The organism is Flavobacterium ardleyense (assembly GCF_042686085.1).
GTDB lineage: Bacteria > Bacteroidota > Bacteroidia > Flavobacteriales > Flavobacteriaceae > Flavobacterium > Flavobacterium ardleyense.
This window is the reverse complement of record NZ_JBHUOL010000001.1, coordinates 57,672-113,845: the sequence shown is the minus strand read 5'-3', so window position 1 is coordinate 113,845 and position 56,174 is coordinate 57,672. Positions and strand designations below refer to the sequence as shown.

The following is a 56,174-nucleotide window of genomic DNA, read 5'->3' as shown; positions in this document are numbered from 1 at the left end:
TTCATACTTTATTTTTAATCTTTTTTTAACCTTTGTCTTAACTCATTGATAACAAGAAGTTAATGTATAAAAGTTTTTTTGAAGTTTTTTTTAGCTTAACGGTTAAAGGCGGGATTATGATGCGTTACCAGCAGTAGCATAACCATTACAATAGCGTCCCTCCTATTTAAAATTCTTGCTCCGATTTAAAAATAATGTGCTTTTTATTGAAATTAGCGCTTTTTTGATGGTTCTATCCCTTAAACAGAAGCAAATATTTTTATTTATTTTATACAATCAGGGTTTTAGATCGTGGAATTTTACTTTCAAAGTGGTTTGAAGCGTGATTTGCCCCTTATATCATCTGGTGAATTCTACTATTTTTATAAAAGAAGGTTTTTTTTATTTTTCACATCTAGTGGAAATTGACGTTGAATGTGAAAATTGGAGTTATTAATATCTTTATGCAGATCTTGTATTGACGTTGATATTTGAATTATTGGAAAATCGATGGAATTGGGATTTAATTGACGGAGTTTAAAGATTGGAATATTTGCTCCTTATATATAGGTGTAATAATTCAGATGCTGAAATGAATTCAGCATGACAAAGATTTGTATTAAGAATCTAGGAAGTTTGCTCCTTATATATAGGTGTAGAAAATGGGGATGCTGAAATGAGTTCAGCATGACAAGACTGAGATAAAGATTATCGGTAAAGATTTAAAGAAGTTTGCTCCTTGTATATAGGTGTGAAATTATTTAGATGCTGAAACGAGTTCAGCATGACAAATCTTGTGATTAGGAATCGAGAAAGTTTGCTCCTTATATAGGTATGAATAATTAGATGCTGAAACGAGTTCTGCATGGCAAATCTTATTCTTACGAATCGAGGAAATTTACTCCTTATATATAGGTGTAAATATTTAGATGCTGAAATGAATTCAGCATGACAAGAATCGTGATGAAGTTTGCGGGAAGGGATTATGGAATCTGCTCCTTATATATAGGTGTAGAAAAATGAGATCCTGAAACGAGTTCAGCATGACAAATCTTACTTTCATTAATCGAGGAAGTTTACTCCTTATATATATATAGGTGTAGAAAATTGAGATGCTAAAACGAAATCAGCATGACAAAGAATCGTGAGAAAGTTCGTGAGAATGGATTTTGGAATCTGCTCCTTATATATAGGAGTAATAATTGAGATGCTGAAACGAGTTCGGCATGACAAGATTGAGAGAAAGATTGTCGTTAAAGATTTAAAGAAGTATCCTCCTTATACATAAATGTGAAATTATTTAGATGCTGAAACGAGTTTAGCATGACAAAGACCGAGAGAAAGACTGAGAGAATTATCCACACAAAGATTGGAAGGGATAGTAAACTGGAAAGCTACACGTTTTTTGATAGCCCCGATGGGAGTGGCATCCTTTTTATAAACCCATCAGGTTTCATAAAACCTGGTGGGTTTGTAAAAAGATAGAACGGACAGCGGGACGAATAGTCTTATGAAATGCTAATCTGTGCTCCTAATAAAAATTAATCTTGCTTAGCTTCTGATTTTGGTTTGGTTTTGTTTGACCAGTATCCATTCAGTTGATTGAAGTTTATCGGAATTTTTGCTTCTTGCTTAATCAACTGATTTAACTGAAAAGCGGTGTCTAACATTCCTTCGATGTGATAATCTTCCATTACTTCATACGGTTTGTATTCTGTCTTGAGGTCGATACTAAACATTTTAGCTGCTGAATTTGCCCAAAATGCTTTCCAACTGCTTTTGTATTCTTTGATTAAATCAAAAGTGGAGGTTCCGGTTTGTCTGTGAATCAGTTTTACTAATATTTGTCCGTCTTTACGAGATAGTTTTTTTAAACGAGGTTCGAATTCTTCTTCCAGGTACTTTTCAACAATTTTGAAGTATTTCTTTTTTTCCTTATCCGTTTTTAACTTGGCCATTGTGGCATTCATCTGCGTTAATTTATCGGCCGTAAGTTTAGCGTAGGGATAAACTCTAAAAATACGTCGTTTTAAAATCAGCTTTGCTTTTCGCTCTTCGTCATTAAACGTAGTTACACCATCAGGAGAAACAATGATTTCACGCAATTCCATAGAATAAATAATAGACGAATCTTGAGCCGTCATTACTAAGCTGTCTTTTTTAACCTGTCCAAAACCACAAAAGCTAAAGAAGAGGAAGAAGAGAAAACACGTGAATTTTATTTTAAACATAATATAATAACTTCGCTGAATAATGATACAATCAAAAAGTAGTTCAAAAATATCAAATATATATGTAATTCTGATTAGTTATTTCTAATTTAGCAAAAAAAATATTTTAAATGACTACTAAATCGATATTAAAGGAGTCTTCAATGACTTTTTTGGAAAATTATTTGAATAACGCTTCGCCAACAGGATATGAATCTGAAGGACAAAAACTATGGATGGACTATTTAAAACCATACGTGGATACTTTTATGACGGACACTTATGGAAGTGCTGTTGGAATTATTAATCCAGATGCTCCTTTCAGAGTTGTAATCGAAGGTCACGCAGACGAAATTTCGTGGTATGTGAATTATATTACAGATGAAGGTTTAATTTATGTGATTAGAAATGGCGGAAGTGATCACATGATTGCACCTTCTAAACGCGTAAATATTCATACTAAAAAAGGAATTGTAAGAGGTGTTTTTGGTTGGCCAGCAATTCATACTAGAAATAGAGACAAAGAAGAACCGGCAAAAATCAGTAATATCTTCATCGATTGTGGTTGTTCTACCAAAGCTGAAGTGGAAGCTTTAGGCGTTCACGTAGGTTGTGTGATTACTTATCCTGATAATTTTGAGGTTTTAAACAAAGATAAATTTGTTTCTAGAGCAATTGATAACCGAATGGGTGGTTTTATGATTGCTGAAGTGGCTCGTTTATTAAAAGAAAATAAGAAAACGTTACCTTTTGGCTTGTACATTGTGAATTCGGTGCAGGAGGAAATTGGTTTACGTGGTGCCGAAATGATCACGCAAACCATCAAACCAAACGTTGCTATTATTACCGATGTTTGTCACGATACCAATACGCCAATGATTGATAAGAAAATCGAAGGTGATTTAAAAATGGGTAAAGGTCCAGTTATTGCTTACGCTCCAGCGACTCAAAATGTGTTAAGAGAAATGATTGTTGATACAGCGGTTGCGAATGATATTCCGTTCCAACGTCATGCTTCTTCAAGAGCAACTGGAACAGATACTGATGCTTTTGCTTATAGTAATGGTGGAGTTCCGTCGGCATTAATTTCACTTCCGTTGCGTTATATGCACACGACTGTTGAAATGGTTCACAGAGATGACGTGGAAAATGTGATTAAATTAATCTATGAAACTTTATTGAAATTAGAGAATAATCACGATTTTTCCTACTTCAAATAATATACAATTGCGAAAAGCTTTTCTAAAATCCGAATTTAACCGTTCGGATTTTTTATTTTTATGAAAATATTTTTACCAAACTGTAACATTATGAAAATTGTGTTGTCTTTTGTGTAGATGAATTAACTAATCAACTTGAAAAACCAAAATTCGGAAATAGCTTTTTTGCTTCAGCAATGCAAAGAGAACAATCAGAAAGCACAACTTGCGATCTATAATCAATATTATAGTGCGATGTTTAATGTGGCTTTTAGAATTGTGAACGATAAAGCATTGGCCGAAGAAATTATGCAAGACGGATTTCTGAGTGCTTTCACAAAATTAGATTCCTATAGTGGCAATGTAACGTTTGGTGCTTGGCTGAAGAAAATCGTTGTGAACCGAAGTATTAATGAATTGAAAAAAAATTCGAATTATAAAACGGAAAGTCTGAATGAGAATTTTGAGTTGGTTGACCCAAATGAAGAAGAATCGTTATCGGTAAATTCATTAAAAGCCGAACAAGTTTTAAAAATTATGCAAGGCTTGAAGCCGAATTATAAAGTTATTTTGACTTTGTTTTTTATTGAAGGTTATGATTTAGAAGAGATTTCAGGCATTTTGAATATTTCGAATGAAAATTGCAGAACGACAATGAGTAGAGCAAAAGAAAGTTTAAGAAAAAAAGCGAATGAATATGGAGCATAAAAATATAAATGAATTGTTTGAAGGAACTACTAATTGGGATTTCGAAAACCCGGAAAGTGGTCACGAAAAACGATTTTTAGAAAAGCTAAAAGTGGCTAAGCCGAAGAAAAGAAATTGGATTCCGTTATCGCTTGTGGCTTCTTTATTTTTGAGTTTTGGTGTTTTGATGTATTTCTATTCGAATTCTCAGCAAGAAGAAATTCAGTTATCACCACAAGTTCAGGAAACGCAGGATTATTTTTCATCGGTAATTCAGTCTGAGTTGAAAAATTTGAAGGAGCAGAAAAATCCGATGACTACAGTTTTGATTACGGATGCTTTAAACGAAATGAAAAAACTAGAAACCGATTATGAAAAATTGAAAAAAGAAATTGCGAAAAATGGAGAAAACAAACAAGTAATCTTTGCCATGATTACCAATATGCAAACCCGAATTTCCTTTTTACAACAAGTTATGGAACAAGTAGAACAGCTTAATAATTTTAATACCGATAAAAATGAAAACCACTTATAAACTCTTATTCTTACTGATTTTAATCCCGAAATTGATTTGGGCTTATGACGAGAAAAAGGCTTTCAACAAAGAAAAAACACTTTCTAAAACTTACGAAGTAAATGCAGATGCTTTATTGAACGTGAATAATAAATACGGAGCAATTAATGTGTATTTGTGGGATGAAAGTAAAATTTCAATTCAAGTAAATATTAAGGTTTCCGGAAATAACGAATCAAAAGTAAATGAACTTTTGAAAGCAATTGATGTGAGTTTCCAAGGAAATATAAGTAAAATTTCTGCTAAAACAGAATTAAACACTAAAAATGGAAGTGGTAACAACATTAGTTACGAAATTAATTATGTGGTTAAAATTCCAAGAAACGGAAGCGTTGATTTGGTAAATAAATACGGAAACATCGCCATCGATAAATTAAATGGTAGTTCGACTATTGAATGTAAATATGGAAGTTTGACTTTAGGCCAATTCACTAATAAATCAAACACTATAACTTTGGCTTACTCGCCCAGCACAACTATCAATTCAATTGATAAATTGAGTTTAAAAAGTCAGTATTCTACTGTTGAAATTGGGAAAGCGAATCAATTAAGTATTAATGGAAATTATAATACTTTTGTATTTCAAACTATTGAAAATCTAAATATTGCTTCAAATTATACTAAGATAAAATCTACTTCACTTTCAAAATCGACTATAAATGGAAATTACCTAACTTTAAAATTAGGCGAAATTAAAAATGCAACTACCATTAATTCGAATTACAGCGATATTTATTTAGAAGGTAATTCTAGAACAAATTCAATTTCAATCGATGGAAATTATTCACATGCAAAAATTGCTTGTGCTTCAGATTATGCTTTTGACTTCGATGTTGCTTTGTCTTATGGTTCTTTTAAAGATAGTTTAGGCGTAAAATATACTGATAAAGATGAAAAAAGCACTTCAAAATCCTACTCAGGTTATCATTTAAGTCAAGGGAAATCAAAAATTAATATAAATACCAATTACGGATCTGTTCAATTATTAACTAAATAAATTATGAAAAAACTAGCTTTAACACTTGTATTACTGTGCTTTACGTTTACCAATGCACAAAAAAAGAATAGCCGAAAAATTAAAGAAAGTGGCGTTCAAACTACTCAGAATCGCACCACCGGAACTTACGATGCAATAAATGCGGGAGGTTCTTTTAAAATTCTTTTGGTTGCTGGAAAAGAAGGGAATATTACAATCCAAGGGGATGAGAATATTATCACTCATATTGTAACCGAGGTTAAGAATAACGAACTGCACATTTCTTTCGAGAAAAATTTAAATGTGAATTATCGTTCAGAAATAACTATAACGGTTCCAGTTGAAGAAATAAGCGGCATTACGTTTTCAGGTTCAGGCGATGTTATTTCAAAAACGACATTAAATGCTTCAAATTTCAATGTAAAATTATCCGGTTCAGGTGATGTTGACATAGATGTGAATGCCACGAAAATAACTGCTTCATTAACTGGTTCAGGTGATATTAATATTTCTGGAAAAACTAAAGAATTAGAAGCTAAAGTTGTGGGTTCAGGCGACATTGATTGTTCGAAGTTAGTTTCGGAAAACGCAAGTGTAGCCGTTTCAGGTTCAGGCGATTTAAAAGTAAATTGCACGAATAACTTAACTGCAGCAGTAGCCGGAAGTGGCACCATAAAATACAAAAACAAACCTGCAACTGTGGACAAAACTGTAGCCGGTTCGGGAGAAATCATTGGATATTAACCAACAATTTACTTTATGAAAAAACGCTTGATACTTTTTGTGTTTTTAGGATTTACAGTTAACAACTTAAACGCACAGAAATTAAAATCTTCTCAAGATAGCATACGCGTCTTTTATGATAAACTATTTTCAGTAATGGAAAAAGGATATTTGTACAAAGACAAAGTAGAATGGTCTGAATTACGAACAAAAGTTGTAAAAGACCTACCTCAATATCCTGATTTTAAAAGTTCGCTAAAAGAAGTGGCGACCATTTTTGATTTTGCAGCTGCAGATCACTGTAGTGTAAAATATAAAGACGTTAGCTATACAGGTAATTTCCCAGGTCCTACTGCTAAAGATTTTAGCGAGCAATGGTTGGGAAAATATAAAACGAAGCCAAATTTTGAAGTTAAAGTACTAGACGACCAATTTGGTTATATTTTGATGCCCGAAATAATTATGGACGACTTTAGTTCAAAAAACACTCATAGTATAGCGCAACCTATGTACGATTCCATTAATAAAATTAAAAATTCGCATCAGCTAAAAGGATGGATCATTGATTTGCGTTTTAATACCGGTGGTAATTGTGTGCCGATGCTTTTGGGATTGTATGATTTTCTTGGTGATAATGATATTTGGGCAACGATTAACCTAGAAAAAGAAGTAATAAGTAAAATTACATTAAGCAAAGGGAAATATATAAGTGGTTCTAAAAAAATATCGTACATAAATCCAAAAGGAATATTGCTCGATACAGCAAAAGTTGCAGTTCTTACAAACATTGCGACAGGAAGTTCTGGTGAAGTAACTGCTTTAGCATTTAAAGGGAGAGCGAATACTATTTTTATTGGCGAAAAAACAAATGGGAAGACTACAACGAACCGTGTGGCAGATTTAGCTTTCGGCGCCTATATTTCCATAACAGGAGGTTACGATGCTGATAGAACTGGTACTTTTTACGAACAAATAATTCCAGATATTACAATTACTAATCAAGATAATTTTGATGATTTGCTTTTAGACGGAAACGTTCAGGAAGCTATTAAATTCATAACCGACAAAGAATAATCACAACGAAATACTGTGAAGATTCTAGGGAATAAACTTATATTTTAAAATTAGGAGTGGTTATAAAAAAATCCCAAATCAGCTGATTTGGGATTTTTTGTATTTTATCTATTTTGAAGGTAATTTAAAACATTCTTTTCGATGCGTTCGTTGATGTTTGAAATATCTGCTTTTACGAATTTCTCTCCTAATATATTTTCGTACAATTCAATATATCTTTCTGAAACCGTTTCGATATATGCTTCTGTCATATCTGGAATTTGTTGTCCGTCTTTTCCTTGGAAACCGTTTTCAATTAACCAACGGCGTACAAATTCTTTCGACAATTGCTTTTGCTCTTCATTATTGTCTTGACGGTTTTGATATCCTTCCGAATAAAAATAACGCGAAGAATCTGGTGTGTGAATTTCGTCAATTAAAACGATTACGCCTTCTTTAGTTTTTCCGAATTCGTATTTTGTATCTACTAAAATTAAACCACGAGATAAAGCAATTTCAGTTCCTCTTTGGTATAAAGCTCTAGTATATTTTTCTAAAACGATGTAATCTGCTTCCGAAACAATTCCGTTTGCCAAAATCGCTTCACGCGAAATATCTTCATCGTGTGAACCGTTGTCTGCTTTTGTTGTTGGTGTAATTATCGGAGTTGGAAATTTATCATTTTCTTTTAATCCTTCCGGCATTGAAACACCACAAATCATTCTTTTTCCTTCTGCATATTCACGTGCGGCGTGACCTGATAAATAACCTCTAATTACCATTTCCACTTTAAAAGGTTCGCACAAGTGACCCACTGCTACACTTGGATCTGGTGTTGCAATTAACCAATTGGGAACAATATCTGAAGTCAACTCCATGAATTTAGTAGCAATCTGATTTAAGATTTGACCTTTGTAAGGAATTCCTTTAGGCAAAACTACATCAAAAGCCGAAAGTCGGTCAGTAGCCACCATTACTAATAAATCGTCGTTGATATTGTAAACTTCTCTAACTTTTCCACGATAAACTGATTTTTGACCAGGGAAATTGAAGTCGGTAGTGGTAATTGTATTCATTTGTTGTGTTGTTGTTTGTGTTGCGCAAAAGTAATTGAATTATTTCCTTTCTGAAAATTTTATTGCAATAAAAAAGGAGACCATTAAGCCTCCTTTAATTTCTTATTATTTGAATCTAATATTATATGTTGCTCCTAATCCTAAAGAGCGAATATTTATATCATCTGTAAATGTATTCTGATAATATCCGTAAAAATTCCAATCTCTATTATGGTAACCAATCTGCGGATTGATATACAAACCACCATCGTTATTTTCTACATTAGAAAGAATACCAAAACCGAAATCCGTTCCGATAAATAATCCTTCTTTTTGGAAATAGTAACGTGCAAATCCAGCCAACGGAATTACTCCAAAATCTTCAACCTCATCTTTTCCAAAGAAATGATTGTATCCCGAAGCAAAACCCACTGCAAAATGTGCGGTGAACAAATATTGTGCTCTCACATCAACGCCTACATTGAAAGACGCAACATCTTTTGTATCACTCATAGGAACACCCGCTGTTAATCCGGCTTTAAACCAAGAGTTTTTTGGCGTCACTTCCACTTTTGGAATCACTAATTTTGGTGCTTCTTGTGCAAACGTAAAACCCAAACTTAGTGTGGCTACTACTAAAACTACCTTTTTCATATCAATAAATCTTTGTTGCGATTGAACCTTTGCGTGTTAAAGCACGAACCATTAAATATAAAAAACTACGCTGGAAAATTTCCAAGAATTTTTCAGATGAGCAAATACCATTCAATTGCTCATACAAGGCGTTAGGCACTGGATTTTCATTCAAAATATGCCTTAATTTTTGACCAAAAACTAACCTTTTTTGGTTGTCTTTTATTTTCTCTTTCCGCAATCTTTTCAAGAAATTTTTCTGGGTCAGTTAAAAATTCCACTGCGTTAGATTTCTTTAAATTCTCATAAATTAATTCAGATTTAGGTTCAAATAAAATTCCGTCTGTATTAAAAACCATTAAATCATTTTGCTCACATAAGTTAAGCATTCCGTTCAAAAATTCGGTTATATTTTCTTTTTTACGCAAATCCGCTCTGAATTGAAATTCCGAAATTATATTCGTTTTTTTATCATAAGCAATATGTGCGTCATTATCTTCAAACTTTTCTGAATTACCTTTCCAACCTATAAATCCAGAATCTTCATCGTCATTCCAATCGCCACGAGAAACTAATTTGTCAATTTGCTCCGTAGTTTTTTTAATATCGAGTTTTATATTTGTCCACCATTTTATAGTTTTCGCATCCTCAAATTCAGGGTCAGGAAATCCATTGTCATATTTTACATTTTCCCAATATTTCTCCCAACCATCATAATCAATTAATAATGTGCTAGGAATTTCTCCATATTTCTCAATTATAGCTTTTTTAGGAACGATATTTAATTGATATTGCCAAACAGCCATATGATTTTCGATGTTTTTTTAAAAAAATTGTGTTTAACTTTAAAAGTTTAATGATAACGAAGTAAGTTTGGTTTTATTTTACTCAATGTTTTCAATACTTTTATAAGCTTCGATGATTTTTCCTACTAAACGATGTCTAACTATATCTTTATCATCAAGGTAGATAATACCAACACCTTCCACATCTTTTAAAATTAAAATCGCTTCTTTCAATCCGGAAATGGTTCTTCTTGGTAAATCGACTTGTCCGGGATCTCCCGTGATCATAAATTTAGCGTTTTTGCCCATTCTAGTAAGGAACATTTTCATTTGCGAATGCGTGGTATTTTGTGCTTCGTCTAAAATCACAAAAGCATTATCCAACGTTCTTCCTCGCATAAAAGCCAAAGGTGCAATTTGAATAATTCCCTTCAAAATGTAATCTTCTAACGATTGAGGCGGTAACATATCGCGCAAAGCATCATATAAAGGTTGCATATACGGATCTAGTTTCTCTTTCATATCACCCGGAAGAAATCCTAAATTTTCACCTGCTTCAACTGCTGGTCGCGTTAATATGATTCTCTTAACTTGTTTATCTTTCAAAGCTTTCACCGCCATGGCAACACCCGTATAAGTTTTACCCGTTCCGGCCGGACCAATAGCAAAAACCATATCATTTTTATTTATGGAATCTACTAACTTTTGTTGGTTTGGCGTAATCGCTTTAATGAGCTTTCCTCCTATTCCGTGGACTAAAATTTTATCTCTATCGTGCATTTGTTGCACATCGTTTTGATGACTTGCTTCTAAAACTCTTAGAATAACATTGTCATCAATACTATTATAGCGTGTAAAATGTAGCATCAATCTTTTGAAACGTGTTTCAAATTCATCCAAAATCTCTGCTTCGCCAAAAGCTTTTAAAGTGGTGCCTCTAGCTACAATTTTTAATTTCGGATAATACTTTTTAATAGTTTCAAGATGAGCATCTTGTGCGCCCCAAAAATCTTTTGGAGCAATGTCGATTAATTCTATGACTCTTTCGTTCAAAGGCTTTGTTTTTTTAATTATTTTTGAAACGCTAAAATTATAGTAGCTTTGCAATCAAATTTACTAAAAACAAGCATTGCTTTCCGAATAAGTTATAAACAAAAAAATGTCAATAATTTCACTAACCACCGACTTTGGACACAAAGACTATTTCGTAGGCGCTTTGAAAGGCAAAATTTTGTCTGAACACAGAGAAGCAGTTATTGTAGACATTTCGCACGAAATTGACTTATTTAATACCGTTGAAGCCAGTTATTGCATTGAAGCTTCCTACAATAGTTTTCCAAAAGGGACGATTCATATTATTGCGGTGGATAGCGAACGTACGGACGAGATCCAACATATTGCTATGCAATGGGACGATCATTATTTTATTTGTGCCGATAACGGAATCCTTAATGCATTACTTCATAAGAAATTAGCGCAGAAAATGGTGTCAATTAACATTCACGATAGACTGCAAAAAAACGCAAGTGATATGGATGTTTTTGTGGCAGTTGCCGGACATATTTCTCGCGGCGGCTTGTTGAATGTGATTGGAAAAGAAATTTTCGACTTGAAACCAAAAAATACTTTTTCAACCGTACTTTCTAATGATTCACAAACCTTAATAGGTCAGATTATTTATATTGATTCCTTCGGAAATTGCGTTACTAATATTTCGCAGAAACAATTTACAGATTTATCGCGCAATAAAACCTTCGAAATAAAGGTGAAAAATAAAAAAATTACGCGTATTCATAGAAGTTATGCCGATTTCCCAATGGTTGATAGTCGAAACATTAAAGATTACGAAGGCGATTTCTTAGCCCTTTTTAATGAAAATGGTTTCCTTGAAATCGCCATTTATAAAAGCAATCCAAAAACAATTGGCGCTGCTTCCACTCTTTTAGGCTTGCGTTTTAGAGATTCTATTATTATCGAATTTAAAAATTAAAAAAATGTTTATAAGAATTGTAAAATTACGTTTTCACGAAGAGCATATTAACACTTTTTTAAATAATTTTGAAGAAGTAAAACACATGATTCGAAATTTTGAAGGCAATCAATTTTTAGAATTGTATCAAGATAAAAATGACCCGCGTATTTTCTTTACTTACAGCTATTGGGATAACGAAGAAGCCTTAGAAAAATATAGAGATTCAGTACTTTTTAATGACGTTTGGAGTTTTGTGAAAAAACTATTTAGCGACAAACCAGAAGCCTGGAGCGTGGATCGATTAGCAACCTTGGAATAAGATAGAAGTTATTATTCTTCTTAAAAAAATTAAACAAAATAAATGAAAGCACTATTATTAAGAGAAATTAAATCCTTTTTTGGTTCGCCAATAGGTTATTTAGTTATCGCTATTTTCCTTTTACTCAACGGTTTATTTCTTTGGGTTTTTGATGGCGACTTCAATATTCTAAATTCAGGATTTGCCGATATGGGTCCGTTTTTTAAATTAGCACCTTGGATTTTAATCTTCTTAATTCCGGCGGTAACCATGCGCAGTTTTTCAGATGAAATCAAACAAGGAACTATTGAATTATTGTTTACCAAACCTTTATCCAACTGGGACATTGTAAATGGAAAGTTCTTAGGCGCTTTTATCTTAATTGTACTGGCAATCGTTCCATCTATAATCTATGTTTTAACGATTTCACACTTTGGAAATCCACAAGGAAATATTGATATGGGAAGCACTTTAGGTTCGTATTTCGGACTGCTGTTTTTGATTGCTTCTTACACTTCAATCGGGATTTTCACTTCAACACTTTCGGACAATCAAATTGTGGCTTTTATAGTTGCTGTCTTTTGTTGTTTCTTTTTCTATTTTGGCTTTGACGGAATTGCCTCTCTATTTGGTAATTACAGCTCCACATTTGCTTCTTTAGGAATGGATTTTCATTTTAAAAGTATGAGTCGAGGGGTTTTAGATACTAGAGATATTATTTATTTCAGCAGTATCACCTTCCTGTTTTTATCGGCTACCGTTTATAAACTTAAAACGTTGAAATGGTAATGAAAAACAACAAACAACTTGCTTTAAAACAATTGGGAATTGTATTTTTAGCCATCGTAGCCCTTAATTTCTTAAGTAATTTCTTTTTCAAGCGTTTCGATTTAACGCAAGACAAACGCTATACTTTATCCGAAACAACTTTAAATATCATCAAAACGGTCGATAGTCCGTTACATATTGACGTTTATTTAGAAGGTAATTTTCCTCCCGAATTTACACGACTTCAAAATGAAGCCAAACAACTTTTAGAGGAATTTTCAGCTTATAACAGCAACATTCGTTTCCAATTCAAAAATCCAATTGAAAAAGAAGAAATGCGTGTAGAAGTAATGAAACAGTTCTATCAAAGAGGGATGCAACCCTTGAATATTACTGTTGAAGACAAAGGAAAACAATCGCAAGAAGTAGTATTTCCTTGGGCGCAAGCCACATACGGTGATAAATTCGCAAAAGTTAGTTTGTTAAAGAATTTAATGGGTGCTTCTACGGAAGAAAAAGTAATTAGTTCCGTCCAACATTTAGAGTTTGGATTTGCGGAAGCTATCACCAAGATTACCAAAGACAAGCAGAAGAAAATAGCAGTTATCAAAGGAAATGGCGAATTGCAAGATCCGTTTATTGCTGATTTCGTGAAGTCAGTTCGTGAGAGTTATTACATTGGAACCTTTACTTTAGATTCGGTATCAAAACAACCAACTCAAACGCTAGAAGCTTTAAAAAAATATGACTTAGCCGTAATTGCAAAACCTACGGAAGCCTTTACCGAAGAAGAAAAATTGGTCCTGGATCAATACATTATGAACGGTGGAAAAACGATTTGGATGGTTGATGCCGTTGCTGCTGATATGGACAGTTTATATAACGAAACCGGTACAATTTTAGCCGTTAATCGTGAACTGAATTTAACCGATATGTTCTTCAAATATGGTATTCGAATTAATCCGTTATTGGTGAAGGACGAATATGCGACACCGATTAAAATGGCTTCGGGAAACCAAGGTAGCGAAACGAAATTAGAAGAATATAAATGGCGTTTTTCACCTTTTGCTTATCCAACTTCGGTTCATCCGATTGTGAAAAATATAGAAGGAATTAAATTTGAGTTTGCTTCGCCAATAGAATTGCTGAAAAATGACATCAAGAAAACGGTTTTATTGAGTTCGTCTGAATATTCAAAACCAGTAGGAACACCAACTCCTATTTCATTGGAAATGGTAATGGAACAAACGACTCCCGAAGAATATCTAGGAAAAGGATTGTTACCTATGGCAGTTTTATTAGAAGGAAAATTCAAGTCGGCTTATCAAAATAGAATCTTGCCCTTTGCAGATAAAAAATTTCAGGCTGCAGGAAAAGACAATAAAATGATTGTGATTTCTGATGGTGATATCATTAAGAACCAATTAGACAAAGGAATGCCTTTAGAACTAGGTTTTGACAAGTATACCAATCAATTGTTTGGCAACAAAGATTTCTTGATGAATTGCGTCAATTATTTGTTGGATGACAACGGACTTATTAACATCCGAAGTAAAGATGTAAATTTACCCTTACTCAATAAAGAAGAAGTTTATAAAAATTACACGACTGCCCAAATCATAACTATCGGATTACCACTAGTTATATTAGCGCTTTTCGGATTTCTATTCACATTCTTACGCAAAAGGAAATATAGTAAGTAGATGTTGATAATTTGTTTTTGCATTTGAGTAGAATTAGAATATATTTGTGAAATATAAAATCAATTAACGATTTTAAAATACAAGATGATGAAGTTTATAGTATCGAGTTCGTATTTATTAAAACAATTACAAGTTTTAGGAAGTGTTATCAACAGTAGTAATACTTTACCAATTCTTGATAATTTCCTTTTTGAATTAGACAACAACCAATTAAAAGTTTCAGCTTCAGATTTAGAAACTACAATGACCGCGACTTTAGAAATTGATTCTACAAGTCAAGGAAGTGTAGCTATTCCTGCAAAACTTTTATTAGATATCTTAAAAACATTTCCTGAGCAGCCGTTAACTTTTACAGTAGAAGAAAATTCAACTGTAGAGATTAGTTCTAATTCAGGTAAATATGCAATTGCTTATGCTCCAGGAGATGAATTTCCAAAAGCAGTACAGTTAGACGATCCTTCAAAAACATTAGTTCCTGCTGAAGTATTAGCTACTGCAGTTAGTAAAACTATTTTTGCTGCTGGCAACGATGATTTACGCCCTGTAATGAGTGGTGTTTTCTTCCAGTTTTCACCAGAAGGATTAATTTTCGTAGCAACTGACGCACACAAATTAGTAAAATATGCACGCACGGATGTAAAAGCATCTCAAGTAGCTGATTTTATTATGCCAAAAAAACCTTTGAACATTTTAAAAGGAATTTTAGGCGCTTCTGATTCTGAAATTTCTATTGAATATAACGATTCAAATGCAACATTTTCTTTTGAAAACTATGTATTGACTTGTCGTTTAATTGATGGAAAATATCCAAATTATGAAGCGGTTATCCCGAAAGAGAATCCAAATAAATTATTAATCAACAGAATTCAGTTTTTAAACTCGGTTCGTCGTGTGGCGATTTTTGCTAACAAAACTACGCACCAAATTCGTTTGAAAATTGCTGGAACTGAATTGAACATTTCTGCAGAAGACATCGATTATTCTAACAAAGCAGACGAACGTTTGACTTGTGATTATCAAGGTGACGATATGCAAATTGGGTTCAACTCGCGTTTCCTTACAGAAATGTTGAATAACTTAACAAGTGACGAAATCCAATTAGAGATGTCAATGCCAAACAGAGCTGGAATTTTAACACCAGTTGACGGCTTAGACGAAGGAGAAACTGTTACGATGCTGGTTATGCCGGTAATGTTGAGCAACTAAAAAATTTAGAAATTAGAAGTCTGAATTTAGAATATTGCTTTCTAATCAGCTACTAATTCACAATATTCGATTTTACAGTTTTAACCCTGAAAGATCTTATGACCAAACCAAACTACTTTAAAAACCACTAAGCTTTTGCGATAGTGGTTTTTTAATTTTTATTTAACCACAAAGGCACAAAGGTTTCACAAAGTCCACAAGGAAAATAAAATATTGTCATGCTGAACTCGTTTCAGTATCTTTTTAAAACATATAAGTCAGATAAGTTTTTTTAAGTTTTTAAAATCTGTGTTTCAAAAAAATCCGCGCCCATCCGCGTTGCGTAGCATCCACCCAATCCGCGTTCCAACATATAAGACATATAAGTTCAACACAAAAATTTTTAAAATTTTTTAAATTCCTCCAATCTGTGTTGTAAAAAAAATCCGCGCCCATCCGCGTTGCGTAGCACCCGCCCAATCCGCGTTCCAACATATAAGTCAGATAAGTTTTTTTTAAGTTTTTTAAATCTGTGTTGCAAAAAAATCCGTGCCAATTCGCGTTGCGTAGCATCAGCCCAATCCGCGTTCCAACATATAAGACATATAAGTTCAACACAAAGATTTTTTAAATTTTTTAAATTCCTCCAATCTGTGTTCCAAAAAAATCCTTGCCCATCCGCGTTGCGTAGCATCCGTCCAATGCGCGTTCCAACCACAAACCTCAACGCGAACCATCCTCCCGAAAATGACCCTCCACTATTGCATCAAATTCTCTATCTTTGCACTATTAAATGAAAATTATGATTCCACAAGAAACTATTGTTGCTTTAGCCACGCCTTCGGGAGCCGGAGCCATTGCTATTATTCGATTATCTGGTGCCGACGCGATTGCGATTGCAGCTGAAGTATTTCAATCGGTTTCTGGAAAAGATATTACCAAACAAAAAACACATACGCTTCACCTCGGACACATTATGGACGGTGCGAAAACGTATGATCAAGTCTTACTATCTATTTTCAAAGGTCCGAATTCTTATACCGGTGAAAATGTGGTAGAGATTTCTTGTCACGGTTCCACATTCATCCAACAACAAATCATCCAACTATTGCTCCGTAAAGGCTCGAAAATGGCCCAGCCTGGTGAATTTACCTTACGTGCTTTTTTAAACGGGAAACTGGACTTATCGCAAGCAGAAGCGGTTGCTGACTTGATTGCATCCGATAATGAAGCGTCGCACCAAATTGCAATGCAACAAATGCGTGGTGGTTTTAGTAATGAAATAGCAAAACTTCGTGAAGAACTATTGAATTTTGCTTCCTTGATTGAATTGGAATTGGACTTCGCAGAAGAAGATGTAGAATTTGCAGACAGAACACAATTTCACGAATTACTAGAACGTATTGAATTCGTATTGAAACGTTTAATTGATTCCTTCGCCGTTGGAAACGTGATTAAGAACGGAATTCCAGTAGCAATTGTGGGCGAACCGAATGTTGGGAAATCCACTTTATTGAATGCTTTATTGAATGAAGAACGTGCCATCGTTTCAGACATTGCCGGAACAACTCGTGACACCATTGAAGACGAATTAATCATTGAAGGAATGAGTTTTAGATTTATTGATACTGCAGGAATTCGTGAAACAAAAGACGTGGTAGAAAGCATCGGGATTCAGAAGACGTTTGAGAAAATCGAGCAAGCACAAGTTGTAATCCTTTTGCTTGACGCAAAACAATTACAGGTTTCAGGTTTAAAGTTTCAGGTTGAAATAGAGAAAATCAAAAATAAGTTCCCATTAAAACCCCTTATCGTTTTAATTAACAAAGTAGATTTATTACCAATTGAAGAAGTTGAAACGATCCGCAAACAACTTGAAACTTTAAACTTGAAACTCGAAACTATCTCTGCCAAACAAAAAACAGGCATCGAAGAGCTGAAAAACACCTTGCTTTCATTTGTAAACACAGGAGCACTTCGCAATAATGAAACGATTGTTACGAATACACGTCATTATGATTCGCTCTTAAAAGCGTTGGAAGAAATTCAGAAAGTGAAATGGGGATTGGATTCGGGCATCTCGTCGGACTTAATGGCGATTGATATTCGTCAGGCGTTGTTCCATTTTGGAGAAATTACAGGGCAAGTATCTAATGATGAGTTGCTTGGTAATATATTTGCGAATTTTTGTATTGGGAAGTAAATACAAAATTTGATTCCTTTTTTATTCAAATTTTAATTAATAAAATTCCTTTGCGGAGAATAGAATTCTTATTCACCGCATAATTTGCGGAGAATAATCACTATATTTACCGCATAAACGAAAATTAAAATGGCAACTTATATCCATCAACTTAAAAATTGGCCTCACTTACAATGGAATGAGCAAGCCTTTATTTCGCTATTAAGTGAAGTTAGTAAGTTGCAAGGTAAAGTGATGGGTAAAGTAGAATTGCTAGGATTTCAATTAAAAGATGAAGCCAATTTAGAAACTTTAATTCAAGATGTACTTCAAACTTCTGAAATAGAAGGCGAAATTTTAAATCCTGAACTGGTTCGTTCTTCTATTGCTACTCGTTTAGGATTAGAACACTCGGGATTAGAAAACACAAATAGAAATGTAGAAGGTATAGTTGAATTAATGCTTGATGCGACTCAGAACAGTAACAAAAATTTGACAGGTGAGCGTTTGTTTGGATGGCACGGAGCATTATTCCCAACCGGCAGAAGTGGTTTATACAAAATTGAAGTGGGACAATGGCGAACTGGAGCGATGCAAGTAGTTTCAGGCGGAATGGGAAAAGAAACCATTCACTATGAAGCACCAAATGCAACAGTATTAATTACTGAAATGAATCAATTTATAACGTGGTTTAATGAGGAACAGCCTTTAGATTTATTGCTAAAAGCCGCTATTGCTCACCTTTGGTTTCTTACAATCCATCCTTTTGATGATGGAAATGGTAGAATCGCTAGAGCTTTAACTGATATGTTACTTTCAAAAGCAGATGGTGTAAACCAACGTTTTTATAGTATGTCAACAGAAATAAACAAACAAAAGAAAAGATACTATACCATTTTAGAACGAACGCAAAAAGGAGATTTAGAAATTACAAATTGGATTATATGGTTTTTAGAATGTTTAAAAAACAGCATCATACATTCTAGTGCAATAGTTGATAAAGTGGTTAAAAAGCATCAATTTTGGGCAAATAACACACATTTGATAAGTAATGAGCGTCAACAAAAGATGCTGAATATACTTTTGGATAATTTCGAAGGCAATTTAAACTCAAGTAAATGGGCAAAAATCACAAAAACATCACCAGATACAGCGTTAAGAGATATAACCGACTTAGTAAATAAAGGAATATTAATAAAAGCTGAGTCAGGTGGTAGAAGTACTCATTATGTGTTGAATGATTATTAATAGCTTAAAAAATATAAATTTGTGAAAATTATATTTTCCCTTTAATACCTAATTTTTGTAACACCTAGAGTACACCTGCACCCTCCTTAACCCTTATTAATAAAGGAAAAGAAGATATTGTATTGGGAAATACAAAAAAAACTAGTTCTCTAATAAAATTCCCTCTAACGAAACTTTTAACTGAATTCTAAGATCTTCAAAACAATCCATCAATCTATCCTGAGATAAAATGGTTGCAACAGAAATTGTGTTATCAACTATTGGTAATTGGTGTGCTGTTATTACTATCTTTTTCTCATCAGCAAGCTTATCGGCAATCGTTATAGTTGCAACTTCATTTATTGTATTGGTTGCAACTGAATTGGGATAGAATAATTTAATTTCTTGAATACCAAAGCGAACGGCATATGCTAACATTTGATATAAATCGGGTTGGGAAATTCCTCTTTTTGGATCCAAATCATCTGTATACACCATTTTATATTTGGTATCAGCAATTACTTTTTTAAATCCTAAATCTAAAATTAAATCGGGTTTTAAACCGAAGTTTTTTGCTTCATCTAAATACGTTCCAGAGGCTTGCCCTTTGGGATTTACACCTTCAATTTCTTTATCGATAAATCCATAAATAAAATCTTCAAAAACATATTCCATCGGTAATAAAAATGCAAATAATTTTAAGTCACTTTTATAATTGAATGAAATACTATTTTCTAAAAATAAGACACAATAATCTCGAACGGTTTCAAAACTTGAAAACATAGGATTGAATTGCATTCTCTTACATTCTTCGGCAGTTATGGTAACATCTGAAGCCTCATCTAATAAAAATAAAATATCGTTAAGATTACGTTTGTTTTGATGATCTTTAGAAACCGAAACCAATAGTTTAGTAACCTGTTTTACACATTGGTTAAACGGATTGTCCATTTCAAAAGAATCATAGGTACAATTCACTTTGTGATTTCTTCCTTTTGCTAAATTTTCATTAATGTACGTATTGAAATTTATTCGACCTTTTAAAAAGTTGAGTTCATTTTCTACCTCAACATATCTTTGAAAAATAGACGAGTTTAAAAGCTCCTTGGTATATTTACTATACAAGTAAATTAAGATTTCAAAAAAATCAGATTTCTCCGTATTTAATCCTGATAAATAGTTTGGAAACTTCAGCTTTCGGCAATAGCTCAACCACCACAATACGTGTGCATTTATAACCTTCACATCGTCTTCGGTGGTGTTTTTATCATGATGAAAAATTTTAGGAAGTAAGTTTATGGTTTGTTCTTGAAAATGAATTACGCCTACAAACTTATTCGATTTTAGTTCTTTCGTTTTATGAAAGAATTGTAAAAATCGTTGCACTTCTTCCCTATTTTCTTCTTCGTTATAATAAAATGACTTCTCTCGTTTATTCCATATATCATCTAAGAACATTTCTAAATCTTCGAAATTTTCTTCAGGAAAAGCTGTTTTATTTTTATATTCAAAAAGGTTTATCACGTTGTTTTCATTTTCAATGGCCAACCTTCCAACTCAATATTGGCTGCTCTTAAAATGGTTGCAACCTCTTTTTCATCATTCATAAAGTACTCTAGTAATAAAGGAATTACTTTATTATTGATTGTTTTTTCTAAAACGAATCCTTCTCCCATAAAATAAGCATGACCAATGGTAAAATCGTGGCCTTTTCGTTTTATAATTTCGGTGTTTATTGTTTCTAAAACGGTTGGACTGTTTATCCCTTCAATTTTAGTATTTGGATACATAGGTACAAACTCAAAACGTCTTCGCAAAGCGATATCTAGTAATGCAATTGATTTATCTGCCGTATTCATTGTTCCAATAATATATAAATTTGAAGGCACAATAAACGAATCTCCCGAAGGTAATGTTACTCGCATTGGTATTTTACCATGTGAACGTTTATCTTCTTCAATTAAGGTAATTAACTCGCCAAAAACGCGTGAAATATTAGCACGGTTGATTTCGTCTATAATGATTACGTAGTTTTCTTGCTTAACAATTTGAACATTGCTTTTACCGTTTTCTAGTAACAGTTCTAAAATTGGATTATAATAAGGTTGCAATCCTCCAAGAATTAAATCATTAACTCCTTTTTCATACATTTTTCGTAATGTATTAATGCTAAGCGTATGATTGGAATCACCAATATTTTTTCTGAATTCAATTGATTTCTCGCCGACTTCCGTAATATAAAAAGAAGATTTTTTCATTTTAATTTCCAGCTCCTCAACATCGCCTCCATTTAAAGGTTTAAGTAATTCCTGAAAAACCAAATCAAAATCTTTTTTAGCGGTTGCTGGATTTTTAGATGCTGATAGATTTTTCAAAGCTCTATCTGCAATGCGTTTAAAAACGCCATCTTTTTTCTCAAAAGTTAAAGCACTTCCGTTTTCTGTATCTGGACGCAAACCTTGAATAAAATCTTCGTAACTGTAATTTTGATGAAACGTAATAAACTCAATTTGGTTGCCTAAATTAGTATTAAATACTTCCAAAGCTTCATCATAACTTATAGCATCATTTCCTGTAATAATTTTTGCCGATTCTAAAACGGTGTTATATGTTTTCCCTGTTCCTGGTGGACCGTAAAGGATTTGATTAATTGGAGCTGTGTAATTTGAAATTATAGGATTTTCCATAGATAAGTTAATTTGATAAATATCAGAAATGAAATCTTTATTGGTATATTTTCTAAATGGACTTTTATTATTTCTTGATAATTCAATAAGTATTGCATCTTTAATTTGTTCTGAAAATTCGCTAATATCGTCTACCTCGTTCCAGTATGCTTCTATTTCTTTTTTTGAATTAGTAAAGCTCCCGTGCCTAACAGTTAAAACTTCAGAAGATATAAAGGAGAATATAGTTTTCTTTTTTATTTTTCCGATACTAAAAACATATCTATTTCCAACAATGAACACAAGTCTATTTATATTTTTTCTTACATTAAAACTAATTCTATCATCATCGAATGCAATACCGTTTTCACGAACGAATGATCTAAGAAAAGCTAAAAAATCATATAATTTATCTTTATCAAATACTCTTTTAACTTCTTCATAAACATTATCAAGACCAGAGCTATTTATATCTAGCAAACTTTGATATTCTTGTTCTGTAGCAGTAAAATTTGTTCCTTGATTGCCACCATTAAAGTTTGCAAAAGACTTATCCTCTTTAATATCTTCCCATAGAATTGGGCTTTCACAAAAGTTATAATCAATTTCAACTAGAACCCTATCTTTTTCTTCATTTTCTGAAACATTGAAATAATATTTATTTTCGTTTTCACCTTCTTTGTATAAGCCAACATCTGACATTACAGTTCCTAGTGCATAACAACCCGATTTATTACCCGAAACCCATAATATAAATTTATCTCCTTTTTTTATTTTCTCTTTATGAGCATTTACTAACCACGTTTTTAAATCATTAGCTTTTAACGATTCTTGAACATTGTAAATCTTTGGGTTACCTTGAAACACCCAATAATTAATATCTCCTTCTTTATCCAGCATTTGATACAAAATATCTTGTACTAATAATAAGTGATTCGTTCCATCATAATAATCAGGAATGAAGCTTTTAACTTGTTCTATTAATTCGGTATCTTTTTCAATATAATCTTCGATGATTTGATTAATTAACTCCAAATAATGTGGATATTTCTCGTTCTTTTTAGCTTCATTAATGCCTAATAAAGTGCAAAGTTTTTTATAAAACGAATATTTATAAAAAGTATATTTTTCGGGATTATAAAAAGTTAAATAAGTTGCAATCGTTCTTTCATCTTGATGATGTTGCATTGTCTCACCTAAAGATCTATAAATTGCTAATGATTCAGAGTTAAATGATGCTACTCTTTCTTTTAAACTTTTATTTTCATCAAAAAGCATTTTAAAAAGAACACGCATTTCGTCAGGCTTATTTTCTACTAAATTATAAATTACTGCTTTGCCCATAGCGTAAATTAAATTACCATAGGCAATGCTTTTAATTTCATTTAGTAGATTTTCAGCATCTAAATTTGGTCGACCTTTATATTGTGAAAGTAGTTCCCATTTGTATTTTTCATCATTTAGATGGGTTTCTTTAATGTGATTTTTGTAACTTTCTATTAATTTTTCGATTCCATCTTGTTGCATATCAATCATTTCAAAACCAAACTTTTTTAAATATTTATTAGTTCCCTCACCACCTCCGTAGCTCCATAACGGTTCTCCATTCATTTGCTCATGTGCATATTTCATAACTTCCTTTGGAGGGTAGGGTTTATTATTAATTAATACTTGCCATCGAGTGGGTGTATTTAATTTTTTCTTTTCAAATTCAATCTTTTCAATTGCTTTTAAAACATGTTCTTTTGTAATATTATTAGGTTGAAATGCCATATTTTATAAATTATATCCCTCATGCCAAAAGTACATATCTACTACTTTCAATAAAGGATAATGAATAGTGTCAATTTTATATAATTCTTGTTGCAACTTTATTAAATCTGCTTTATTATCTTCTACGAACTGAAATAACTCTTTGTAACTCTTCTCATTCATTTTATTAAAAGTGAAGCCATTAGCTTTAACTCCATTATTATAATAACGATCAAAAGCCGGACTACATCCTAAAGTTCCAATTATAATTTTAGAAATCAAAGTATCAGTTGGTTTTCTATCAACCAACTCTTCTTTCATCATATATTGTAAACTGTTGTAATGTTTATAAAGTGCTTTTGTTAGATATATAATTCTGCTAATATCTAAACTAGTTACTTCAAGAATAGTATCGCATCTTAAATCGTAAAAATCCTTAATGATTTGAACCGCTTTTATGTGAATGGTGTAATCTTTCTGAAAAATAGCAGCAGAACCTCTATACATACCCCAGCTAGCTAAATAAAACCCTAAATGTAACGCAAGTACGTTTTCATCTTGGTTAATATCTGCAAATGCTTCATAACAATTCTTCCAAGAATTAAAACGATTATTATAATCTGTTTTAATATAGTTGTGGAAACTAAGTGTGCTATTTGGGGAAAAATTAAAATCAATTTTCATTATTATGTTTTTTTTTATGATTGAGAAATCAATAAAAATTTATCATAAATATCTTTATCTAATTTAGCTAAAGGTCTTTTATTAAAATCTTTCGAATCAAAATAGTTTCTAAAATGATATCTGTAGAACTCCTCTTCTGATGTTTTTAATTGCGTTATAATTTCAGAAATTGATCCAATATAATGTGGACTTGATTTGTCAAATTTGGCATAAATTTCTTCGACAGAATCATCATGTAATTTATAAACCTCTTGTAATTTGAAAACATTTATACTGCCAGAATTTTTTTTATTTTTATCTCCAAATATTCTATCGTTTTTTTTAAATGATAAATTCATATTTGGAACAAGAAATGGACTAAATATAATCTCTTTCTTTCCATTATAATTATTAGTTGATAATTCAAAATCAAAAAAGGCATCTTTTTCAAAACCACCCAAATATGGATGAATATGAGTATCTAATGTGAAATCAATATTTCCCTTTAAATTACTATTACAAATGAAACAACTTGGTATAAGATTATAAAAACTTAAACTTAAATATTTATAACGAGATTTACTGAAAAAGTGATCATAAGTGGGCCCAATAACTCTATTGTTTTTATCAGATACATGTGTAATAAAATTTCTATTACAATAAGGACAACATTTAAGATCTAATTTATGTCCGATCTTTAAATCAATTTCATCATAAAAATTTTTATAGTTAAAAAAATAGTTATAAATCCTCACATTTGTAAACTTGATTTCTTTATCTAATTGGTCATTTAATATTAATAATTGCTCTGGTGTACCAATAATTAAATCGTTGTTATTTATAAAATTTAAAAGTTTATTCGAAATATCTTCATAATCCCTAAATAACATCGTTTTTCTGCACTTTGACCTTTTGTCTGCTTTTATTTTATATTTTTCCAAAGTATAGATTAAGTCCATAGTTTCCTTACCACTACCTTTCCCGTGTTTTGAATCAAGTAATTTATCTCTATTCTTAATAACTTTTAAGGCACTTGAATAAGCACGTACTTTTCCTTTAACAATTTTTTTTTCTAACAACAATGGCGATTCCAATATTGCTATTACGTCTAAAATTGAATTTATTTTAGATGTTAGTTTTGAATTAATTTCTTTACCATATTCAATAATTATATCAGCTAAAGCATTATTGTCAATTTTAATCATTTTTCTTTTTCATTTTTAAAACATCTAGTTCCTTTTGCTTTTTTTCTATTAAATAATCTAAATCAAAATCTGAAGAAGATTTTTTGTTTTCTAACATTTCTATTAATTTATACTTAATAAAAGGCTCATCAATGATTTCAACTTTTCGTAAATAATATTTAAAATCAGTATTAGATAGTTCTTTATCAATTTTATTGATTTCGTCTACTAATTCTGTAATATATTTATGAGCAAAATCACCCATAAAACCATTTTGCAAGAAAAAATCATTTGCTAATAAATCATGTATATTGGCTCCGAAGGTATTAGACTCTTTAATTAATTTAGGCATTCCTGCTTTTAACCTTAATATATTTGAAGAAACTATGTCAGATAAGATAAATGGCGAATGAGTTAAGAGAATAATATTAAAATTCTTCAAATCACTTAAGGAGCTTATTCCTTTTATTGAATTAACAACATCTTTAATAAAGTTTTTTTGAAATTGCGGATGATAGTATAATTCTATTTCATCTAAGATTATATTAACATCTTTGTAGCTTCTCAATTTAGAGTCAATTTCTTTATTTTCAGTTATCGATTTTAAATTATTGATATGGTAGCTTATTGTATTGATATTAAATATATATTGCTGTTCTCCAGAACTCAAACTTGATAATTTAATAGGTTTATCTTCAAATAAAAATTCAATATCAACATCAAATATATTGGGAAATAGATTCAAGAAAATATCATCTGTATCAATATTTTCAGTATTTTTTTTTAAGTATAAAACATCATTCTTAATAACAGTAATCCATTCTAAAATTTGTTCAATTGAAACAATAATCTCTTTATCTAAATCCCAACTTTTTATAAATGCTAACCTTTCTTTATAAAAATCATAATTTATCAAAAAATTGTAAGTCTGAAAAAACTTTTTTGTTATATGAGTGTTTTTATTTTTATTTATAATGTCTCTAGTTTTTTCTTGTTGCCATTTTTCTAAACTTTCAACATTTTCTAACATATCTCCACTTGAATTACTATCATAATTATAGAAGTGCAATGTATAAGTATTAGCAATCTTTCGAAATTTTTTAATCAAATATCCAACCGTGTAATCTAAAATATTTTTTTCTTGATTGTAAAAATGAAAATGATTAGGATAGTCTGATATAAAGTCAACAAAATTAGATTGTGTTTTATAGTCAATCCCAATCTCGCTAATCGGGAATCTATCACTATCCTTAACTTTTCTTTTAAGAAGAAATTTACTGAACTTATATTTAGATAGTATTGAAGCTTCTTGTTTATGGTTTAATTGGTCAATAATATTGTAAATTAATCTATCTACCGAAAGGTCTAATTCATTATTTATATCAATTATTCCATCTTTTCTATAAGGATTAATAACCAGTGGAGTTTGATATCCATCGTTTTTATGGAAAAGATTAAATATCCAGTTTCCCATTTGATTTGAATTCAAAGAGTGTAAAGAATAGTTTAGTAATACTGTATAAAAAAATTCTTCATCTGGTATCGTTATTTTATCTTTTATTTTTTGAGTACAGAAAATATTTTCTCCTTTTAAATAAAATAATTGAAAATTAAAGTTGTTTTGTAAATTTTCATTAAAATTAACTTCTCTTTCATATTCTCTTGCTAATAAGTCAATTTTCTTTAAAAAACTATTATTTAATTCAATAAACATTTGTAACGGTTCTAGACATGATAATTTACAGTCCAGTTCATGATATTCATTACCTTCATATTTATAACGTAGTAATAACTTTTTAAATTTGCCAAAATTTATATTTTTTTCCTCTATAAAATATTGACTAAAAAAAGCATTTAAACAATTTGAAATAACGATAATGTTTTCATTTAAATCACATTCTTTTAATTTAAACATATCGTCCTTTTGAACACTAAATTCATTATTCAAAAATGGCCCTAATTCCGTAATATACTCAACTGCTAGTATTAGTAAGTGCCGTATGTTACTAAAAGTATTTTGCTGAGAAGAGTTCATTGTTTTGAAATGGTTACATGCTAAATAATAGCTTATAGTATTATTAAAATCTACTAAACTACTTTTGCCACTTCCATTTTCACCAACAACCGCAGAAATATTTATTTTAATATCATCAGATGAGTAAATATCAATTGAATTTTCAGGACTTTGAATTTCAACATTTATTTCAGATAAGTTGTTATTTAAAATGGATATTTCATTTCCATCTTTATCTTTAAACAAATAATTCTGATAAAATTTATAAATTACTCCAGCTTTCAAATTTTTTAAAAATCTATCATCACATCCTACTAAAGGTCTTATCGCCAAAAACTTAAATCCGCTCATATCTACCCTTTTTTATATTCCTCTCTCCCCTCAGCAACCATACCCAACTCCTGCTCAACATCTCCAACCGTAACCTGACCATTCATTAACATAGGCAACAACCAATCGCGAAGCGAAGCAAGTTGTTGGTTTTCTCTTAGATTTTTCTGCTTTTTGATTTGTAAAGGCTCCATAAATTCATAGAACTTTCCAGCTAAATGCGTTGGTGGTTTGGCAACAAAATAATTACTTACAAAAGTTTCAAATAATAAATTTTTGATACCACTAGTTTTACCTTCAAAACCAAATAAAACACCATGATCATATGCTCTATTCCATTCAAATACGAAATTATATAAATATATTTCATCTTCTAAAGTTACTGCTTTACAGAAATTGGAACATATAATTGGAGCATCAAAACGCTCTAAAGTTTCTTTTGTAATGAATGCCATTCTTCCTGTTGATTGAGTTGGACTTCCACCTGAAATTTCAACTATTAAATCGTGAGGATCTAACATTTTATGCGAATTCTTTTCAAGAATGTATCTAATTGGTGCTTTTACTTCTCCATTACCATTTAAGCCATTTAAATCCGCACCTCGAATACAATGTACTTTTTCAGTATAATTACCTTCAATAGCTTCTTTTCCCCAATCGCCACTTTTGTCTTTTCCAATCCAATTACCAAGATTATCAACCTCCCAACCCTCAGGAATTTCTCTCTTCAACTCTTCATTCCACACCATTTTACCGCCTGATGATTTGTATGGTTTTCCAGTAGAAACCACCCCGTCCTGCGGACACCCCTCCAAAGGAGGTGAAGTTGGAAAATCAAACTGTACAAACCAATAATCATAAAGCGTTTTTGCCATTGCTTCTAACTCAACATTGATTTTGTTGTTGAGTTCGATTTTAGTGTCCAAATCAGATAAAAATTTTGAAATTTTCTTTTGTACTTTTATATCAATTGCATAAAATTTAAAAGAAGATAAATTATCATTTGTCAGATTTGGAAATGTAGAACCACTTGTTAAATTTAAAATTGAATTTAAATTATATTCAATTAAGTATTTTAAATAATGATTATAACTTTGACCTTCTTTATGAGAAATAGCGGCCAAACCTCGCCCGATTGCATAACTTCTATCAGACCAATTCATCCTTCCAGTAGTGGAACCTCTAACACAAAATAAAATTTCTTTTTCTTGACATATTTTTTTTGGGTCGGTTGTATATTGTCGTGGAACAGGGTAAAAATCAGTAAATTCAGCAGGACCATTCAATAATGGAATGCCTACACCATTTTCGTTACAAGTTTCACCTTGAGGTGATTGTCCCATCTTAATATTTGCAATTTCTGAAAGCATAACTTTACTCATACTTCAATTCTTTCAAATTATTCTGAATTTCCATTTCCAACGTTTTACTTTCGGCAAACAAAGCTTCTAAACTGCTTTCAAAAGCATTCATTTTTTCTTTAAATTCTTCTGCCGTAATATCAGTATATTCTATTTTTACTTCAAAATATTGTCCCGCACTCAAGCTGTAGTTTTTTGCTTTTATTTCGTCATAAGTTACTACTACAGAAAAATCAGCAACAGCGGTTTTCGTGTTAAACGTATCAATAATGCGGTCTTCTTCGTCATAGCTCAAAACCGTTTTCTGGTTTTTGCCTTCTTTAATCGTGGTTCCTAAATTAGAAGCATCAATCAAAACGACGTCGCCTTTGTTTTGCTTGTCTAAAAATAAAATAGAAACGTTGGTTCCTGTAGTAGCAAAAATATTACTCGGCATACTTACAACACCCGCTAACATTTTGCTTTCCACCATACGTTCTCTAATCTTTTTGTCAATACCACTTTGTGCCGTGATAAATCCTGTAGGCACCACTATAGCCGCTTTTCCTTTTTCGCTCAACGAAAACATAATGTGTTGCAAAAACAACAAATAAATCGCCATACTTTCTTTCTTGCTTTTTGGAATATTAGGTATTCCTGCAAAAAAGCGTTCGTGGTTTTCTTTGCTGTCTAAATCGGTACTAAAATCAGAAAAATCTAATTTAAACGGAGGATTCGAAACAATATAATCAAACTGTTGCAAGCGTCCGTTTTTGTCTTTGTGATACGGTTCTAAAATGGTATTTCCTTTCACCACATTAGGGATTGAGTGAACCAAATTGTTCAAAATTAAATTCAAACGCAACAAGTTAGACGACTTCTGCGAAATATCTTGGGAGTAAATGGTACACTTGTCTTCGCCAATTTGATGGGCTAAATTCATCAATAAAGTCCCCGAACCCGCACTTGGATCATAACAAGTAACATTGCTCACGTTTTCATTCACTAAACAACGTGCCATAATTTTAGCTACGGCGTGCGGTGTAAAATATTCGGCATATTTTCCACCACTATTGGTGTTGTAATCTTTGATTAAATATTCGAAAATTGTCGCATAAAAGTCAAATTTCTCGTGAAAGATGTGCTCAAAACTAAAATTGACTAATTTGTTTATGATGGCTTTGCAAAACTCATCACGTTTGTCGGTTACATATTTGCTGATGTTTTCAAACAATACAATTTTTTCGCCACCTTCGGTAATTACCGAGAAAATATCGCTGTTGTTTTTAGCAATATCTAACAACGTATTGTCAAATAAATCCGAAAACTTGGGTTCGTTCTGGCGTTTGTATAAACTGGAAATCAATTGATCTGGGAGAATATTCGCGGTGCTTTCTCTCATTTGCATCGTCAGCATTTCGTAATCATCCGCAGGTAAATCGCGTAAAGCATCTTCCCATTTTTCGGCCTTTGCAATGTTGGCATCTAATTCTTTTACTTCGTGAACAAATTTGTCGTTCAGGAATTTATATAAAAATACTTGGGTGATAATCTTGAATTCGTTTCCGTCATTTCCCAAACCATAATTGGCACAAACGCTTTTTAGCTCGTCAATTAGATTTTTGGTTTGGGTTTCAAATTGTGTGGTTGTGGTCATTATATCTGTTGCTATTTTAAATATATTGGGATTCTTGTATTGTTTTGTTTGTTACCCCGAAGGGGTTTTATATTTGTAAAAAAACTAACTAATTTTGGGTCGACCCCAACGGGGTCGTATTTTCATGTTATAATCGTGTTCTATAAACATATGACCCTTTCAGGGTCGTAAATTGATGATGTATTTTTTTCTTATAAACGTGTGACCCTTTCAGGGTCTTTAGGGGCTAGATTATGATATTTTATTCTAGCCATTGAAATAGATATTCTTGCTTGAAATCGATTTTAAATTTTTCTAAAAAATCAACATATTCTTCTTTAAAACTTCTTTTTCTGTGATGTTCTTTTTGGTTTGAAATATAAGCAATTACATTATCTAATGCAGAATGACTATACGAAAATGCTCCGAAACCTTCCTGCCATTCAAATTTACTATTCGTAAACGCTTGTTCCTTTATAAAACTATTAGATGATTTTTTAATTTCTCGCACTAAATCTGATAAACAACAACTTGGCTTCATACCAATCAAAATATGAATATGATCTGGCATTCCATTTATCGCTAACATTTTTTGTCCTTTATTCTGCACAATACCTGTTATATATTTGTATAAATCCTCTTCCCAGACGGTTGCAATTAATGCCTGTCGATTTTTTACAGCAAAAACAATTTGAATATATATTTGCGAATATGTGCTCATAGTTTTTAATTTAATTAATGCCCATAAAAAATTGTGCTCCTTATTATAATTTTACTGTTAACCAACTGAAATTATTACGTCAAGATTATAAAAATTAATTTCTTGTTCTCGCGTTTTTCCTGCAATATCATCATGTTGAGTGGTTGTTCGGAAATCCCGACATACCACTTTTTTATCCATTGACCTTCTTTGAAAATATTTTGAATCAATTCTATTCTCTAATGGTAGTACTAGCCTTTCCTAACAGAAAAGCCATTTTAGTTTGAGAAAGCCAAATCGTGTCTTCTTCACGCATCACATCAATTTTGGTATTGCCTTCCTGATTTTGATAAATGAGTATTTCTCCTTTTTCCATAACTAAGCTATTCTACCATAAAACTCATTCATATATTCTTTAACTATCATTCCGTTAATTCTTTTTGTCGCCGCAGCATCCAGTGGAATGTTGTTTTTGTTTTTAAATTGATCAATCACCAATCGCATCATCATTCGGTCTACAAAACTTTCATTTTCTAGCATTTTAGAATTTTGCATAATTTGATTGTCAACTTCTTTTTTCAATCCTTGCAAGGCTTCAAATAATTTGCTTTCGCTATCGGTTAATGGATCTTTTTCCATTAATCGTTTGTGCAAACGAGCGTATTTTTCGTCGTTGTCATATTTAGCACGCAGCAATTGGTTTTTGCGTTCTAATTCTTTGGCTTTATCGTAAATGTCTTGAAGTGCTTTTATATTGGCTTCCATTTCTTCTTTGGTTACTTCGCTTAAATTTTTCTTTTTAAACAAGCGTTCCAATTCTTCTTTCAAAGAAACAAAAACAGGATCTTTCTGGTCGAAATTTCCTCCCAGCATTTCTCTCGTTTTTTGTAAAGTAGTTTTCAATTTGTCTGCCAAAACCATTTCTCCTTCTTTCACTTTCACAAAAGCAAACAGAATATCTTCCAACGCAATATTTAGTAAATTTGTAGTATCTACATTTTTCTCTAAAGCTTCTTTGGTATTGATTAAAGCCAAATGATTGTTGGCTTCCGTTGATAGTTTGGTTAGTTTGTGAAAATCCAACGTATTCAATAATTCATGATTACCAGACAATCGAATAAGATTATACAAACTCTTAGCATTATTTAAAGCACGAGCAATTTTCAACATTTCACTTCGATCTTGAATCTGTGAAATTTGTTGCGAGAAAACTTCAGCGTTTATAGTGTTATAATGCGATAAAACTTCCTTAATTTCGGCTATTTCTTGGTTTATTTCTTCGGGTGATTTAAACAAGTCCGAATAGTACTGCATTTCATCACCTAATTCCGATTGCAATTCGTTGAAATAATCCTGATTGGTTTTGTCGAATTCTTTTTGAATATCAGCAAAATCAACAACGTAACCGTATTTGAATTCTTTATAAGTTCGGTTAACACGTGTAAGCGTTTGCAACAAATTATGTGCTTTAATTACACGACCAATGTATAGTTTTTTCAATCGAGGTGCATCAAAACCAGTCAACAACATATTGTACACAAATAGCAAATCGATTTTTCCGTCTTTGAAATCATCTACTTGATTTTTACGATCTTCTTTTGTGCCTACATCGTGTAAAATAACCGCTGCAGCTTTCACTTTACTATCGTTTCTTTTTTGATTGCCATACGATTCACGAGGTTCTGCTGCCACTAATAAATCCTCCTCTTGCCAATTGTCAGCACTATATTTCGATTGGAAAATTTCGAACAACATTTTGGCTTGGTCGGAAGAATCGCAAACGACCATAGCACCAATTGTGTTATCATTAAATGAGATACGAGCACGCTCAAAATCTTGCACAATATATTCCAACATCGGTTCTACAAATTGACGATGTGCATACACTTTAGTACGATCAGTATTTCCTTTTAAAATGTCAATCGATTCTAAAGCTTCTTTCAATTTCAACTGATAGTTGGTTTCTATCTCTTCCCTAATTAAGCGAAGTGTATAACCATCAGCAATCGATGAATTGTAATAATATTTATGAATATAATTACCAAATAAAGCTTTGGAATTAAAATCATTTCCTAATAGTGGTGTTCCAGTTAAACCGATTTTAATAGCATTCTCGTCCGATTGTTTTAAGTTCGCTAAAAAACTACCTTTAGGGTTATAACTTCTATGAACCTCATCTAAGAAATAGACGCGCTGCATATTTAAATTGTAATCGGTATTCTGAACTACATCAGGATCGTCTTGAAACTTTTGAATGTTAACTACCGTGATTTCTGCTTTTCCAGAATTGTTATGAATAACAGAAGTTGATTTGATATCTTTTGAAAATTCTTCTCTTGAATTAACATTATGCACTACCAAACCTCTACTTCTAAATTCTTTCCCAGCCTGAATTAACAAATCCAAACGATCCACAATAAAGTAAAACTTAGGAACAATGTTTTTCTGCTGAAAATAATGCGTTAAGTATTTGACATTGTAATAAGCCAAAGCTGTTTTTCCACTTCCTTGTGTGTGCCAAATGATACCATTTTTCACACCTTCATCTAGTTTCGCTTCAATTGCTTTTGTTGCAAAAAGTTGCGGATAACGCATCATGTGTTTCTGCAAGCCTTTGGTTTCTTTCACATAAGCGATTCCATATTGCAACACAAAAGCCAAACGCTCCCTTTGAAACAAAGAAGTACAGATTCTATTGGTTGGTGTATTGTGCCGTTTATTGGTAATAAATTCCGATGCGTTTTTAATGCTTAGTAAATTAGTATCCTGCAACACAAAATTTTCTAAATCATCAGGAACAATTGTGAGTAATTTCTTTAAATCAAATTCTATTTCTTCTCTAAAGTAATTAAAAATAGGTTTATAGTAAGAAGGCGTAGCATAAAAAGCACCTTCAATTGGAAGCAATGAATTAGCATCATATTCCATATTATTGGAAAAGACCATCAACTGGGTAATGTTGATAAAATTGCGGAATTTTTTATTTTGAAATCGGGTTTGAATGCGTTTGTGTTCCGCTAAAACTCCGTCTTGATTGTTAGGTTTCTTAACTTCAATAAAAACCAAAGGCATTCCGTTAATGAGTAAAATAATATCAGGACGAAATTCTTCATCATCCTTTTTATACGTTAACTCTGTGACTACGTTAAAAGTATTATTATCAAAATTTTCAAAATCTATCAATCTAATTCCAGACTGGTCAATTAGCTTTTCATAAAAAACTTTCCCTAAGTCCTCGTTTTCTAAACATATAGCTACTTCCGCATAAACTCTATTTACGTCGCTTGGATTTAGTCCAGGGTTAATTCTTAGTAAATTTTCTTTAAAAATATCGGTAAAAATATTGGTTGTTTCATCCCAAACTTGATTTTTTAAAGATAGATATTCATAACCTAAACGCATTAAATGCAGTATGGTAGGAATCTTAACCCTTGAGTCTTCGTTGAATATCATTTATAAATGAGTATTATTTTAATAGCTGTTTCAAACTTACCGATTTTAAGTAACAACGGCAATATTAAATTAAGTATTTTTGAATTGTAGAAAACAAAAAAACGTCATAACGTCATGAAGGTTTTAAAACTCTGAAAGGCAATACGATTTTTTAAATAAAAATTAAGTTGTAGTTGCTTAATTATCCCCTTGAGCAATTAAAAAAAGTTTCGCACAAGCGCGAGCATCTGACAACGCTTCGTGATGTTTTAATTGAATGTTGTGAATTTTACAACACGCATCTAATTTTGCTGGTTTGTAGCCTTTTGCTTTGTAAATCTTTAAGGTACATTCCCATTTAATTGCAATATTTAAATCTTGATAATCTATTCCGTAATCGCTCATTGTTTTATACAAAACAGTTCGGTCAAAACTTTCATTGTGAGCCACAATTGTTTTACCAAATAAACGTTTTTTAATCTCTGGATAAATTACATTAAAATGAGCTACATTTTGTGTATCTCTTTCTGTAATGCCATGCACTTGAATGTTATGCCAATTGTATTGATTGTTTGGCGGTTTTATTAAGGCGTGAAATTCATCAATAATCACTCCATTCTCCACCGTAACAATTCCAACCGAACAGATGTGATGGTTTATAGCGGTTTCAAAATCTATGGCTGTGAAGGAGTTTGTCATTTGTTGCATTTTAGTTGCTTTATATTGCAAGTTTTATTAGCTGTTTTTTGTTAAATTTTCAAATTTTGCTTTCATTGTCGGATTACCTGCTGTCAATTTTTTGATTGTTAAATCTTCTGCTTTATTGTTAGCTAATCGCAAATTGTTTTCTGAAGACAATAAAGCATCTTTTGTTTTTTGAAGATGTATTATCGTTTTATCTATTTCGTCAATTGCTGTTTTAAATTTTCTACTTGCTAAATCGTAATTCCTTGCAAAACCTTCTTTAAATTCATTGATATTTTCTTCAAAATTTGTAATATCAAGATTTTGGTTTCTCATCAAGTTTAATTCTGCTTTGTACTGCATTGAATTCATAGCAGCATTTCTAAGTAATGTAATTATGGGTATGAAAAATTGAGGTCGCACCACATACATTTTTTTAAATTTGTAAGATACATCCACGATTCCTGTATTATAAAATTCGTTTTCTGATTCTAGTAAAGACACCAGAACTGCATATTCGCATTTTTTTTCTGTTCTATCCTTATCAAGTTTTGCGAAAAAATCTTCATTTTTCTTTTTCGAAGCTGTTTCGTCATTTTCATTTTTCATTTCGAACATAATTGAAATGATTTCATTGCCAGCTTCATCAGTTTCTTTATAAATAAAATCACCTTTATTTCCACCTCTGGAATCATTATCTTTTTCAAAATAAGCATTTTGAAAGGCAGTTGCTCGCAGTTTATTAAACTCTGCTTCGCAATGCTGCTCCAAAGTTTCGCCTATCATTTTTGTAGAGAGTTTTTGCTTGTAATCCTTTAGTCGATCAATTTCATCATCTTTCATTTTAATAGTCTCTTCTTTTAATTTAAGCGTGTTATTAAAATTTTCATTGAGAGACTTTTCAAATAACTGTTTTTCAGTTTCTTTTGACTTTAATTCATTCAGAAGCGTATCGCGTTCTTTTTCTATTTCTTTTACTGCGTTTGAAACATCTAATTTCTTTTCCATTGCTGCATTCTGAATTTTAGATTTCATATCGGCAATTTCAGATTCTTTTGATGCAAGTTTTTGAGTTAGCTCAAGTTCATTTTTAGCTTTTAGTGCACTAATTTCACTTTCTTTTTTTGCTAGATCTACTTGGAATAAAATCTTAAGTTTTGATTCTGCGAGTAGAATTTCATTCACCTTTTCTTTTTCGGCAAGATTTAATCGATTTTGTAACTCTTCGTCAAATTGATGATCTCGAACTTGTTTCAAAATAGAAGCAAATCCTGCTTCATCAACTTTAAAGGCTTTACTGCAATTAGGGCAAATTATATCGTTCATATCTGTAAAGTTTATCAAAGAATTAAAAAGTAATTTAGTAACAAAAGGGTTTATTCTTCCAAATATATAATCTTTTACTTAACAAAAAAACAAATACATCTTATAAAAAGAAGTGCTATTAAAAAAAATGAATAATACTACTAATCCAATAAAAGAGCTGCTTGGCAAGTTAACTAAATATGAAAAAAAATCGTTTTTTCTTAAAAAAACAGAAATTAGCAAGTGATTTTTAGATTTACTATTTCGCTCATTATTCCAATCGTAAAGTGCTAGAGATACAAGCAGTCCTAACTTCTGTATTACATGAACTAATTCTACATTTTAAAACACTAAAAATCTGTATGATAATTTCTTTTCAAAATTGTAATACGTTTTAAAAAGAATATTGAATGGTACTTTCTATTTTTTTTGTGATTAAAAATTAATTAAAATAAAAAAGTTCACAGTTTTGTGATCAAAAAAAATAAAATTAAAAAAAGTTCACAGTTTTGTGCCAGTTCTAGAATTGAAAATAAAATTGACACAACTTATTTTTAAAATAAAAAACATTTATTTGATGTACTTAATTTTCTGTGGTAATTTATCCAATGCTGTTGACATTTCGCCTTAAGTACCAGAACTAGTGCGAGTGTTTTATCATTATGGTCTTAGGTGTTCTGAAGTATTATAGTTGCATGACTTTTTAAAATGTATCAAATTTTTATACTCTTATTTTCAAATAGTATTAAAAAAAATCAAGAAAAATAATTTTATTTTAGTACAAAAAATAAAGAGAGACTTTAAAAAGAATATATTCCAAGTGTTGTGAAATTTGTCCGTTTACTGTGGTAATTATATCTAGCACCACCTAAACAAAGTTCATGAAATTCCATTGAAAAATAAAATCCATAAGTTCAATAGTTTGAGTGGAAATAGAAAATGTGTTTTTCTAGTATATCATTTCCTACAAATCCTTCTACTGCTGGTACAACATTGATATTCTGCGTAATGTGGTTTTATTTTCTACTTTTTTATACTTTTTCAAAATACTTTTTATACTTTAGAACCACACGAAATGATTCGCGCGGCAGCGGGGTCTATTTATCTTGTCTTTAAATTACATTTTCTTATTTTTCTAACATTATTGATATCAGTCTTTTGAATCCAGTAGGATAAATTATTTTCCAATTGTTATCCTCAATTTGTTTCAAATTATATTTTTTCTTTAAAATAAAACCATTTGAGTATATTGTATCCCATTTATATGGATAAGTCTCAAAATCATAATATTTAGTAACTAAAACATTTATAGCTCCTTCTGGTAAAGCTCTTTCAAATTCACCTTCCCACTTATTAAATATGGATAATTTTTTTTTCTCTAAAGGAGCTACTAAAAAAATTCTAGATCTGTTCCAATGCCGTGGATTATTGGGCAATTCGCTATCAAACATTAATCTTACGACCAGAGTGTCATTGGTTGAGTTTTTAAAAACTAACCTATCGTCCATCGGATCACAGCTGCAAAAAGTAAGCAATGTGATTAATATTAAAAAATGTCTCATTTTATTTTTTATATAAATTAATATCATGATAAGCACCTCCTAGAATATCTGCCCTTTATTCTCGTTCAGAATTATGATGCTTGTAATCAGTATATTTTGATTTTATTGCTCTAAAAATACTTGGTAATTTAATTTTTTTATATAGTCTGATGCAGAATAATTAGAATGATTTTTATAATCTAGATAGTGTCCATATTCATGTGCCAATGTTTTTGAATCCTCCATTCCTGGATTACTAAAAATTACGTTTCCAGCTGTTAAAGCACGGTTCATATTGGGAGAACTATATACTTCTACTCCAGGATACTTTTCAGGGTCACTAATATTTTTAACTACGTATCTTAAATTAAGATATCAATATAATGGATCAGATATAGAATTAAGCGTTTTCGTACTATCAAATGATCGTCTAAAAATAACATGATTACGATCACCAAATGAATTTTCTCTTTGGAATAAACCACAAAAGCAGAGAAAAGAAAGACATTACTAAAACTACATAAAATGCTCCAATATTTTCATCTTTGTAAAAAACAAGATCATTCTCAGCATCATAGTAGAAATCGCTATAATTTACATCACCTACTTTTGCTTTTTCAGAAAAACTTATATCATTATAATCTTTATTTTTATACTGAACTCTACAAGTCGATGCAGATTTAGCTCTATAAGTAATGTCTACTATTTTAACGACAATAGGATTTTGTTTTTGTACAATTTCCTTATTTTTATAAATATTTTTGTAGCCCGCTATTGCTAGAGTAAACAAAACAATATTAACAGTTATACAAACGAAAAATTTCAATTTAATCATTCTTTATCTTTATTTGCTTTATAAGTTGGAGAAACAGCTCACTTTGTTAGCTCAAATTGCAAACCTATTTTATAGTTGGAACAATATCCGACCGATCTGCTGGAGGAAAATTTAGAACAATATTCGTTCTTTTCTTATATAAAAATATTTGTAGTTCATTATCACTTATAACTCTTATCTTTTCCTCTTCACTTAAGAAATTAAATTTTGTTTTAAATGATGCTTTACACAAATCTTCTATGTATATAGTATATTCCGATGCTATTATTTCTAATAAAGCTTTTATTTTATTGTCATATTTCACATTATAATAGGCTTCAATTTTTATTATTCTTTTTTCATTTCTATTAAAAATTGCTTTTATTGAATCGTTAAATAATGTCTACTTTATCTCTAAATCAATTAAATTAGAATTAAACTCGGTAGATAAGGAAATTTCTCATTGAGCTTCAATAGTTAAATCAAAATCTGAATAGCAAAATTTAATATCATCTATAAAAATAAATTTATCAAATTTCGATTCACAGTTAGCTTGATTTTTTAAATATACTAAAATTTCCTTTCTATCATGTTCTTGACAATGAGTAAATATAATTATAAAATTGAAAATTAAAGTATTTTTATAAATTTTGAGCCCTACCCTACCGTTGGCCGTGTTTTTCCAACCTGTCTCATTACTAAGTCCGAGATAATTTGCTTTTGCATAATTTAATCTACCTATTTGAAATATAATCCCTTCTATTTTTCTCCAACTTGAATGGTTTTTTTTTGAGGAATAATTGCATTTAATTTATTACCATAAACACCTGCGCGATTATCATCTAGCTGTGTTTTCTCTTATACTATTGCACTAATTAAAGTATGATTAATTTCATAAATAGCAACATCAGAAACAATTCCGTTTTTAACATATGTCATTATCGCCAATTGCTCAGCAGATTATACCTCAGCGTTAATCTTACTGGATGCAAAAACCTAACTTCCGAAATTTGGCATTTTCTCCGCCAAGGGGTCAACATTCACCAATAAAGTAGTTTTCATCTGTAATACATAGCACAATAATAACTTACATTCTTCTCTCTACATGATTCTTTCCCGTTATAAATATAAGGTGTTTTAAAATATCTAGCATGCTCTTCGAATAAAACTTCTCCACAGCGATTTTACGATTCAACGACTCTGAAAAACAATAAAAAAAGGGAGTGAAAGGCGATGTACTCCACGTGTGGTTATATTTGTACCTTAACTGTGGTGGTATAACTACTACTTAAAAAACGTTCACCGAATATCATTTAAAAATAAAACCCAAAAGATAAATGGTATGAGTGGAAATAGGAAATGTGTTTTTCTGGTATATCATTTCCTACAAATCCTGCGCCTAATTGTACAACATTGATATTCTGCGTAATGTGGTTTTATTTTCTACTTTTTTTTACTTTTTCAAAATACTTTTTATACTTTAGAACCACACGAAATGATTCGCGCGGCAGCGGGGTTTTTCGATTAATTATGAAGATATAACAAACTTTCATTTTAATTTACAACACATTATAAACAACAAAAACCCAGTATTTAGTGGGTTTTATCTTTACATACTTTGGGCACGGAAAGCATTTCCGCGTTAGCGACCGTGGAACACATCCGAATGGTCGGGTCTTTATTAGACTTTCATTAAGCCTCAAAATTAAAAACTTTGCGGAGCGGGAGATTTCTTTCTAAAAATATAATTGTTTTGGTCAAAAATAATAATTAAGACATCTTCATTTCGTTTTGGCTTCTTCCAGTATATTGCCCCTGAAGATGAATTTGTTATATAAGGTTTCAATAGGAATTTTTGATCTGAATCTTCGTAGCACTCCAACCAATGTTCTAATTTAATGTCCTTATCATTTACATATAACTTTCCTTTATTTTTATATAAAACATTTTTTTCATCTTTTGAATAAACAATTTGTTGGAATGTAAAATCTTGATTTATCTCTAGTATTTGTAATTCTCCAGATGGAATCTTATAGAAATAAATACCAGGCAAGTATTTATCTGCGTCTTTCTTACTATTCTCACAAGAAAAGTAAGTCATACAAACCATTATTAAAAATATGAAATGTTTTAATTTATAAATCATTTTATTATAAAATTTATTTTGTTCTTGAATGATATAATCTACCAATTTTTTCACCTAAAGTATTATATTTAAACACTCTAATCTTCATGTTATAAATAGTTTTTATTGTTCTAAAATGACCGTTATATACGTATGGATTTGGCCCACTAAAAATGCAACCCCTTCTTTATATCCACCTAAAATTAGAGATAACCTTGCAACTGAAGTAGCAATCATATTGTCTGATAATTTTATATTATAATAAACACCTAATGTAGTCGTTTCGGTACCTGTAATGGTTGCTGTTCCTGAATAACTACCATGAAAAGCTCTTGCAGGATTGTCATCAAATTCATCAAAAAATACTTTTAATATATAGCAATTCATTTTCTTTCCTTAAATATCTTGTTATTTTTCCTGATTTTCCTTTACCGTCTTTGAAGTTTTGGATGACATTGTCTATACCCTCTTCTACTTCTTTTGCTTTTAACAATGGTCCTCCCATTGTTGAATTTTATCAAAATTTCTTTTCCCTTCTCCAGTTCCCATTACCCATTGATAGAAAAGTTGAGAAGCACCAACATCAGAATCAGATTCTTCATTATCTGCTTGAGAAAAATTTTTGATATTATAAGCTTTTGCTATATTAACCAAAGCTATTATTCCAGTTGCTTTTTGTACTTTATTTTCTTTTTTACCACAAGGAGGAACAACACCTGAATCAGGTTTCTCTCCATTCCCGGTGGGTCAATAAAATTGATAGGATTATTAAATATCTATACGTATGGAGACCTACTAGGATACTTCAAAGGATCCACATTCAACCACAAACTAGTTTTCATATCTAAATACCTAGCTCCATAACAAGTTAGATTTATCTCCATATTTAATTCTTGACCGTTATAAATATAAGGAGTTTTAAACGAACTCGCATGTTCTTCGAATAAAACTTTTCCAAATCGACTTTACTATGCAACGACTCCAAAAAATAATAAAAAAGGGAGTTAAAGCCGGTGTATTCCAAGTGTTGTGAAATTTGTCCGTTTGCTTTTGTAATGTAACTCCTATTGCCAAGTGGTCTGATTGGGAATCGAAAGTATCTTTCTCTGGCATTCCATTTCCTACAAATCCTTCACCCGCTTGTACATCAATAGCTTTCCGAGTTATGGAATTTTAATTTATAACCCTATTTGCTTTTTCGTAAAATACTCTGTATAATCTAGAAACACGCGAAATGATTTATGTGGTAGTGGGCATTGATAGATTGCCATTTCTAACTACGCACTCTCGAATATCTTTCCATATTTTCAAAATCTTGTGCAAGCTTATTTTAGTACAAGACATCGGGTTAGCGAAGCTTGCACTAGAGTAAATTTAATTTTTTTGAAATTAATGGGAAAATACTATGTAAATGCTTTTTATGATACTTAATATTAGGGATGAATTCTAAGCCAGCTTTTATTGAATAATATATGTTTTTCTTCTCTTTTCTAGAAAGTATTGCTGTTTTATTTAAAAAATCAACTTCACCTATTTTATCTATTAATTCAATTAAAACAGCTCCATGTTGATAAGATGCGAAGTCTTTTACATCCACTTTTAAAAGATTTGCTATGCACAATTCATCTCCAAGAAAAGCTCCGTTCACAAGTTCGCAATATGTGTTCCCATTAACTTTTATACTGGAGAATAAATGGGAATCTAATTCAAACCCAAATTTACTAGTACAGTTATAATTGTTACACGAAATCAATAATTCAGTAACAATAATAAAAAGCATTGTCATCCTTTTCATATTTATTTTTTTTACTTTATTTCTTTTACTTTATCTGTAGTAACTTTGATTATAATTTTACCATACTTTAAACACATTGTTGATTGAATATACTTTTGCCTTCCTTCTCGTTTAGGAAATGTAGTTTTTGAGGTGTGTTTTAAAATGTTACCTAATACGCTCCATGCAGCGGCTCGTGTTCGTTTTGGATCACAAACTGGTATAACAGCCATGACTTAGCTCGAATAAATGAAGGCGATATGCATATCTTGTTTCGAAATATGCGTTTTTTTGTACTTGATGTTTAACGACATATCTTGATTCTCCAATTGGGTCAACTTTATACCGACCACCGCCACCTTCTTATTCATTTAAATCGTAATCGCCACTCGCAGTAGGCTTTGACCAGGATCGTTTTGTGAACCTCTTGCAAGATTTCCATTTTTATCGCTCTCACCTCCACTAAACACATTTTCATATTCCAAAGTTTGATTGTGTGTTAAATTTCCTTTTTTATCTCGTATACCTCCATACACATAATCTTTTGGAGACACTACTTTTGACGGCAAGCTTTTCTTATAATGGTCAAGGTCAACTATTGATAACGTCCCTCTTTTTTTATCAAAAACGCCTATTATATCCCTGCCATCAGGATCGATCAAATTTATAGGATTATTGAACACATAAACATAACATCCAACATGTGAAAACTTTTCCGCCAGCGGATCCACATTCAACCACAAACTGGTTTTCAAATCCAAAACCTTGCACCTTAGTAACTTAAATTTGTTTACTCAACTTTTTTATTTGTTCGTTTTTGCCTTCGCGAATACTTCGTATTTCTCTATCTAACTCTTTACCGCTATAAATGTAAGGTGTTTTAAACGAACTAGCATGTTCTTCGAATAAAACTTCTCCACATCGATTTTACGATGCAACGACTCCAAAAAACAATAAAAAAGGGAGTTAAAGACAACATATTCAACGTGTTGTGAAATTTGTCCGTTTACCGTTGTAATGTAATTACTACTGCCTGATTATTTTGAGTGGAAATAGAAAACGTCTTTCTCTGGGATTCCATTTCGTACAAATCCTTCTCTCGCTTGTACATCGGTTGGTTTAATATGTTTTCCAAATCGTAAAGTAATATTGAAGAGTATGTTAATTAAAAAATACCCAAAAATAGTGTCTAACTTTTGGGGGCAGTCTATTTGCTAGGTTTTCTTTTACTTATTTCCTTTGTTTAGTTGCTCAACTTTATGGGCACGGGTAAACACCTGCGCTAATGATTATCTACAAGCCTGCGCCATCGGGCCAATTCATAATAAAATAAATTTCTCGCATTCTTTTGAGTAAACAAAATTGTAAATAGTATGTTTTCCTCTAACATTAAAATCACATTCTAATCCTTTTTTTGCTACTTTTAAGTTGTCAAAATTCCAAATGGAAATTTCACTTTTATCAACATTTACAATCACATAAAATTTTGATTGCATATAGCCTAATGCGTCATTAAAATAATACTCTGCGATGTAACATTTACCATAATCTTTAATCTCTTTATTTATGAGTGAAAAAGTATGATATTCTTTTTTAAAATAATACTCCGGGAGCTCAGAAACATTAGATTTCTGTAAAATAATTTGATAATTTTTCTCATTATTAAGCTCATTTTGATTTATATTAACTTTTTTAAAATAAAATATAAATTCGCTTAAAAACAAATCATCATCTTCATTTTTTTTATTCACAATTGAGCAAAATTTATCTTCTTTAATAAGTGTAAAAGAATCATTAATATTTCCGCTTTTATTTATTGTATCAGCATGATTTATAAATTTGTTTTCTTTACTGCCATCAATTTTATTCTTGCTTATTTTATTACAACTCGGCATGAGTGATAGAAATAAAAAATATATAATTATCTTGGTTTTCATGGTTTAGTATAGTTTGTGATTGTTGGCTTGATTGCATTATCTTTCATTTCAAAAACATTTTTGGAATAATTTTTAAATTTACCATTATATTGTTGAGTTGCATTTTCCCAATTTGCACCTCCTGTCCAAGTAGTTTTTCCTACTTTTGTAGTAAGTCCTTTTTGATAAAAAATTCCAATACCCGCCTTTATACTAAGACTTGGAGAAGGTGTTCTGTTTTTTGATAATCCAAATTGTATTTTAGAGTCATCCCAGTCATTTGAAGTTGCACTGTAATAAACATTTGATTGCATAATATCCGAAAAGGAACTGTTTTTACTAAGTGTTACATTTGAAGTTCCCATATTTGTTTCTCTCATTATAATTGCCTTAACAAGTGTTGAGTCTAAATCAGGCACCGAACTTGAGTTATCAATTAAATATCCATTAGTATGTTTTGGTGTTGTACCATTATTCTTATTCTCATTAAAAATATAGGTATGTGCAACAATCTCATAAGCATGTTGCTGATATTTTGGAGCTGTTGTAACAGCTTCTCTTTTCTTTGTGATAACATTAGGCATCGCTGCTTTTTCTTTTGTTCCATCATCTTTTTGAACATATGTTTTAAATTCTGTATCTGATTTAATACGTGACGTTTCTTGCCCTTTCATGTTAAAAGCAACAATGTCATCAGGCTCCATACCGGTAGGATCAGTTAAATTTATTGGATTATTAAAACAGTAAACATATGCTCCAAGATTAATCATTTTCTCCGCCAGCGGATCAACATTCAACCATAAACTAGTTTTCATGTCAAGGTACCTTGCGCCATAATAACTTAAATTTGTTTGCTTAACTTTTTTATTTGTTCGTTTTTGTCTTCGCGAATACTTCGTATTTCTCTGTCTAACTCTTTACCGTTATAAAGATAAGGTGTTTTAAAATATCTAGCACGTTCTTCGACTCAAACTCGTCCACATCGAATTTACGAGATGCAACGACTCAAAAAAAACAATAAAAAAGAGATTTACATGGGATGTATTCCACATTTTGTGAAATTTTTTCGTTTACTGTCGTTATGTAACTACCAATGCCTTAGTTTTTTGAATGGAAATAAAAAATATTATTTTCTGGCATTCCATTTCCTGTAAACTCTTCACGTAATTGTACAACATTGATATTCTGCGTGATGATATTTTATACTCCTATTTTCTTTTCCATTACACTTTATAACTTAAAACAACACGAAAGGATTCACGCGGTAGCGGGGGAGAAACTGTAAAACAAGAGAACATCAATGTTTATAAATTTATTCAAATCAATGCTATTTTAATTTTGCAAATTTTAAAATAGATGGATTATTATAAAAATAAAAAGATTTTAAATTTATCTTTACACTATCCTCGCTTGAAATTAATTCATATTCATAACTCCAAACTTTACTCTTTTTTTTGTTTACTTGTTCATAATAGTTGATAAATTTTTGGAAACTGACTTTATTATCAGGATATCCAAATTGCCTAGAATATGAATCAAAATAAAGATAAATGGTAAGATCCTCTGCAGCAATTTTTCTTGAAATTTCTTTTCTTTTTAAAAAAAATAAAATTAATACGAATATTATTAAAAGAGAAAAAGAAATTATTATAAGTTTTTTCATTATTACATTATTTTTTATTGGGAAGCATATAGTAACAAGTTACTACTCATCTTAAAAGCAATTCAACTATATTAATTTCTCGTCTTCCAATTTTTGTTTTAAATCTACTAATATTTCATTGAGTGAAATTTCTTTATCGTAAAAATTAAAAATATCTAAAAGTTGACTTAATGATTCCGCCTGCCAAGCATTATCGGATAAATCAACATTTGATAAAAATAATTCTAAGCTTTTACGTGTTACTTCGTCCCCAATGACATTTCGAACTTCTAATTCATAATCTTCCAATTGAATTTGGCCAATCATTAATTGAATTAAGTAAAACTTCTATTAAATTTAAAATAAAAATTTTTACTTTATTCAACTCTTGAATTTCTATTAATCTGCTAATTTCTAAAATTTTCATTGTCATAATTTTTAAAACCTCTCCAATAGACTGTGGTAAACTTTCATCTTCAAAGTTATTTATAAAATACAAAGTTTTCACCTCAACCTGAAACTTTTCTTGCATTTGTAGCAATTCCTTTTGCATTTGGAACTGCTTAATCAGGTTATATTGGAGTAAAAAAGGGATTCCTTGCTTGCTTTCAATTTCGTGAAGTTGTAATCGTGCTAGTTTTTGTTTTTTAGAAAGTGAAACATCATTTTCAACCGTAAGCAAATTGGCCAGCTTAACGTTACTTTTTGCTTTTAGACTGCGTTCGCCCAACACGAACATATACCATTAACTTCTCATTATGCCAAGTAACATTGTGACTTCATCTTGAAATATCAAAAGTATTTCTTTAAAAATTAATGCTTTTTCATTTTTATGGTAATAAAATACATTGCAAAGATTTTTCTACAAAATTGTGGTACTTCATTACGCCACAAAAGTTTTGCCCCAATATTGTAGCATAGTTATTTTTAAAACTAAAATGCCACAACAAAATGAGTACGAGAGAAATATCAAAATGAAATAAATTAAATACTCATTAAAAACTTATATTTGTTTTTAAAAGACAAATCTTACAAAAAAGCATGATAAAAAACGCACTATTACTTATCGCACTGCTCGTATTTACAACTTGTAATTCTCAAAATAATAAAGAATCAAATTCTTATTCACATAGAGTAGAATTCGCAATTAATGGACCTATTAAAGAACTTATCACTTACAGGTATATAATTACGGACAATAAAATACCTGCAGACACATTAAATATTTTTTCCAAACAAATTATGAACTTTGATAGAGAAGGAAATCTTTTGCAAATGAAGAGAGAGTACAAATTAGAAGGATTGGTTCAGACCATTACAACTATCTATTCAATAAATGGGAAAGAGATTAGTTACACTGAAAAAACAGAAGATAATGAGGGTGAGGTTGCAAACAAGCAGTATAAATACATCTGGACAGACGATTTCCATTATAAAGTCATTGATATTGAGAATCAAGATACTTTTACAGATTACATAAGTTTGAATAAAGCGTTTCAATTCATCAAAAACGTTTCAAAGTCAAATAAAATAGAACATGTAAATACTGTTGAAAGAACATATAAAGACAATAAAATAACTGCAATCAAAATAGTAACTAATACAGTAGAGAATAAAAAAATTGTTGGCGGAACCTCTGTTTCAAATCAAGTTGTCAAGGAATATGATATAATGAACAATCCTACCATTCTTCATAAAATAGAAGATAATAAATTAACTATGCTCACAATTAAAAAATACAAATACTATGATAAAAACTAGAAATATATTTACTTCTTGATTGAATTAAAATGCAAAACTTCAACTTTTAAAAAAACTGATAAATCGTTAAAAGACCTTATTATCCTTAGTTTTTTCGCCTAATTTCTAGTAAATTACAACGAGATTTATTATCTTTGCCGAAATTATACAACACTTATGAAAAAAGTAATTTTAGGACTATTTGTCTTGGGAACTGTAGGTTTATATGCTCAAGTTGGTATCGATACTACTTCACCTGAAGCTAGTTTAGATATTGTGGCTAAAAATCCTACTGGTTCAAATACATCGGTAGAAGGATTACTAATTCCTAGAGTAGATCGTTTACGAGCACAAAGCATGGTTGACGTACCTAACTCTACACTAATTTATGTAAATAATAGTGCAACAGGAACGCTTACTGGCCAAACTTCTAATATGGATGCTGTAGGTTTTTATTATTATGATGCACCTAGTTTAAAATGGGTTAAATTAATTGCAGGTGATTTATCAAATGATGCTTTTATAGACAACCCCGTAAATACCCGAGTAGAATTAGGTTCAAAATCTACTGGAACTCCGCGCGATCCCAATACTGAATTTGTAATTAAAGACGATGGAAACGTAGGAATTAAAACTGCTACTCCTTCACAAGCGCTTCACGTGGCAGGAAATGCGAAACTAGATGGCAATATTTTTGATGGCACCAATACCATCGGTGCAACAGGAGAAGTTCTATCGATAGACGGCACAAAATTGAAGTGGATAAAAACCACTGCTGCTACACCAGCAGTATTTGCTATTTTTGGAGACGGGTACAAAGTAGCTTGGAATGATAATAATAGAAACCCTACAGGAACAGTTATAGTGCTTCCTCCAGGAAAGTGGATTGTACTAACTAATTTACTATTAACAACACCTACAAATGCACCAGGTACTGATCAATCAATATGGGTAAGCATGACTTGGTCTAATACTTCAGGAGGTGCAAAGAGTAGCGATATTGTTGGCCAATATTTGGTCTCTGGAGCGCTAACAGGTCCTTCTCGTTTTGGAATGCTAACGGGATCTATAGTTATCAATAATGATACGGGAGCAAATAAAACATATTATCTTACAAAAGACAAACACGTCGTTTATGGTTCTGGATATAAACCTAATATCGATCGTTTAGGAGGTCGCAATTTTAGTGAAAATAATATTGTTGCTATTCCCGCAAATTAAAAAAATCACTAACACAGTATAGGCATTTTGTTAGCAAGCCTGTCTATAGAAATACTGATATTATCATTAAAAATAAAAAAGTCAAATTACTGAAAATAAATTATAAATTAATTTTTTGAAATATATTTATAGTGCGTTTATCGGTCTTGTAAAAAAAAGAATGAAAAAAATTATCTATACCCTTATTATTTCAGGAACACTTACAGTTTCAGCACAAGTAGGCATCAACACCACTTCACCAGCATCTAGTTTAGATATTTTAGCCGCAAATGCTACTGGTTCAAGTATTAATGTAGAAGGCTTGCTTATTCCCAGAGTAGATCGTTTACGAGCGCAAAGCATGCTAGCGGTTCCCAATTCTACTATTCTTTATGTAGATAACATCACTACGGGAGCACTTTCAGGACAAGCCTCGAATATTAGTTCTGTGGGGTATTATTATTATAATGCTACTAGTTCAAAATGGGTTAAATTAGTAGCTGGCGATTTAACGAGCGATGCATTTGTAGACAATCCTACTAGTACTCGAGTAGAATTAGGTACAAAATCTACTGGTGCTACTAGAGATGCAAATACTGCTTTTGTAATTAAAGATAATGGAAATGTAGGAATTAAAACAGATACTCCCTCACAAACACTTCACGTGGTTGGAAATACAAGACTCGATGGAAATATAGTCGATGGCAGTGATGTTGCTGGAGTTGAAGGACAGGTTTTATCTATTGAAAGTGGCAAAGTGAAATGGAAAAAGAATACCGGTTCTACATCCGCTGTTTTTGCAACATTTGGAAGTGGTTATTCTGGTACTTCAAGTCTATATGTAGAAAGCACAGGTACTACTATAGTACTTCCGCCAGGCAAGTGGATCGTTTACACCAATATACTAATAACAACTACGACACTTACAGAGCCATCAGCTTCACAAGCTACTTTTGTAAGACTCACTTGGTCTGATGGCGCCACTACCACACAAAGTTCCGACATAGTGGGTGGGCATTTAGCTTCTGGCGCTTTAGTAGGTCCTACTACATTTGGAATGGCAACAGGAGCTATCATTATTAATAATGGTACAGGAGCTGATAAAACTTACTATCTTACAAAAAGCGCTTCACAAAATTATCCTAATACTTATGTACCAAATTTTCTAAATTTAGGAGGTGACAGTGCAAGTGAAAATAATATTGTTGCTATTCCTGCTAATTAAAAAGTATCTAATAAAAGTAAATTATCAACATTATAAAAGCCCACTTTGAAAAGTGGGCTTTTATAATCTATAACTATTATCTGAACAAAAAATCGAAAGATAAATAAACTCCTTAATTTTTATTTAGCAAGCAAAAATCTCCTCCAAAACGCCCATCGCTGCTCTTTCTCCCGAAATCATTGCCGCATTTAATGAACTGTTCAACTGAGTATCGCCAGCCAAGAAAATGTTTGCAGTTAACTTAGTTTCGGACGGATTCATTTCGTAGCGTAAGTTGTCTAATTTTGGAAGTGCTTTAGCAATTGAATACTGTTTGATGAATTTCGTAGTTTCGATACCACAATATTGTTTTAGTTCTTTAGCTACTTGCTGTTGTAATGCTTCCGGCAATAATCCGTGCTTCTTTACTATTGTAACCGATAGCAATTCTTTGGCTCCAGATGTTTTGGTTTCCACACTTGTATGATAAAGTATATTATTTACCAAGGCGTCTTTATCAGCAATCAAACCAACCAACGGCTTATCAATTTCTCGTTTGTCTGTTTCAAAATATAACGTATCACAAGATTTCCAAAGTACTTCTTGGTTTCTCAACTTACTTACAAGCGGACTTGCATCGGTAGCTAAAATGGTATAATGGCTTTCTAAAATCGTTTCATCAGCAAGGATAATTTTCCCATCTTCCACCGACTTTACTTTGGTATTAAATAAAAATTCAGTTTGTTTTAAACCGGCTTTTAATTGCATTGGAATGGCTTCTATTCCTGCTTTTGGAATGGTTGCATTGCCTTCGCCAAACATTTTATAGACAAATTCGAACATTCTACTGGAAGTTTCTAAATTGGGTTCCAGAAAAATTCCTGTAAAAAACGGTTGGAAGAATTTCGAAATCATTTCGTCCGAAAATCCAAAATCAACCAAATATTGATTAGTCGTTTTTTCAGGCTTAGCGAATATTTCAGCCATGTTGGTTTGCTTCAGTAAAGTGTTCAATTTCAAAATTTTGAACTTATCGGAAATCGTACCAATTCCAGAAAAAAGTGTCGGAAGTAATAAAGAAATTGCTCGTAAGGGATCACCAATAGTTTGCTGTTTTCCTTTGTTGAAAATAGTGGCTCCAGGCAAAAATTCTTGCAATTCCAACGCTTCAAAATTAAGATATTTTTGAGCTGCAGGATAAGCCGTTAACAAAACTTGGAAGCCGTGGTCGAGTTGATAACCCTCCACAATATCCGTTTTCACACGACCGCCAACGCAATCTGTTGCTTCGATAATTGTAGGATAAAAACCTTGATCTTCTAAAACTTTTGCCGCTATTAATCCCGCTACTCCGGCACCAATAATATATATTTTGTGTTCTTCTTTTTTCATTTGGAGTGTTTTAAAATTTAAAGCATTAGCAAATATAAGTTTCTTGTCGGTTGTTCGCAATGAATAGCAATTACTTTAACTTGCTAATTACTATTTTACTACCTAAAGAAAAAGTAGAAAAATAAAGTCAACACAATCGAAAAAATAATATTAAGTCCCAATCCTGCTTTCATCATATCTTTCTGCGGCACAAAGCCTGAAGAATAAACCATGGCATTCGGCGGCGTTCCCACAGGCATCATAAATCCGAATGAAGCTGCAATTGTCGCCGGAAGCACTAAAACCATTGGGTTAATACCGGAAGCTTGTGCTAAGGTATAAAGCAAAGGTAAAATCAGAGCCGCACTTGCGGTATTACTCATGAATTCCGTCATAATAATCGAACCAATAACAATCAACCATAAAAATACGATTAATGGCACATGCTGACTTAATTCCATAATGTCATTTATTAAGATACTTCCGAGTCCGGTGCATTCTACTATGTATCCGAGCGTAAGTCCACCACCAAAAAGTAATAAAATTTCCCAACGAATTGATTTTAAGATTTGCTCCCACGTCATCACTTTAAAAACGAATAATAGCAACATTGAAAAGATTGCCACTAACGAACTAAAACTCGATTCAATTCCTAACATCGGAGCTAAAACGCCATCAAAAACCCAAAGAAAAACGGTTAACGTAAATATAGCAATAAGCGCATTTCGTTTCGGACTTTTTTTTCCGGGTAAAGCGATTGTGGGAACTAACATTTTACGATCGGGCTTGAAATAAATTGTAAGGACAATTACCATTATCGGAAACGTAATTAGAAATATCGGTAAACCGTAGACCAACCATTCCGAAAATGAAAGTCCTAATAAAGCTGCACCAATGGCATTTGGTGGACTCGCAATCATTGTTACTATTCCTCCAATATTCGCAGCGTACGCAATTCCTAACAATAAGAATTTGGCTTCGGCCGTAGCTTTTTTACTATCGGTTATTGCTAAAATCCCTAAAGCTAACGGAATCATCATTGCAGCTGTGGACGTGTTACTCACCCAACAAGCGGTTAATGATGTGGCAAACATTAATAAAATAGATGATTTATAAAAATTCCCTTTGGCTAATAAAAGCAGTTTATGGGCTAATAATCGGTCTAAAGAATGAGCAGATAAAGCACCTGCTAAAACAAAACCACCCATAAATAAATAGATCACCGGATTTGAAAATTCGCCAAACGCTTCTTTTGGTGTAGCAATTTTCATAATAATAACAAGTACAGGAATCAACAAAGCCGTCATTGCTAACGGAATGGCTTCAGTAATCCATAAAATAGCGGTAAAAATCAAAATAGCGAGCGCTCCATTGACTTTTTCATCCTCAAAAACGGGAAAAAACAAAATTCCAATCAGCACAAGGGTGGCAAAAAGGAAGCTTTTCCAATGTAATTTTTCTTTCATGCTTTATAGATTGATACTCTATGACTACTACAATTGATAATTCGATTTATGACTGTAAATAATGGGTGCTTTTTGATGCATCGAGCGAACGTAACTTCGCCTTAAATTACGGTGCAAGGTATTCTTTAGGATCGAAGCGGACTAACGTTTTTCAATAAATCAGAAATAAAATAGTTGAATCGATAACTATCGTCTAAATCGGCGAGCCAAATTAATTATGCTTGTAAATCGTCCAAAATTGTTTCAAAAGAAAATGACTAATTTAGCATTTCGAAATAACGCATTTATTTAAGCCATAAACTATAAATTAAAACACATGGATTCTTTTACTCAAATCGTTTTAGGTATTGCTACTGCAGAAATTGTTGCTGGTAAAAAACTGCAAAACAAGACATTTTTGTACGGGGCCATTTTAGGTACGATCCCCGATTTAGATATTGTGATAGGGAAATTTATGAGCGATGTCGATGGTGTTGCCATTCATCGAGGTTTGAGTCATTCGTTGCTCTTTTTTCTATTTCTGTCACCTGTTTTAGGCGGAATAATTTCGAAAATAGAGAAAAATAGGATTGGTTTTAAAACCGCTTCTTGGTTGGCTTTTTGGTGTTTAACAACTCATGTTTTATTGGATTTATTTACCTCTTGGGGAACACAAATCTTTTGGCCTTTGGAACATCGATTTGCTTTAAAAACAATCTTTGTAATCGACCCTTTATATACGGTTCCATTATTAATATCATTAATTTTCGTTTGGAAAAGTAAAGATTTTTTAGTCCGAAAAACTTATTTGAATCGAGGATTAATTATTAGTTCGGCGTATTTACTTTTGACTTGTATCGTTAAACTAATAGCCGTGCAAAGATTCGAAAATGCATTAGAGAACCAAAACATTTCGTACAGCGAAATACTAGTAAAACCAACAGCTTTCAACACAATTCTTTGGAATGCAAACATCGCTACGCCGGAAGGATATTATTTAGGTGATTATTCTTTTTTTGATTCCCAACCCATTTCGTTTAAATTCTATCCGAAAAATATCGATTTAGAAGATAAATTGGCCCAAGTCGAAGATTTTCAAAAGTTGCAGAAAATTAGCGAAGGTTGGTATCTGGTAAGCGAAGACAACGACAAATTATATTTCAATGATTTGCGTTTTGGACTATTAAATGATGATCCTAAAAACCTTCAATTTGCTTTTAGTTATTTATTTGTTCCAAATTCGGAAGGAAAAATGATTGCGAAAGAAGCACCAAAAGCAAAACGCGATGGAAAAGCTTTATTAGGTAAAATCTTCACCCGAATTCAAGGGAATTAGTTATTCTTCTTCTGAATCGTCATCGTCATCGTCCAAATCTTCATCGTCCTCATCAAAATTTTGAAAGGCTTCTAATCCTGCGAAGAATTCTGTTGCATCAAACGGAATATCTTCATCCGGATCTTTGTCATAAGCGTTTACCCCCGGCGGGTTAAACAATCCCCATCGGTCAATGATATAATCCCATTCGTCAAAAGCCGCAACCCATTCCACAAATAACAAACGAAACTCATCAATCGTCGCCCGAAGCAATTCCACATATTCGTTGTCTTTGAAATCGTCTTCAAACCGTAAACTTCCGGCAGAAACATAAAGTTGGCGCGCACATCTTCTGATAATGGCAGCATTTTCCATTTTTATATCATACAAGCCCACACCTTCCGCCCCCGCAATTTTTGGCGAAAGCATCATAGCATCTTCCATCATAAATTTAGAAGTAGTCTCTTGCAGATATTCATTATCTTCAGGAATCGTCCGCACTAAAGCTTCGGTTAATTTGAAAATTTCTTCTGCTTTTTGATAAATCGGTAATTGATGTAAATCATCGCCTCTATTCATAACTTTATTCTTTTGTACTCATTTTAATCTGCAAATGATTCAATAATACTTGGTATTTCGCGATTTCTACCATTGTTTCTTCATCGTCTGTGGTATCGATTAAATCGTCTAATTCGTCACTAACTTCAACTAATTTTATACTAGCATCAGAAAAATTTTGAACCGCCATTGCATCAATAATTAATTGAATGTCTTTTTTAATTTTCGAAATTGTATCGTTCATTATTCGTTGGTTTTCCATTCCATTTTCAATTTTGCTAATGGAATATTAGTATTAATTAATTGGTGTATTGTAGTTTTTCGAGCTTGTTCAATATCTTCAAAATAATAATGTTTTGTCCACTGATCGCCTTCCAACAATTCTTTTATTTGTCTAATAATTTTCGAAGTTTCCGAAGCATTTCGAAAAACAGCAATTCCATCATATTTCGGATTGCTTTTATGTTGAAAAGTTACTTCTTTTTCATCAAAATTCACATCAATATAAAAGAGTTGGTCTAAATCGTTATTCGGATAAAAATCGGTCCACTTTGCATAACCTATTCTTTCTTTCTGATTGGGACTTTTAACATCCGAAATTAAACGCCATCGGC

The 56,174-nt window shown here is 31.7% G+C and carries 52 protein-coding genes (1 of these 52 only partly in view); 17 read left to right on the top strand and 35 right to left on the bottom strand.

Annotation, left to right across the window (positions count from 1 at the left end; translation table 11 throughout):
- Window positions 1-1,520: 1,520 nt before the first annotated feature.
- Window positions 1,521-2,210, bottom strand: coding sequence for a DUF4294 domain-containing protein (locus ACFSX9_RS00545; protein ID WP_379803062.1), 690 nt, complete (start codon window positions 2,208-2,210; stop codon window positions 1,521-1,523).
- 110 nt (window positions 2,211-2,320) lie between these two features.
- Here ACFSX9_RS00545 and ACFSX9_RS00540 point away from each other — a divergent pair, with 110 nt between their 5' ends.
- The 6 genes from ACFSX9_RS00540 (at window position 2,321) to ACFSX9_RS00515 (ending at window position 7,422) form a co-directional block, all read left to right on the top strand.
- Complete coding sequence (locus ACFSX9_RS00540; RefSeq protein ID WP_379803060.1) at window positions 2,321-3,409, top strand: M42 family metallopeptidase; 1,089 nt, start codon at window positions 2,321-2,323, stop codon at window positions 3,407-3,409.
- A gap of 135 nt (window positions 3,410-3,544) precedes the next feature.
- A complete protein-coding gene (locus ACFSX9_RS00535) occupies window positions 3,545-4,096 on the top strand; it encodes an RNA polymerase sigma factor (protein ID WP_379803057.1) in 552 nt (183 codons plus the stop codon).
- Window positions 4,086-4,610 (top strand): hypothetical protein, encoded by a 525-nt coding sequence (locus tag ACFSX9_RS00530; RefSeq protein WP_379803054.1) that lies wholly within the window; start codon window positions 4,086-4,088, stop codon window positions 4,608-4,610. The genes ACFSX9_RS00535 and ACFSX9_RS00530 overlap by 11 nt, the downstream gene beginning before the upstream one ends.
- Complete coding sequence (locus tag ACFSX9_RS00525) at window positions 4,594-5,646, top strand: hypothetical protein (RefSeq protein WP_379803051.1); 1,053 nt, start codon at window positions 4,594-4,596, stop codon at window positions 5,644-5,646. Before ACFSX9_RS00530 ends, ACFSX9_RS00525 begins: the two co-directional genes overlap by 17 nt.
- A gap of 3 nt (window positions 5,647-5,649) precedes the next feature.
- Window positions 5,650-6,369 (top strand): head GIN domain-containing protein, encoded by a 720-nt coding sequence (locus ACFSX9_RS00520; RefSeq protein ID WP_379803048.1) that lies wholly within the window; start codon window positions 5,650-5,652, stop codon window positions 6,367-6,369.
- Window positions 6,370-6,384: 15 nt separating this feature from the next.
- Window positions 6,385-7,422: a S41 family peptidase gene (locus ACFSX9_RS00515; protein ID WP_379803045.1), complete on the top strand. Its 1,038-nt coding sequence runs from the start codon at window positions 6,385-6,387 to the stop codon at window positions 7,420-7,422.
- A gap of 104 nt (window positions 7,423-7,526) precedes the next feature.
- On the opposite strand, the gene ACFSX9_RS00510 is transcribed toward ACFSX9_RS00515, so the two are convergent.
- The 4 genes from ACFSX9_RS00510 to ACFSX9_RS00495 form a co-directional block, all read right to left on the bottom strand.
- Complete coding sequence (locus ACFSX9_RS00510) at window positions 7,527-8,477, bottom strand: phosphoribosylaminoimidazolesuccinocarboxamide synthase (RefSeq protein WP_379803042.1); 951 nt, start codon at window positions 8,475-8,477, stop codon at window positions 7,527-7,529.
- Between the two features lie 105 nt (window positions 8,478-8,582).
- A complete protein-coding gene (locus tag ACFSX9_RS00505) occupies window positions 8,583-9,110 on the bottom strand; it encodes a hypothetical protein (protein WP_379803039.1) in 528 nt (175 codons plus the stop codon).
- Window positions 9,111-9,256: 146 nt separating this feature from the next.
- Window positions 9,257-9,895 (bottom strand): hypothetical protein, encoded by a 639-nt coding sequence (locus ACFSX9_RS00500; protein WP_379803037.1) that lies wholly within the window; start codon window positions 9,893-9,895, stop codon window positions 9,257-9,259.
- Between the two features lie 78 nt (window positions 9,896-9,973).
- Complete coding sequence (locus ACFSX9_RS00495; RefSeq protein ID WP_379803034.1) at window positions 9,974-10,927, bottom strand: PhoH family protein; 954 nt, start codon at window positions 10,925-10,927, stop codon at window positions 9,974-9,976.
- Window positions 10,928-11,033: 106 nt separating this feature from the next.
- On the opposite strand from ACFSX9_RS00495, the gene ACFSX9_RS00490 reads away from it, so the two are divergent.
- The 7 genes from ACFSX9_RS00490 (at window position 11,034) to ACFSX9_RS00460 (ending at window position 19,230) form a co-directional block, all read left to right on the top strand.
- Window positions 11,034-11,864, top strand: a complete 831-nt coding sequence (locus tag ACFSX9_RS00490; protein WP_379803032.1) for an SAM hydrolase/SAM-dependent halogenase family protein — start codon at window positions 11,034-11,036, stop codon at window positions 11,862-11,864.
- 4 nt (window positions 11,865-11,868) lie between these two features.
- Window positions 11,869-12,165 (top strand): putative quinol monooxygenase, encoded by a 297-nt coding sequence (locus tag ACFSX9_RS00485; RefSeq protein ID WP_379803029.1) that lies wholly within the window; start codon window positions 11,869-11,871, stop codon window positions 12,163-12,165.
- Window positions 12,166-12,207: 42 nt separating this feature from the next.
- Complete coding sequence (gene gldF, locus ACFSX9_RS00480; RefSeq protein ID WP_379803026.1) at window positions 12,208-12,933, top strand: gliding motility-associated ABC transporter permease subunit GldF; 726 nt, start codon at window positions 12,208-12,210, stop codon at window positions 12,931-12,933.
- The gene (gldG, locus tag ACFSX9_RS00475) at window positions 12,933-14,615 is read left to right on the top strand and encodes a gliding motility-associated ABC transporter substrate-binding protein GldG (protein WP_379803024.1); all 1,683 of its coding nucleotides are present in this window, start codon (window positions 12,933-12,935) and stop codon (window positions 14,613-14,615) included. The genes gldF and gldG overlap by 1 nt, the downstream gene beginning before the upstream one ends.
- 87 nt (window positions 14,616-14,702) lie before the next feature.
- Window positions 14,703-15,821, top strand: a complete 1,119-nt coding sequence (gene dnaN / locus ACFSX9_RS00470) for a DNA polymerase III subunit beta (protein WP_379803021.1) — start codon at window positions 14,703-14,705, stop codon at window positions 15,819-15,821.
- Between the two features lie 781 nt (window positions 15,822-16,602).
- Window positions 16,603-18,003, top strand: coding sequence for a tRNA uridine-5-carboxymethylaminomethyl(34) synthesis GTPase MnmE (gene mnmE, locus ACFSX9_RS00465; protein WP_379803019.1), 1,401 nt, complete (start codon window positions 16,603-16,605; stop codon window positions 18,001-18,003).
- A gap of 129 nt (window positions 18,004-18,132) precedes the next feature.
- Window positions 18,133-19,230 carry a Fic family protein gene (locus ACFSX9_RS00460; protein ID WP_379803017.1) on the top strand — a complete coding sequence of 366 codons (1,098 nt, stop codon included), beginning with the start codon at window positions 18,133-18,135 and terminating at the stop codon, window positions 19,228-19,230.
- Between the two features lie 141 nt (window positions 19,231-19,371).
- Here the strand turns inward: ACFSX9_RS00460 and ACFSX9_RS00455 are convergent, their stop codons facing one another.
- From ACFSX9_RS00455 to ACFSX9_RS00335, 25 genes are all read right to left on the bottom strand, one after another.
- Complete coding sequence (locus tag ACFSX9_RS00455) at window positions 19,372-20,733, bottom strand: McrC family protein (RefSeq protein WP_379803015.1); 1,362 nt, start codon at window positions 20,731-20,733, stop codon at window positions 19,372-19,374.
- Window positions 20,730-23,648 (bottom strand): AAA family ATPase, encoded by a 2,919-nt coding sequence (locus ACFSX9_RS00450; protein WP_379803013.1) that lies wholly within the window; start codon window positions 23,646-23,648, stop codon window positions 20,730-20,732. The genes ACFSX9_RS00455 and ACFSX9_RS00450 overlap by 4 nt, the downstream gene beginning before the upstream one ends.
- Before the next feature lie 3 nt (window positions 23,649-23,651).
- Window positions 23,652-24,311, bottom strand: coding sequence for a hypothetical protein (locus ACFSX9_RS00445; RefSeq protein WP_379803011.1), 660 nt, complete (start codon window positions 24,309-24,311; stop codon window positions 23,652-23,654).
- 14 nt (window positions 24,312-24,325) lie between these two features.
- Complete coding sequence (locus ACFSX9_RS00440; RefSeq protein WP_379803008.1) at window positions 24,326-25,495, bottom strand: hypothetical protein; 1,170 nt, start codon at window positions 25,493-25,495, stop codon at window positions 24,326-24,328.
- Window positions 25,488-27,839, bottom strand: coding sequence for a hypothetical protein (locus ACFSX9_RS00435; RefSeq protein WP_379803005.1), 2,352 nt, complete (start codon window positions 27,837-27,839; stop codon window positions 25,488-25,490). Before ACFSX9_RS00435 ends, ACFSX9_RS00440 begins: the two co-directional genes overlap by 8 nt.
- A gap of 2 nt (window positions 27,840-27,841) precedes the next feature.
- Complete coding sequence (locus ACFSX9_RS00430) at window positions 27,842-29,200, bottom strand: restriction endonuclease subunit S (RefSeq protein WP_379803003.1); 1,359 nt, start codon at window positions 29,198-29,200, stop codon at window positions 27,842-27,844.
- Window positions 29,193-30,815 carry an HsdM family class I SAM-dependent methyltransferase gene (locus ACFSX9_RS00425; RefSeq protein WP_379803001.1) on the bottom strand — a complete coding sequence of 541 codons (1,623 nt, stop codon included), beginning with the start codon at window positions 30,813-30,815 and terminating at the stop codon, window positions 29,193-29,195. The genes ACFSX9_RS00430 and ACFSX9_RS00425 overlap by 8 nt, the downstream gene beginning before the upstream one ends.
- 241 nt (window positions 30,816-31,056) lie before the next feature.
- A complete protein-coding gene (gene tnpA, locus ACFSX9_RS00420; protein WP_379802998.1) occupies window positions 31,057-31,515 on the bottom strand; it encodes an IS200/IS605 family transposase in 459 nt (152 codons plus the stop codon).
- A 211-nt stretch (window positions 31,516-31,726) separates the two neighbouring features.
- A complete protein-coding gene (locus ACFSX9_RS00415; RefSeq protein ID WP_379802996.1) occupies window positions 31,727-31,870 on the bottom strand; it encodes a hypothetical protein in 144 nt (47 codons plus the stop codon).
- 2 nt (window positions 31,871-31,872) lie between these two features.
- On the bottom strand, window positions 31,873-34,947 hold the full coding sequence (locus ACFSX9_RS00410) for a type I restriction endonuclease subunit R (protein ID WP_379802993.1): 3,075 nt from the start codon (window positions 34,945-34,947) through the stop codon (window positions 31,873-31,875).
- Between the two features lie 177 nt (window positions 34,948-35,124).
- Window positions 35,125-35,625 (bottom strand): 3'-5' exonuclease, encoded by a 501-nt coding sequence (locus ACFSX9_RS00405; RefSeq protein ID WP_379802991.1) that lies wholly within the window; start codon window positions 35,623-35,625, stop codon window positions 35,125-35,127.
- Between the two features lie 36 nt (window positions 35,626-35,661).
- A complete protein-coding gene (locus ACFSX9_RS00400) occupies window positions 35,662-36,936 on the bottom strand; it encodes a DUF2130 domain-containing protein (RefSeq protein ID WP_379802989.1) in 1,275 nt (424 codons plus the stop codon).
- A gap of 1,106 nt (window positions 36,937-38,042) precedes the next feature.
- Window positions 38,043-38,477: a hypothetical protein gene (locus tag ACFSX9_RS00395; protein WP_379802987.1), complete on the bottom strand. Its 435-nt coding sequence runs from the start codon at window positions 38,475-38,477 to the stop codon at window positions 38,043-38,045.
- Between the two features lie 102 nt (window positions 38,478-38,579).
- Complete coding sequence (locus tag ACFSX9_RS00390) at window positions 38,580-38,750, bottom strand: hypothetical protein (protein WP_379802985.1); 171 nt, start codon at window positions 38,748-38,750, stop codon at window positions 38,580-38,582.
- 157 nt (window positions 38,751-38,907) lie between these two features.
- A complete protein-coding gene (locus ACFSX9_RS00385) occupies window positions 38,908-39,291 on the bottom strand; it encodes a hypothetical protein (RefSeq protein ID WP_379802983.1) in 384 nt (127 codons plus the stop codon).
- Between the two features lie 1,684 nt (window positions 39,292-40,975).
- Window positions 40,976-41,470, bottom strand: a complete 495-nt coding sequence (locus tag ACFSX9_RS00380; RefSeq protein WP_379802981.1) for a hypothetical protein — start codon at window positions 41,468-41,470, stop codon at window positions 40,976-40,978.
- A 48-nt stretch (window positions 41,471-41,518) separates the two neighbouring features.
- Window positions 41,519-41,782: a hypothetical protein gene (locus tag ACFSX9_RS00375; protein WP_379802979.1), complete on the bottom strand. Its 264-nt coding sequence runs from the start codon at window positions 41,780-41,782 to the stop codon at window positions 41,519-41,521.
- A gap of 99 nt (window positions 41,783-41,881) precedes the next feature.
- Window positions 41,882-42,049, bottom strand: coding sequence for a hypothetical protein (locus tag ACFSX9_RS00370; protein WP_379802977.1), 168 nt, complete (start codon window positions 42,047-42,049; stop codon window positions 41,882-41,884).
- A 709-nt stretch (window positions 42,050-42,758) separates the two neighbouring features.
- A complete protein-coding gene (locus tag ACFSX9_RS00365) occupies window positions 42,759-43,190 on the bottom strand; it encodes a hypothetical protein (protein ID WP_379802975.1) in 432 nt (143 codons plus the stop codon).
- A gap of 350 nt (window positions 43,191-43,540) precedes the next feature.
- Complete coding sequence (locus tag ACFSX9_RS00360; RefSeq protein WP_379802972.1) at window positions 43,541-43,924, bottom strand: hypothetical protein; 384 nt, start codon at window positions 43,922-43,924, stop codon at window positions 43,541-43,543.
- Window positions 43,925-44,488: 564 nt separating this feature from the next.
- Window positions 44,489-45,106: a hypothetical protein gene (locus ACFSX9_RS00355; RefSeq protein WP_379802970.1), complete on the bottom strand. Its 618-nt coding sequence runs from the start codon at window positions 45,104-45,106 to the stop codon at window positions 44,489-44,491.
- On the bottom strand, window positions 45,103-45,900 hold the full coding sequence (locus ACFSX9_RS00350; protein ID WP_379802967.1) for an RHS repeat-associated core domain-containing protein: 798 nt from the start codon (window positions 45,898-45,900) through the stop codon (window positions 45,103-45,105). Before ACFSX9_RS00350 ends, ACFSX9_RS00355 begins: the two co-directional genes overlap by 4 nt.
- A 512-nt stretch (window positions 45,901-46,412) precedes the next feature.
- Window positions 46,413-46,748, bottom strand: coding sequence for a hypothetical protein (locus tag ACFSX9_RS00345; RefSeq protein WP_379802965.1), 336 nt, complete (start codon window positions 46,746-46,748; stop codon window positions 46,413-46,415).
- A gap of 66 nt (window positions 46,749-46,814) precedes the next feature.
- On the bottom strand, window positions 46,815-47,054 hold the full coding sequence (locus ACFSX9_RS00340; RefSeq protein WP_379802963.1) for a hypothetical protein: 240 nt from the start codon (window positions 47,052-47,054) through the stop codon (window positions 46,815-46,817).
- Window positions 47,023-47,409 (bottom strand): hypothetical protein, encoded by a 387-nt coding sequence (locus tag ACFSX9_RS00335; RefSeq protein ID WP_379802961.1) that lies wholly within the window; start codon window positions 47,407-47,409, stop codon window positions 47,023-47,025. The genes ACFSX9_RS00340 and ACFSX9_RS00335 overlap by 32 nt, the downstream gene beginning before the upstream one ends.
- A gap of 560 nt (window positions 47,410-47,969) precedes the next feature.
- Between ACFSX9_RS00335 and ACFSX9_RS00330 the strand changes: the two genes are divergently transcribed.
- The 3 genes from ACFSX9_RS00330 (at window position 47,970) to ACFSX9_RS00320 (ending at window position 50,892) form a co-directional block, all read left to right on the top strand.
- Window positions 47,970-48,488, top strand: coding sequence for a hypothetical protein (locus tag ACFSX9_RS00330; RefSeq protein ID WP_379802959.1), 519 nt, complete (start codon window positions 47,970-47,972; stop codon window positions 48,486-48,488).
- Between the two features lie 156 nt (window positions 48,489-48,644).
- The gene (locus ACFSX9_RS00325; RefSeq protein WP_379802957.1) at window positions 48,645-49,688 is read left to right on the top strand and encodes a hypothetical protein; all 1,044 of its coding nucleotides are present in this window, start codon (window positions 48,645-48,647) and stop codon (window positions 49,686-49,688) included.
- Window positions 49,689-49,848: 160 nt separating this feature from the next.
- The gene (locus tag ACFSX9_RS00320) at window positions 49,849-50,892 is read left to right on the top strand and encodes a hypothetical protein (RefSeq protein WP_379802955.1); all 1,044 of its coding nucleotides are present in this window, start codon (window positions 49,849-49,851) and stop codon (window positions 50,890-50,892) included.
- Window positions 50,893-51,015: 123 nt separating this feature from the next.
- Here the strand turns inward: ACFSX9_RS00320 and ACFSX9_RS00315 are convergent, their stop codons facing one another.
- Both ACFSX9_RS00315 and ACFSX9_RS00310 read right to left on the bottom strand, forming a co-directional pair.
- Window positions 51,016-52,263, bottom strand: coding sequence for an FAD-dependent oxidoreductase (locus tag ACFSX9_RS00315; protein ID WP_379802953.1), 1,248 nt, complete (start codon window positions 52,261-52,263; stop codon window positions 51,016-51,018).
- Window positions 52,264-52,361: 98 nt separating this feature from the next.
- Window positions 52,362-53,708: an SLC13 family permease gene (locus ACFSX9_RS00310; protein ID WP_379802951.1), complete on the bottom strand. Its 1,347-nt coding sequence runs from the start codon at window positions 53,706-53,708 to the stop codon at window positions 52,362-52,364.
- A gap of 316 nt (window positions 53,709-54,024) precedes the next feature.
- Between ACFSX9_RS00310 and ACFSX9_RS00305 the strand changes: the two genes are divergently transcribed.
- Entirely contained in the window at window positions 54,025-55,023 is a 999-nt protein-coding gene (locus tag ACFSX9_RS00305) for a metal-dependent hydrolase (protein ID WP_379802949.1), read from the top strand.
- Here ACFSX9_RS00305 and ACFSX9_RS00300 read toward each other — a convergent pair whose 3' ends face one another.
- The 3 genes in view from ACFSX9_RS00300 to ACFSX9_RS00290 are tightly spaced (at most 4 nt apart) and all read right to left on the bottom strand, a layout consistent with a single transcriptional unit that may run on beyond the window.
- Window positions 55,024-55,581 carry a hypothetical protein gene (locus ACFSX9_RS00300; RefSeq protein WP_379802947.1) on the bottom strand — a complete coding sequence of 186 codons (558 nt, stop codon included), beginning with the start codon at window positions 55,579-55,581 and terminating at the stop codon, window positions 55,024-55,026.
- Window positions 55,582-55,585: 4 nt separating this feature from the next.
- Window positions 55,586-55,804, bottom strand: coding sequence for a hypothetical protein (locus ACFSX9_RS00295; protein ID WP_379802945.1), 219 nt, complete (start codon window positions 55,802-55,804; stop codon window positions 55,586-55,588).
- A protein-coding gene (locus ACFSX9_RS00290) for a hypothetical protein (protein WP_379802943.1) crosses the window boundary here: on the bottom strand, window positions 55,804-56,174 show its 3' portion. The gene runs 178 nt beyond the window's last position; 371 of the gene's 549 nt are visible here — the last part of the coding sequence; the start codon falls outside the window, past its right edge — the gene reads right to left on this strand; it ends in the stop codon at window positions 55,804-55,806. The genes ACFSX9_RS00295 and ACFSX9_RS00290 overlap by 1 nt, the downstream gene beginning before the upstream one ends.

Excerpts from the sequence above, each read along its gene's own strand:
- ACFSX9_RS00545 (WP_379803062.1), bottom strand. The coding sequence starts at position 2,210 with ATGTTTAAAATAAAATTCACGTGTTTTCTCTTCTTCCTCTTCTTTAGC.
- ACFSX9_RS00540 (WP_379803060.1), top strand. The coding sequence starts at position 2,321 with ATGACTACTAAATCGATATTAAAGGAGTCTTCAATGACTTTTTTGGAA.
- ACFSX9_RS00530 (WP_379803054.1), top strand. The coding sequence starts at position 4,086 with ATGGAGCATAAAAATATAAATGAATTGTTTGAAGGAACTACTAATTGG.
- ACFSX9_RS00525 (WP_379803051.1), top strand. The coding sequence starts at position 4,594 with ATGAAAACCACTTATAAACTCTTATTCTTACTGATTTTAATCCCGAAA.
- ACFSX9_RS00520 (WP_379803048.1), top strand. The coding sequence starts at position 5,650 with ATGAAAAAACTAGCTTTAACACTTGTATTACTGTGCTTTACGTTTACC.
- ACFSX9_RS00515 (WP_379803045.1), top strand. The coding sequence starts at position 6,385 with ATGAAAAAACGCTTGATACTTTTTGTGTTTTTAGGATTTACAGTTAAC.
- ACFSX9_RS00510 (WP_379803042.1), bottom strand. The coding sequence starts at position 8,477 with ATGAATACAATTACCACTACCGACTTCAATTTCCCTGGTCAAAAATCA.
- ACFSX9_RS00505 (WP_379803039.1), bottom strand. The coding sequence starts at position 9,110 with ATGAAAAAGGTAGTTTTAGTAGTAGCCACACTAAGTTTGGGTTTTACG.
- ACFSX9_RS00500 (WP_379803037.1), bottom strand. The coding sequence starts at position 9,895 with ATGGCTGTTTGGCAATATCAATTAAATATCGTTCCTAAAAAAGCTATA.
- ACFSX9_RS00490 (WP_379803032.1), top strand. The coding sequence starts at position 11,034 with ATGTCAATAATTTCACTAACCACCGACTTTGGACACAAAGACTATTTC.
- ACFSX9_RS00485 (WP_379803029.1), top strand. The coding sequence starts at position 11,869 with ATGTTTATAAGAATTGTAAAATTACGTTTTCACGAAGAGCATATTAAC.
- gldF (WP_379803026.1), top strand. The coding sequence starts at position 12,208 with ATGAAAGCACTATTATTAAGAGAAATTAAATCCTTTTTTGGTTCGCCA.
- gldG (WP_379803024.1), top strand. The coding sequence starts at position 12,933 with ATGAAAAACAACAAACAACTTGCTTTAAAACAATTGGGAATTGTATTT.
- dnaN (WP_379803021.1), top strand. The coding sequence starts at position 14,703 with ATGAAGTTTATAGTATCGAGTTCGTATTTATTAAAACAATTACAAGTT.
- mnmE (WP_379803019.1), top strand. The coding sequence starts at position 16,603 with ATGATTCCACAAGAAACTATTGTTGCTTTAGCCACGCCTTCGGGAGCC.
- ACFSX9_RS00460 (WP_379803017.1), top strand. The coding sequence starts at position 18,133 with ATGGCAACTTATATCCATCAACTTAAAAATTGGCCTCACTTACAATGG.
- ACFSX9_RS00450 (WP_379803013.1), bottom strand. The coding sequence starts at position 23,648 with ATGGCATTTCAACCTAATAATATTACAAAAGAACATGTTTTAAAAGCA.
- ACFSX9_RS00445 (WP_379803011.1), bottom strand. The coding sequence starts at position 24,311 with ATGAAAATTGATTTTAATTTTTCCCCAAATAGCACACTTAGTTTCCAC.
- ACFSX9_RS00440 (WP_379803008.1), bottom strand. The coding sequence starts at position 25,495 with ATGATTAAAATTGACAATAATGCTTTAGCTGATATAATTATTGAATAT.
- ACFSX9_RS00435 (WP_379803005.1), bottom strand. The coding sequence starts at position 27,839 with ATGAGCGGATTTAAGTTTTTGGCGATAAGACCTTTAGTAGGATGTGAT.
- ACFSX9_RS00430 (WP_379803003.1), bottom strand. The coding sequence starts at position 29,200 with ATGAGTAAAGTTATGCTTTCAGAAATTGCAAATATTAAGATGGGACAA.
- ACFSX9_RS00425 (WP_379803001.1), bottom strand. The coding sequence starts at position 30,815 with ATGACCACAACCACACAATTTGAAACCCAAACCAAAAATCTAATTGAC.
- tnpA (WP_379802998.1), bottom strand. The coding sequence starts at position 31,515 with ATGAGCACATATTCGCAAATATATATTCAAATTGTTTTTGCTGTAAAA.
- ACFSX9_RS00415 (WP_379802996.1), bottom strand. The coding sequence starts at position 31,870 with ATGGAAAAAGGAGAAATACTCATTTATCAAAATCAGGAAGGCAATACC.
- ACFSX9_RS00410 (WP_379802993.1), bottom strand. The coding sequence starts at position 34,947 with ATGATATTCAACGAAGACTCAAGGGTTAAGATTCCTACCATACTGCAT.
- ACFSX9_RS00405 (WP_379802991.1), bottom strand. The coding sequence starts at position 35,625 with ATGACAAACTCCTTCACAGCCATAGATTTTGAAACCGCTATAAACCAT.
- ACFSX9_RS00400 (WP_379802989.1), bottom strand. The coding sequence starts at position 36,936 with ATGAACGATATAATTTGCCCTAATTGCAGTAAAGCCTTTAAAGTTGAT.
- ACFSX9_RS00395 (WP_379802987.1), bottom strand. The coding sequence starts at position 38,477 with ATGAGACATTTTTTAATATTAATCACATTGCTTACTTTTTGCAGCTGT.
- ACFSX9_RS00390 (WP_379802985.1), bottom strand. The coding sequence starts at position 38,750 with ATGAACCGTGCTTTAACAGCTGGAAACGTAATTTTTAGTAATCCAGGA.
- ACFSX9_RS00385 (WP_379802983.1), bottom strand. The coding sequence starts at position 39,291 with ATGATTAAATTGAAATTTTTCGTTTGTATAACTGTTAATATTGTTTTG.
- ACFSX9_RS00375 (WP_379802979.1), bottom strand. The coding sequence starts at position 41,782 with ATGAATTGCTATATATTAAAAGTATTTTTTGATGAATTTGATGACAAT.
- ACFSX9_RS00365 (WP_379802975.1), bottom strand. The coding sequence starts at position 43,190 with ATGAAAAGGATGACAATGCTTTTTATTATTGTTACTGAATTATTGATT.
- ACFSX9_RS00355 (WP_379802970.1), bottom strand. The coding sequence starts at position 45,106 with ATGAAAACCAAGATAATTATATATTTTTTATTTCTATCACTCATGCCG.
- ACFSX9_RS00350 (WP_379802967.1), bottom strand. The coding sequence starts at position 45,900 with ATGAAAACTAGTTTATGGTTGAATGTTGATCCGCTGGCGGAGAAAATG.
- ACFSX9_RS00345 (WP_379802965.1), bottom strand. The coding sequence starts at position 46,748 with ATGAAAAAACTTATAATAATTTCTTTTTCTCTTTTAATAATATTCGTA.
- ACFSX9_RS00340 (WP_379802963.1), bottom strand. The coding sequence starts at position 47,054 with ATGATTGGCCAAATTCAATTGGAAGATTATGAATTAGAAGTTCGAAAT.
- ACFSX9_RS00330 (WP_379802959.1), top strand. The coding sequence starts at position 47,970 with ATGAACTTTGATAGAGAAGGAAATCTTTTGCAAATGAAGAGAGAGTAC.
- ACFSX9_RS00325 (WP_379802957.1), top strand. The coding sequence starts at position 48,645 with ATGAAAAAAGTAATTTTAGGACTATTTGTCTTGGGAACTGTAGGTTTA.
- ACFSX9_RS00320 (WP_379802955.1), top strand. The coding sequence starts at position 49,849 with ATGAAAAAAATTATCTATACCCTTATTATTTCAGGAACACTTACAGTT.
- ACFSX9_RS00315 (WP_379802953.1), bottom strand. The coding sequence starts at position 52,263 with ATGAAAAAAGAAGAACACAAAATATATATTATTGGTGCCGGAGTAGCG.
- ACFSX9_RS00310 (WP_379802951.1), bottom strand. The coding sequence starts at position 53,708 with ATGAAAGAAAAATTACATTGGAAAAGCTTCCTTTTTGCCACCCTTGTG.
- ACFSX9_RS00305 (WP_379802949.1), top strand. The coding sequence starts at position 54,025 with ATGGATTCTTTTACTCAAATCGTTTTAGGTATTGCTACTGCAGAAATT.
- ACFSX9_RS00300 (WP_379802947.1), bottom strand. The coding sequence starts at position 55,581 with ATGAATAGAGGCGATGATTTACATCAATTACCGATTTATCAAAAAGCA.
- ACFSX9_RS00295 (WP_379802945.1), bottom strand. The coding sequence starts at position 55,804 with ATGAACGATACAATTTCGAAAATTAAAAAAGACATTCAATTAATTATT.